This window comes from Brevibacillus brevis NBRC 100599, from assembly GCF_000010165.1.
Taxonomy (GTDB): domain Bacteria; phylum Bacillota; class Bacilli; order Brevibacillales; family Brevibacillaceae; genus Brevibacillus; species Brevibacillus brevis_D.
Window position 1 is genome coordinate 3,215,135 of record NC_012491.1, and the last position, 57,671, is coordinate 3,272,805.

Consider the following 57,671-nt stretch of genomic DNA (forward strand, 5'->3'; position numbering starts at 1 on the left):
TCACCGTTACGGAAAGTTTTTTGTCTGCAGATGTAACTTTATAGGTCCCTGCTTTCGTGTTAAAAGGAATCGGGATAAACCGGGCATACTCATCCTGTGTCTTTTGCAATTGATAGTTCTGAGAGAATACCGTTACGGTTTGTGGCTCTTTACTGCGTACAAAAATAACGTCCCCAGGATATGTTTTGGCTGGCGTTACGCTAATCGCTGGTTGTTGTTTCGTCGTTTGGGCGTAAACTCCTTCTACTGCCTGGCTGAATATGCTTGTCCCAGGGACGAGCGTCAATGCTGTGGCCAACATGAGACTAACCATTGATTTGAACATAGACATGCTCCCTCCCATTTTCTAGTATAACAAAACACACCCTGAAAGGAAAAAGAAAAAGAAGGCTAATGAGCTAGCCTTCTCCAATCATTCCAAATGTATTTTTACTGTTTCTTCGAATAATCCGACATCATTTCCATGATGGATTGCACGCCTGTCAGCATTTCGCTTGCACGTTTGGTTTTTTGTGAGATGCCTTCAAAATCAAGTAACCCTTTTTTGCGTTCGTTCCATCTTTTAAACAATTCTTCCGCCATACCGGGGTTGCTTTTAACCGCTCTAATCCGCATGGAATCTTCGAGGACCCATGCTTCAAATTCGGGATGCTTTTTTAAAAGCTGCTTGACTTCTTTTTTCTTCATAGCCGGACGTCGCTCCTTTCCACTGGACAAACGAGGATAGTTAACTGTTCGTTACACCATATGACTAGTCCGCGATTGTGCTTGTGTGTTTGCACCACACAGGAAAGAAAAGGGCTATTCATGGCAAACATAGAAAGGCCCCTAAAAAGGGACCTCTCTTCATCCAGCTATTTACTTGTCTGAACGTTAGACTTGACGACCTGCCAATTGTTGCTCTGCGAAGCTCACCAGGCGCTTAGTAATTTCTCCACCAACAGAACCGTTTTGGCGAGAAGTAGTGTCTGGTCCGAGATTTACACCGAATTCAGATGCAATCTCATACTTCAGTTGATCCAAAGCTTGGTTCGCTTGAGGAACTACCAGGTTGTTGCTGCCCGAGTTGTTGTTAGCCATGATTGATTCCTCCCGACGCGGTTTTTTCTCCCGGGACGGATTTGAACCGTCAGCTTGTTGCTTCTCGCCTTGAGACCGGAAGTTGATTTTCAAGAGGTGGTTGTTGACCTCTTGTGGTACTATCATCCCACCGCAAGAAAAGTACATACACGTTTTCTCCCGATATTTCTGTTGTAAAATCTGACAAGGTTGTCCCGCTCCTTTATGCTATAATGGTGCGTATAGTTTGGTAGTGAGAGGGGCAAGGTTTTGTGAGTGATTCTGGAAAAGTACTGCTCATCGATGGTATGAGCTTTTTATTTCGCGCCTTTTATGGTTCTGCTTGGGGTGGAGCCTATCGCCAGACTTCAACAGGTGTGTACACAAATGCGGTTTATGGATTTACAAAAATGATGCTCGATTACGCAGAGTTGACACGTCCTTCTCATCTCGTAGTGGGCTGGGATGTCGCTTCGCGCGAGTCTTTGGTGCGCAGTCAATGGTATGACGGCTATAAATCAAATCGCCAAGCGGCACCGGATGAGCTCATTCCACAATTCGATTTGGTAAAAGAAGTAACGGATGCATTCTCGGTTCCGAACTTGGGTTGCCCTGGCTTTGAAGGCGATGATGTATTGGGCACGCTCTCCACACGTCTTTCCGAAGAAGGACACGAGGTCATCATTGCGACAGGTGATTACGATAGCTTGCAGCTCATATCTGAGCGAGTGAGTGTAAAAATCCTGAAAAATGGCGGTAAACACGAGCATTATAATCCTGCGAGTCTCTTGGCATTGCGTGGAATTACACCTGAACAGGTCGTGGATGTCAAAGCTTTAATGGGAGATGCCTCTGACTGTATCCCAGGCTGCCCAGGAATTGGTGAGAAAACAGCGACAAAATTGATTACCGAGCATGGTGATCTGGACAACCTATATGTAAATCTGGCAAACTGTACGCCTAAAATGCGCAGCAAGCTGGAAGAAAATCGCGATCAGGTATACTTGAGCAGAAAACTGGCTACGATTATTCGGGATGTTCCGGTGGAGTATGCGCTGGAGGATGCCCTATGGGAATACGATCGTCAAGTCGTTCAGAACAAATTCGACGAGCTTGAATTCGGACGTACGATGGCCGCGAGAGTTGGCTAATTGGGGTCATGAGCATCGGCTGAGAAGAAGCGGACTACCCCTTTTTTTCAGCCGATTTCTTTATGCACTGCATAATCGCTCCGTCAGTGAAACCCACACAATCCGGCGATCCATTTGGTCTCGGTACCTTCGTACCAAATTTTCCTCCTCCAGCCTACTAATTAAGCCTGAAGTTGTACTGTTTGACAAATCAACAGCCTTACTAAGGTCCCCCATTGTTTTTGGCCCGTTTTCAAGAATTTCGAGAATCAATACTTGTTGCCAATTGATTTCATTTGTTTTTAGCTCTTTTCGTGCAATATTTGAAAATAATACATTGGCTCCCTGTATAAGCTTGGCCAGCTTAATCAGTCTCTCCATAGAGTCCTCCTTCTGCTATTTTATTGGTTACGCTCAGCATAGGCGAAACAATTAAAGAAAACAGTGGGTAAGAGTTAAAATTTTTCTTAAGCGAAATGAAAAAATCCCGTCCCACGAGTGAGACGAGATTTGGAAGTGCGTCGAACAACTTATTTGGCTGTTTGAAAAACATCTAGGAGCAGCCCTGTATTCTCCTCCCCATCCGCTTCCCAGCTCGTCGCAAATTTGACGCGATGAGAAACGCCCAGCAAATCATACGCTTGTACGAGATGCTGCCTCGCAGAACCCACAATCAAGCTGTGCAAGCGAACTTGTTTATGCTGGCCCAAAAAGATGAGTTTTTCTTGGACATAAGGAGAAATTCCTCCAATTCCATCCGTTACCATTACAAAATCTGCTCCACGCCACGCCTGTTCCTTTTCAACCAGCTCGATGGCTCGCTTCATCGGAGCGTCAAAGTGAGTCCCACCGCCAAACGCCATTTGCGCCAGGCCGTAAAAGGCAGGCCAATCTGGCTTCTTGTGATAGAGCGGTTGCTCCTTAATCTCTCCTTTTGCCCCGAACAAGAGGAGGATAAAATCGCGCTTTTCCAGCATCGAGAGGGCAGCAAACGTCATGATGAAAATTTGCGCAAGCCGCAGCTTACTTCCCCGCATCGAATGGGATGTGTCCAGCATGCAGATCACCGGACCCTTTGGCGGCTCTTCTACCCATCCCGAGGTATCGTAGGTCATGAGCTTTTGCTCCAGCCATTTGAGCATGAAGTAATTCTCAAAGTCCGGATCAGCGAGAAGCACAGCTTCACCAGGCAGCATGTGTGCAATATCGCCCGATTGTCGCAAATCATAGTATTCCTCTGGAAAATGTTTGGAGCGAATTTCTTTGCGCTTTACACGAAAGCGATGGACTTGCCTACCTACCTCGTTTAGAAAAGCGACCAGATCCGGATGGCGCTTCAATTTCTCAATCCATTTCAAATACTGCTCAAAGCTTTGCCTCCGCAGCTTTCCTAACTCATGCCCCCAGCTTCGGTTGGCAAAACGCTGACTGGCCGTAAATACCTCTTCGACAAAAAGCGTATCGAGTTCCTCAGTGGATAGCGTCGCCTTTAACGATTGCTCCAGCCATTGTCCCAGCTCTTTTTCAAAAGCGGCGATCGCTTCCTTCTCTTGCTTTTGCAATCGATCTAGCTGCTTTTCGCGTTGGACGAGCTCCCCCTCCAATTTTTTTACCTTTTGCAGAAGCTTAGTCCGTTTCGTGAACTGTACTTTCATTTCTTCTTGCAGCTCGGTAATGCGATTTTGCAAGGACAGTACCTCTGCCCGCACTAACGGTTTGGTGTCCATGGCTTCCTGCTTATCCTCCACGACGCGCTTCCCCTGTTGAAGGGTATAACCGACTAACTCGAGCTTGGCCTTTTGTTTTTCTGTCAGTAGCTCGGAAAGCTGGGCTTGTTGACTTCCCTCCTGGCCTTGCTGGTCTTTCAAGCCAGTTAAGAGCGGAGAGGGCCGTTGATCCTTCTCCCGCTGCTTCACTTCCTCGGAAAACGTCTCTGTCAGCCACAGCAAGGCCTTGATTGCGGTTTTGAACGACGCACTTTCCTGCCCGACTGTCCGCGGATGAATCATGCGTGTAAAATACTGCTTCATGAGCGTACGAATCATCCAATGATGAAAAGGAGTGGATTCTTGCGTCAGATCGATCTCCGGCTTTTCCAAATAAAAGACGAGGAAAAAGTCAGCCAAGAGATCCAAATCAAACCATGCTGCTCGTGCCTGCGCTTCATGAACCCATTCCTGAGCCGTGCGCGAAGAGGCGAGGTATGTTTCAAATACATAACGATCAACACCACTAGCGCGAATGATCATACGAGCTACCCCCTACAACGTAAAATCATAATCCGCCCCGGGGATTTCCTTGTCAAAAATCGTCCGATACGTGCGCTGGAGTTGTTGTAAAATCCGTTCGCCTTCAATTCGCAGATACGAATATTTAACTGCGTATTTTTCTGCATGAGGAATCAAGCGGTTTTTTTCCAGGACATAGGCATGCAGATCGTGCTCCCGCTTCTCCCACTGAATAAGACGATTACGCAAGTCTCGTGCCGTCTCTTCTACTTCTTCGCGACTCTCCTCCAACAACCGGACATTGCGCTCCATCGCTTCCTTGCCCAGCTTTGCGCCCACTTCTTTTTTAAACTGGAAAGCATGCAGCTCCGATTCTTTTTCCTTCCATTTATCTGCAATTTGTCCGAAGCGTTGGAGTGGTAATTCATTCTCCATATCATTCTTCAGCATTTCCGTAAATTGTTGTTCAAACGCTTCCTGCATAACAGGTAAATCCTCAGGGACATTCCACAGCATATGCGGAGTGAAAACCGTGTCCCAGATCGTCACTTGCTCACGTCCATGCAAGGAAGCAGAAGTACGCCATACATGCGCGATTTTGCTCCAACGGCGGTCGGAGAGCACATACTCTTTTGCTTCCAAGTCTTGTTTGAGGCGGTACAGAAAATAAATGATGGTTTCTGGAATGACCACTTGCTTCGCTGCTACTTGAATATCCTTCACGTCATACAGTGAGAACACAACAGGAAGAGGCGTCGTTGGCAAAGAAAACATGCGCTCGTAGCTGGACGCCTGCTTCAAATAGTGAACCTCATAACGGAACAGGAAGCGGTCATAAAGAGCAGTCAATTGATCATCGTCATCCGGAAGCTCATTCGATGCAGCGATTAAAAACTGCAACGGAACTTCCTCTTTTTCTCTGCCATTGAAATAAACTCGTTCGTTCAATATAGAAAGCAGCGCATTCAGAATCGCGCTGTTCGCTTTGAAAATTTCGTCTAAAAACGCAAACTGAGCGTTGGGTAAATAACCAGCTGTTTTTCGTACGTATTGATCCAGTTTCAATTGCTGAAGAGAGACTGGACCGAATATCTCATCAGGAGTCGTAAAACGGGTAAGCAAATACTCGAACCAATGTTCCGATCCAAAAAGCTGAGAGACTGATCGTGCCAACTGAGACTTCGCTGTTCCCGGCGGACCGATTAACAAAGTATTTTCCCCGCTCATGATGCCCAGCATTAAAAGGCGAATCAGTTCACTTCTTTCCAGGAAACGGCGCTCCAAAAGCTCAATTGCCTGGTCCATTTTACGTTGGATGGGTGTAGTCGAATTCATCGTAGTTGGCTGCACGACGGACTGATTACGAACGTCGATGTGCCGATCCCCCTCTCTTGCTTGGAACCCAAATGTACGTCATTCATTAATAGTGGCATATCGTGGACAAAAATGCCAGTTTCCAGTTGGTTCAGTCGTCTGCTCTGTGATGTGCGTTCACCCATGGCCTATTTTTCGCATATGTTGTGACAACAAGGTACTTCCATCGGAGTAACGAAGAAGGAGGGTGCGACATGGGAATCGAGCTTTTGTGGATACATGGTGTGTATGTCTTGTTCGTGATCGGCATTATTCTCGTAATGGTTTTTCGAAAAGATACGAGTCTGATTAGTATCGTAGGCATAGCAATCATCGGCTTCGTCGCGACAGGCTCTGTGACAACAGCCGTCGGTGGAATATTCGGCAGCTTCATCTATGCGATTACCGAGCTATTACCGACGATTTTAGTCATCTGCATCATCGTTGCGATGAGTCACGTTTTGACCGATACAGGCGTAAATGAAACGATGATTCGACCGATGACCCATTTGATTCGAAATCCAACATTGGCTTATTGGGTCATCGGGATCGTCATGATGGTCATTTCCTGGTTTTTCTGGCCTTCTCCAGCTGTCGCCCTGATCGGTGCTGTCATGTTGCCCGTCGCATTGCGCGCTGGCCTGCCGGCAATGGGTGTCGCCGTTTCGATGAACTTGTTTGGACATGGGATTGCACTGTCCGGTGATTATATTATTCAAGGCGCCCCCACTTTAACCGCCAAAGCCGCAGGAATTCCTGTCACGGACGTGATTTCGGCCAGTGTCCCTCTTGTGATTATTATGGGCGTCGTGACTACTGCAATCGCGTTCTGGTATTTGAAAAAAGACATGAAGCTCGGCGTGCTTGCGTCTCCCAAAGAGACTGTCGTGCCCGATGCAGTTTTTACTTCCGCACGAGTCCCTTTGTCAGATGGCGTGCGGCGTACGTTGGCTGGACTCGTACCGGTATTATTTGTTCTCGATGTCGTGGCCATGTTTGCTTTTGATTTACACGGTGGTGATGCAACGGCGCTTGTGGGCGGAACTGCCTTGCTCATTCTCGTCATCGCAACGATGCTCGCGCACAAGAAAAGTGGTCTCGAGCAGGTAACCACACATCTCATTCAAGGCTTTCAGTTCGGGTTTAAAGTATTTGGTCCGGTCATTCCGATTGCTGCGTTCTTTTATATGGGCGACAGTGGGTTTATCAAGGTGTTTGGGGAGGTCCTGCCGCAGGGTTCACACGGAATCGTGAATGACCTCGGCGTGGCGCTTGCACAGACGATTCCCATTAGCAAGGAAGTAGCTGCTCTCACTGTATCCGCAGTAGGTGTCATTACAGGGCTGGATGGCTCAGGCTTCTCCGGGATTACACTGGCTGGCTCTTTGGCTCAACTATTCGCAACTGCTCTCGGTGCCGGTGCCGCTATGTTAACTGCACTCGGTCAAATTGCCGCTATCTGGGTCGGTGGTGGAACGATCATTCCTTGGGCATTGATTCCTGCTGCAGCCATTTGTGGAGTAGACCCTTTTGAGCTGGCAAGACGAAATTTGTATCCCGTGGCGATTGGGCTTTTGGTCACGACAATCGCGGCGATGTTTCTTTTGTAAAATGTCAGTATCTATACGAAAAAGCGAATGGTCACAAGCCATTCGCTTTTTTCATGGGGTGTTTGATTAGATAGACGCGTTTTCTCATTCTGTTTTTCTCCGAGACTCATACACTTGTACTAGCCTCTATTTGGATGGGAAAGGAAAAAACCAGTATGAAGTTGTGGGGAAAAAGTATCCAAGTCGCAGCAACGTACATTGGAACCGTCGTAGGCGCCGGGTTTGCGAGCGGTCAAGAAATCCTCGCGTTTTTCACTGCCTACGGCCATGCCGGAACAATCGGCATCCTGCTCGCCACCTCTCTTTTTGTTTGGCTGGGCTACAAGATGATGCTAATCGCTCATCATTTGCGCACACCCTCCTATGAATCCTTTAATCAAAAACTGTTTGGACCGATGATCGGTCGTACGATGAATATTTTGGTATTTCTCACCCTTTTTGGCGTCACGACTGTCATGTTGGCAGGAGCAGGCTCGGTCTTGGAAGAACAGTTCGACATTCCGTATTTGGTCGGGACCGTCGCCACCGTTCTGTTCGCCCTGTTGCTTCTGCGAAAAGGGTTGGAGCAGTTACTCGTCGTGAATGCGATAGTCGTTCCGTCCATGGTATTGTTCGCTTTACTCATTTTGCTGGATGGCACTGCAGAATCTCCCATGCCGCTCTCGACCCCATCTGATTACTCCTTCTTATGGAAGACAGTCTTATACGTGTCCTTTAATCTAGCCATGGCCCAATCCGTTCTCATCCCGATCGGCTATGCAATCCGCAACAAGGTTGTTTTGTTACGGGCAGCCGTTATTGGCGGAGTCGTGCTTGGATTCATGCTCCTCGTCGTCCATACTGCCATGTTGGCCAACTGGGACGATGTCCGTCTCATGAATATCCCGATTCTTTTTGTAACGGAGCAATGGAATGAATGGCTCCAGCTGTTCTTTGTTTTCGTGCTCTACTCCGAGATTTTTACCACGCTGATTTCCAACGTGTTCGGGATTGGTCAGCAGCTGCGTGAATTATTGGACGTTCCGGAAACGCGGCTTTACTTGTATTTGTTTTCTACTGCTTTCGTTTTGTGCCTGATTGGGTATAGTCAGTTGCTCATGTTTTTGTATCCGTTGTTTGGGTATTTGGGGTTGTCTACGCTCTGTCGGATTTCGCTTCCAGGGAATGTAATCAGAAAGCGGTTTTGATTGGACGACCATTAGACATTTTCGAACCCTCTTCTATGATGACAATGTTCGGATTTAAGGTGATCAAATGGTCCACCTAAAAGTATTACCCCCGTAATTTTTTTAACAACGAGCAAAAGGCTTTCTTAAAAAACGAACAATTATCATATGTATAGCCATAAAGTATGGAATTCGTTATCTCAGACATTCTTCTTTCGTAATACTTCTGCATACTTTTCTATGGATTCCAGTTCCATGAGCCGAATCAAATTCATCGCCTTGCTTTCCCATTTCTCGATTTGATCCTCTTCATATAGCATTTCAATGAATGGTTCGTACAAACACGGGCTTTTGGTTGCGACAGGATGTTTTCGGTCCACTAAATGAGCCCACTCTAGATATCGTTGGCAAATCGAGTAAGCGATGGTGCCGTCATCAGTCTGTAACAACGGGTAATCATAGCATAGCTTTGACAGGATTTGATCAGTATGAACAGAAGCGAAAGGCGATTCAGAAAGAGCATCTCCTAGACGTCTTTCTAAACGTGTAAACGCAGCTTTCAACGCTTCGCCACTTCTCTTTGATTTACCAAAGTCCCGCTCCACCGTATTCCCGATTTTCTTATCCCATTTCACGCGTTTGATTTGATCAATGGCAAACTCTACATTCCGATTTCTCCAGGCTTCAGCTGTTCTGTGATACACATCGAATGGATCTTTACCAGCCCTCGCCTGCCAACTTGAGGGATGAAAGGTGTTACCGCCAACCTCAATAAGCCCATGATCTACACGTATACTTCCTTCGAGTGCATATAGTAAAAGTAAAGGTTCATAGATTCGATAGATGTGAGCAGCGATCTCATTTCCTTCTTTGGCACAAGTCATATAGTATAACGTTAGCTCACTAACGGATTGAACACGGTTACCCCTCATTCTTGCCACGACTGTATTTTTCTTTGCGATATCATGCTCGGCTGGTACACCTGCTGCACGATAAGGATGAAAGTACAATGGATGAACATTCATTGGATGAGTTTCGATGAATACGTGGATCCGTCGCAAATATTCATGGAACAGTAAATAAACCACGTTATTCTCAGCTAAAGTACTTCTATGGCTATGGTGGTTTGCCAGGTTGGCTATATACGTGATCAGCTTTAGAATCCGTTCATCTCCGTTGCACAAAGCAAATTCCAGCAGACTATGATCAAAATCTTCGATAGGCAGCTCAAGCGCTGGAAATTTCAATAAAAAGTCTTCGATTGGTCGCTCTCTCTGGTAGTTTTTCTGTCCCGTTACATACAAATAGATGTCTTTCGCTTCCTTTACCTGAGGAACGGTGATCATGGAATAATCGCAGGTTTTATATAAACGAGATTGAAAATGAAACATTTCCATCGTATTCTTGACTTCAGCACGTTCACGATTATATTGGTAAGAGCAATCAAACGGAAACCCACGTAGAATGAAATAACTGCTAAGGTCGAGCTGCGTAAGATCAGCGACTTCCATCGCATAAGCCACCGCATATATTCCCATTCCATTTCGAACATGAACGTATAACCTGCCATCGTGGCTCTTCCACCATTTTTGATAACCCTGACTCGCCCGCTCAATAAGAATCGGTTTCTGTTCTATACGTGAGAGCCAATGCGCAACGTCTGACTGTTCTATCCATTTTACTACCCATTGTTTTTTCTCTCGTAGCAGACTGTACTTAACACTTTTACTCTCTAGCAGTTCCTCGATATTTTCAGCAAATACTTGAAACGTAGTGTAGTGTAGCGTATACAGCTTGCCGTTCTCATCTATATAACCAGCCTTACTCAACCGATCATCCATCACATGAAAGCACTCTACCACCGTTTGTCCTTCATAATTTAATACCTCGGGTATTCTCCGTTCCTCTCCATCTCGATGCGCAAAGCTCCCCCATAAATCGATGCAAAAACGATTGTCGATCTCTCCTCCAAATGAATAGCTCAAACCGCCGTACTTTTCCTGCACATCCAACAAAGCATCAAAAGCTGGAATGCCCTTCTGTTGTAGGATTTTTTTTACTTGCTCTCTGTCCGTAATGGTTTTCCTTCTTGTACATTGCTGAACAAAAGCCTTCGCTGTTTCTGACAATTTGTCACCGCCAGGCATATTCGTAGCCTCCTTTCGAGACTTTAGATTTAATTTTTACACCAACAATGGTAACATTTGTAACAGTTGAAACGTCATTCGTTAAGGCCCAACTCATCAAGCTACTAGAAAGGAATTCCTATCGTGAAATTTTCTACCCTATTAAAAACCATGCTCGTTCTGTTACTCACGTTCTTCTCTACTTCGCCAATCAAGGCCGAAGAGCAGCAGGACCCATCAAGAGAACCGCAATTACCAGTGGTGTATCAAAACCTGCAAATACCGTCTCATTTGACAGAGCCATTCTTTCTTTTCACGAAGCAACCACTTTACAAGTATGATTCACCTCCAAAGAGTTACACCATGTCATTGGTTTCACCGTCTGGAAAAGTAATAATAAGCAATTACCTCGCTTATAAAAGTGAAGTGTACCCGCTCCAAAATGGATACGGATATTATTTTGATTCCCCCTTTTTTAAACATATGGACTATTTCCTTTACGATAAACAGGGCAATGTTAAGAAAATGACTACTTGTTGCGATATTGGCTCTTTCAAGCAGATACATGGGGAATGGTTTACGGGCACAGACTATCCAGGAAACCTGCCGTATCTGTACAATGCCAAAACAGGGAAAATTACCAAGAAGTTTCCGGACGCGGATCATCCAATCTACTTAGCCGAACCGACTACGAAAACGTTTGATCCGTATTACTTGCCCTATGGTGGACTGGTAAAAGACGCAAAAGGGGATGAATACTACAAGTTGGGCATGAGAAATATTCATGGAAAAATACTGAGCAAGCCATTTTTTGATGAATATTTCGGATATGGTGAAGGCTGGCATCGTGTGAAAATAAACGGCCAAACGCATTTTATCAGTAATGAAGGCAAAATTATGCTGAAGCCTTCCCGTAACTATAAAGTCGAATCGAATATGCACAGTGGAGCATTCATTGTCTCAGGCAAGCTGGGGAACGAAGAATTTTATGTGCTAATGAATAAAAAGGGACTCATTGTGTCCAAAAAGTATGCGTTTATCCGCCCAACCTCCGATGGTCATTTCCTGGCAGTGACGAAAACCAACAAGCAATATACCTTTACCAAAATAAATGCGGCAGATAAAGTCGTCACCCCGCAACAATATGTGCTAAATAAGCCAGAACAAATGAAAGAACTCAAGCAGACGGGACAATTGTTTCATACTGATTCCCAGATCATTGCGAACACAGCTAACAATAAAAGCTTCAACTTTCCACATCAATTGTTGATCACCCCTACGAATGAGACAGTCGCCATCGAGTACACCATCTCAGGGACTAAAAAGATCGGCGTGTATACACATGACGGCAAACTGATCTACGAGGAGATTATCAAATAAGTAGGTACAGTGAGCCTGACTTCTCTTACATTCTCATACTAATAAATAAAAGCACGACAATGCCCTGAAACAGGGGTATGGTCGTGCTTTTTCCTATCAAGTTCCTCTGGTCTCCCGAGTGATCACGCAATTATTCCAATCCCGCAGGTTTTTCCCTTCCATCCAACGGATACCAGCGAAGCACATCACGCGGAGGACTTGCCAACCCTTCCTCCAACAAGACACACTTCCAAATTTCTTCACCCGGCCCATCGGTAGTATCGCCGTCATTGATAACAGGACCATTCTCGTATACATAGTTCGATATATTACGTAGGAAACTTGCAACCTCATTCGGATCGTAGGCATCCCCATTAAATACCGCCTCATGATCGATCACATCCAACTGCTGCATGCCGACGGTATCCATCAAGAGCCATCCCTCTGGAAGATTGAACAACCGGACATTGGACCATAGCTCCAGCGGAAGAAGCTGGATTTGCTCATAACGTTGATTCAGCTCTTGCATCAGCTCGGCAGACGCGAGGCACTCTCCATTCGGATTAAAAAAGCAAAGAGCTTCTGGCATTTTCAAGAGCGACTCTGCAATGGCGGTGACAGTCATCAACTCCGGGAGCGACTCATAATCCTTAGGCAGTACTGGAGCCTGATCATCCGACTCCCCCAACACGAAAGAAGAGCGGATTCGAATAAACGCTCCATGCTCGGTTGCGGCTTGCCGCCCTTCGGGAAATCCCCACGACTGCTGAGCTGCCCGCTCCAGGTTATTCGAGAATGTAAACGGTCCGAAAAAGCCCATCGACCAAGCGCCAAACAGCATCGTATCTTCTGCCGGATCTCCCATACTATCCGGCCAAGGCTTATCGACGACATCGACCTGGATATATCCGTTTACTTCTGGACGGTACGGAATAAGCAAGCTAGGGCCGCTGAACACCCATTGGTCGGACGTTTCTATGATATTCGCAATTTCGAATTGATCCTTGAGTCTGTCTGCTATTTTGTGAATCGGAACCGCTGTTGACAACAGGACGGCAACCCCTTGAGAATACATACCTTTTGGCATATCGTCATCTTCTTCCTAATTGTATTTGTATGAGTCAAGACGTACTTTTCGCAACTGTAAAACCGATTGCTTGAAGCTCCTTCATCGCCATTTCCAGATCAACTTCTGGATTCAGCTCCATCATCATTTCTTTGGTGATGGAAGTATTCGTAAAGACATAACCAATTACATCAAGCGGGACTTTCACCTCGTAGTAGTCCTCTGCCCACTCCAGATAGTCTTCTGGGTTATCATATAGCATCCCAAGCAAAAAATCTGATCCGTCATCCAGCCCTTGGGGATTATGTACCTCTCCCGTTTTCCATACGTGATCAGCAGATTCTCGCCATAAGCAGAAAGTAACTTCCTCCTTGGTCAACGCTTCGTCATTGAGACGGTGAAGCAATGCGGGAGGGACTTGCTCATAGATACCAGGCCAAACCTCGTATTCTTCCCTAGCATGTGGACTCATTTCCGATTCATGATCGAATCCTTTTACAATGACGCCCTCGGGTGTGAATAGGATGTAAAGATCGTCGCCTGAACCGTTGCTAACGCTCGCGAATGTCGTGTTTTCATCCCAGTGCGGATCGAACTGATATCGGCGCAGCCATTCCTCTTCACACAATACGATATCCAGTGCGCTCAGGATAAGCAGACGCTGTTTTAATACTTCTGGCTCCAAGAAAGGCTTAGGCCAAATGTTCATGTTAGATTCTCCTTTAATTCCCTATATATTGTCAATAACCCGTCTAAATACTCGCCCCTGTCTAAGAGCTTCTCACCGATTGGCTCAGGCGGCATTTTCTCTGTACATCGGGGACAATCATAGCTGTTCTTATATGTATCGGATTCTGACTCCATATGTAAATAGGTGGCATTTAGCATGTAATTGAATTTCTCGCAAATAACTGTATGAGTTTACACAAAATCTTAACAGACTCGAGGACCTTGTTAGAATTTATCCAACAAGGTACTATACTCTATTCAACTAAGTTTACAGGAAATCGGTTCTTTAATTCTGACCATGTGGCGTTAAAAAATTCAGCCTTGTTCGTAAACCCAATATAATGCTCAAAATTTTCTTCGTCAAAAGTTGCATAATATACTCGTTGGAATATTAGAAAACCAATTTCTCGACTAATTTCGCGTTTTTACTATCATTAAACTGATATCTCAAATAATTCAACGCAAAAGGAATCCCCTTCAGGATAAAAGGCAAAGTGACCATCTGCCTTTTATCCTGAAGGGGACTTTTTTAGTTGTGATGGGATAACCATGCATATTGCTACCGTTATAGCCCATGTCCGCCTTTTCTTTTGTAGGACGATCAGTCATTTGCTTCACCTCTATTTTGTCTAGTAGGTTTAGAATCCTGCCGCTTATACGGATTGTCGACGTCATGCTGGATACCTTCCACATCGCCAATCATTGCGCCAGCAATCGTCAGAAAATCTTCGAACCCGACTTCAAAGTGACCATAGCGGAATTGATACCCCCAATTTCGATTCCCGCGCGTGAAGGTAAGCTGATCCAATAAAGTGGCAATTTTCACTTCGCGACACGGAATATAGCGGATATTCCGACGATACGGCACAAAGGATTCGGACATCGGATATTCGTAGATTTTGTCATCTGCCACTTGTCCAATGGCGGTAAATGCTTGAAGCACTTCCCCCTTAGACAAGTCTGTTCGTGGAGAGTAGTATATCAACCAATCACCAGGAGACATCCGACGCAATGGTGCCGACTTGCCATGGCAGAGCTGGGCGAATCCACCCAGCACCCCCCTTTTCACATGTGAAGCAGATACAACTCCAATCCAGTAGCGACTTTTCTCGATTGTTACATTCATCGGCATCGTTCCTATCCCTTCCTTCTTTAAAATTTATACGTTTGTATGAAGTACACCGAATCACGGATGAGTAAGTATTTTGCCATATAATCATCTTAACGTAACTATATAAAAACGTTACTGACAACAGTATGTCAGTAACGTTAGAAATATCTTTCAGGTCTACCTTCGACTTGATTTTCTGTTGGTTAAAGAAACGACTGGAATGCGCATGCGATGTTTTGCCAATCTCATCCTCCTTGGCTTGTTATCTCTACCATGTGAATAAACAGCCAGTCTTTGCCGAATTGCAAAGAAAAACACCCGTTACATTAACATCAATCGCGCGTTTCCATACTTCAAAGTCAAGCTGATCATCGTATCAATTCGGGTCGCAGAAAACTCATGCGCAGCAAACATTTCTTCCGCGGCGTTAAGGATCATTTCCTTAGTTCTGGCAGCGTCATACCTCTTTTTCTTTCTTTCTGCCATGTTGAACCTCGTTCATTAAAATATAACTAACTGGTTAGATTTATAAAAGGGGTTGGAATTTTCTAATCGGAGCGAATGGTCCAGTTTTCAACCAGTGAGATGCCACAAAGGCTCACTGGTTCTTTCTTCAATTACTGAAGTTCCGGAATTGCGTAGGTGTCATGCCTACCGTTTTGACAAACGTCCTTTGAAATTGGCTGACGCTTGAAAAACCGAGGCTGAAGCTAATCTTCGTCACAGAATGGATCGATCTTTTCAGAAGCCTTTTAGCCTCCTCCATTCGCAGCAGGAGTACGTACTGATATGGTGTGACACCCATCATCGCTTTAAAGGACCTTATAAAATGATATCGGCTTTGCAGGGCCATGAAAGCAAGCGTATCAACCCGGATATCATTCCGATAGTTCTCATGAATATATTCCAGAACCTTTCCCAATTGCGGATCGGAATAGTGGGCGGGTATCCTCACGGTGGGATTGGGATCGTTTTTGTGGTTGCCAGCTAAAGCGCCGAGTAAGTAAAAAAGCACCTGCGACTCCAATTCTTCCTGTGCAAGCCGATCTGCTGTGTCGCAAGTGAGAAGCGCGTTCGTCCAATTGCGGAACTTCTCTCGCATAAATTTGGGGTCGAATTTCTGCAGCACCGCAAATTCAAATTCTTCTTGTCCGGTTAGCTCCTTCAAGCTGTTTTGGTTGACTTTAAAAATGAGTACGCCCGACTGCGACCCGATCTCGAAAAAATGCTGCTCCTTTGGATGCTGCACTAGTCCGCCACCGTCCACTAGCCTGTAATGGCGATTTACTAGCGTGAACTGGCAATGACCAAATATCGGAATGGTAATTTGGATCTCGTTCTCGTGAATATGCGGATGATTGGAGAATTCCCCTTCGATCTGCCATAGTTCCAGATGCGGCGTTGAGACTTTAATAATCATATAATTCTCACCTATTTTCATTATAGCAATTATTGCACAATTTCAAAGCAATAATCACGGCGACAAGCTCTTCAGCCCATCGTTAAGATAGGAAAAAAGAAAGAGGTGAAATGAATGTCTCAACCTGCGACAGTTGGAACGGCCAGACAAACCGCCAACTTCATGCTACTGGGAGTCAGCATGGCACATTTGCTTAATGACGCAATGCAGAATATTGTGCCTGCCGCATTTCCTATTTTTCAAAAATCGATGCAACTCAGCTTTACCCAAATTGGGTGGGTCGCGTTTACTCTTAACCTGACGGCATCGGTACTTCAGCCACTGATCGGCTCTTATACAGACCGCAAACCAATGCCGGCATTGCTGCCCTTGGGCATGGTCTTCACGTTGCTTGGCATGATTGGTCTTGCTTTCTCGTCTGGTTTATGGATGCTGATTGTTTCCGCTGCATTCATAGGCGTCGGCTCTTCTGTGCTTCACCCGGAATCATCCCGCGTGGCACACCTTGCCGCAGGCAACAGCAAAGGACTCGCGCAATCGATCTTTCAGGTTGGCGGTAACACCGGACAGGCTCTTGCCCCGCTAATGGCGGCATATATCATTTCGCCGCAGGGACAGCTGGGGTTTCTGTGGTTTACGTTGCTGGCCCTCATTGGCATCGTGGTTCAGCGGTATGTAAGCAGATGGTACACCGGCCAAATCCATTTACAGAACAGGCCGGAGAGGCGCTCCTCTGGGGAAAGTGATTTTACGAGACCCAAGGTTTTCGTATTTTTCGTTCTGGGTACGTTGATCATGTTGCTGTTTTCCAAGTTCGTTTATCTGGCGGGCATGACAGGGTTCTATTCGTTTTATTACATGGAACGTTATCAGCTGCCGCTGGAAAGCGCCCAGATGTCCTTGTTCGCCCTGCAATTTTCGGGAATGTTGGGTACTTTGCTCGGAGGCCCGCTCGCAGATCGTTTCGGTCGAAAAAAGATCATCTGGTTTTCGATTCTCGGAACGGCACCGTTTTCTTTGTGGCTGCCTTACGCTGGTCCGGTCGCTTCTGTTTTTCTGTGCCTGGCGATTGGAGCCATTCTCATGTCGGGTTTTTCCGTCATCATCGTATATGCCCAGGAAATGCTTCCAGGCAAGGTGGGGACGATCGCAGGTTTGTTTTTCGGTCTTTCGTTCGGCATGGCCGGACTTGGCTCGGTTGTGCTCGGCTGGTTGATTGACCAGACCGGGGTGGCCTTCGTCATCCAACTATGCGCGTACTTACCGTTGATTGGCATACTCGCGTTACTCTTGCCAAAGGATTCCCGGTTGATGAGCCAGTAAGTTTTATTCAAAGTAAAAAACGGCGTCTATGCCTTTTTCGTTCTTGCTATATGATGAAGCATAGCGGGACAAGAGAACAGCCACATTTTCAGTATTTTAAACGGAAGTGTATCCCCCATCTACCAACAAACATCAAACTGGGGCCTGTAATGAAAGAAGCATCTTTGCTGGTTAAGAACAGAACGGCTTTCGCTACCTCCCACTGTTTTCTTGAGTTGCGGGTTGCAAGCCCTACCTCATCCTCTATAACTATCCATAAGCATCTCTCCATTTAGACAATATCTAGTCGTAACAAAGAAGATGCATTTAGTTAAAATACTTTCTATTTTCTTTTAGAAAAGTGAGATTAAGAAGCGATACTGTAAGAAACCCCAACAAATGTGGGGTTTCTCCTTTGTCTAAGCATTTCCGACAGGGGTGCCAGCCTGCAGTAGCATACTCGTTATTTTTCGCGGAGTTGAACCAGGTTAACGGGGATGTCTCAAATCTCGCTGATCTCCACTCTCTCGGTCTTCTTTCGGCGCCGCAGTTCATTGACACAATGGTTATATGCGATCCGGTGCAACCAGTTCCGATGAGTGTGTAATTGTCTTTGACAGAGAAGTACTACTATAATTGAAAGAATTTCAGGTAAGAGCGGACACAAAAACTATTTATTTTCTCAGAACATTAGGGAGAGGAGCCATACCATGCCAGATGTAACCTTTTACCGAAACGAAGCTTTGCCTTTCCTTGAAGCAAAACAATGCACGAAGAGTGATTTGACATACCAGAAGCATTTTCATGAGGAATATTCGATCGGATCGATTGATGAAGGAGAAACGAGCGCCTGGTGCGACGGAACAATGCATCAGGTTGAGGCTGGCAGAGTGATCAGTTTTCCGCTGTACATGCTGCACGCCTGTCATCCTGCGTCCCTCACAGTATGGAGATACAAGATGTTGTTCATCAAGCAGGATTGGCTGAAACAGTTGGAGCGAAGAGAACTGGAACAACTTCACATCCCGTTTTTACTAGAAGGAGATAAAAATCAATATTGCCGCCATCTGATTGCGGGGATTTTGACAACGCCCTCAGGAAAGCACTGTGCCTGAACAACGGTCATAAATGGTTTGGAACGGATAAAAAAACAGCGAGTGCTATTTCAGCACCCGCTATTTTTTATGGAACCATCCATGACAGTAAATTGGACTGCAAATACGTGATAATACCGATTATTACAACCAAGAGTAAACTGTGTTTCACTGTAAAGCGGAATAAATCAGATTCTTTTCCGGCGAGTCCTACCGCAGCACAGGCAACGGCAATCGACTGCGGCGAAATCATTTTACCCGCTACACCACCGCTCGTATTGGCTGCAAGGGCCAAAACAGGTTCCATTCCCACTGAAGTTGCTGTGACTTTTTGCAGATTTCCAAACAGCAGGTTGGAAGAAGTATCTGAGCCAGTAATAAACACCCCTAACCAGCCAAGGAACGGAGAGAAGAACGGGAATAACATCCCCGTGCCTGCCAACGCCATCCCCAGTGTGGTACTCATTCCGGAAGCGTTTGCAACATAGGCAAAACCGACAACAGACGCAATCGTGAGCAGCGGAAATTTCAGCTCGTTCAATGTCTCGCCAAAAGTGGCAAGCCAATCTCTCCAAGAGATGCTGACGATAAATTTGGTTACGATGGCAGCAAGCAATATCGCTGTTCCGGCTGCTGCCAATACTTCCAATTTGAAGAGAGCAGCAATCGGTTTTCCATTCACATCGATAATCAGGTTATGCAGACCAGGGACCTCAGGCGTGAAGCTTAAAGCTTTGCCAATGGGATTGAGACAGTTAAATAAAAGATTAGCCCCTTCATATTTGCCGACCAGCGCTTTTTTCACAGTCGGAATCCCCCAGATAGAGATAAAGGCGGTCAATACCAGGAAGGGAGACCATGCCTTGAATATTTGTCCGGTTGTAAAGGGAGCTTTGCTGTTCTTGATCGCTTGTGAAGCGGCTGCTACTTCTGCGGTAGCTGCTTGTTCCGAGGCAAAACGGAAAATCGTTTTCGGTTTCCAAACTTTTAAGAACAAGGTTAACGCAACCAAAGAAACCAGTGCAGATAAAATGTCAGGAAGCTCCGGCCCCATAAAATTGGATGTGACGTATTGTGTCAAGGAGAAAGAAATGCCGGAAACTAGGATCGCTGGAAGCACTTCAAGAGCCTTTTTAAATCCAGACATGATCACAACCAGATAGAAGGGAACAAAAACAGATAGGATAGGCAGCTGGCGGCCGACCATTTTGGATATTTCCATGGCTGGAACGCCCGTGGGACCTTCCATGGCGATAATCGGAATTCCGATCGCGCCAAAAGCAACCGGTGCCGTATTGGCAATTAGGCAAAGACCCGCGGCATACAAAGGATGAAAACCCAAGCCGACAAGAAGCGCAGCAGAAATCGCTACAGGAGCGCCAAAACCGGCAGCCCCTTCAAGAAAGGCTCCAAAAGAAAAGGCGACAAGAAGCGCCTGCAGACGGCGGTCTTCCGTGATCGATAAGACAGAGCTGCGGATAATATCAAATTGCCCTGTCTTCACCGTGAGCTTGTACAAAAATACTGAGGAAATGATGATCCATCCGATGGGTAGAATACCATAAACGGCTCCTTGCACCGAAGACATTATCGCTATTCCCGCAGGCATGCGATACACCAATACGGCAACTAGGATCACCATCAGTAAAGTGGTCAGCCCTGCCATATAGCCTTTCATACGTTTGATCGCAAGCGCCCAGAAAAAATAAAGAATGGGAATAAGCGCAACAAGCGCAGAGATTCCGAGACTCCCCCCAACAGGAGTAAAAACTTGCGTCCATGTCATGGTTTCCACCTCTTTTTTATTCTTTTCATTTGAAAGCGGTTTCGGAAATGAAATTTTAAAATGGCTTGATATCCCCCTTACGAACTTATATTTACCCGACAGTCAAAGTGTCACCATCTGATATGGTCATCTGATGTCTTCTATTCGACAGTTCTCATTATATGTACCCCTGTTTTTTTTGACAAGTATTTTTTGAATATTCGAAACTGGTGGTTTAAAAGTTGAATGATTTCCCTTTTCCACTCGCAACCAATGCCAAAAAGAATGCAGCCTTGACAACTAACTGACAATTCAGCTAGTATGAACTCATCAGATGACCCTAAGAAAGTAACGCGTGAATGCAGAATGAAAGCGATACCAAAATTCAAAGTACGTAAAACGTACGAAGAAGTATCCGACTACATCAAAGATCAAATTATGAATGGAGTTTACAAACCTGGAGATCGCCTGCCTTCTCTTCGCGAATTCAGCGAGCTTTTCGGAGTCGGTCAGTCAACCATGCGAGAGGCAATCAGTGCACTCAAAACGATGGGTCTTGTGACCATTCGTCAGGGGGAAGGTACTTTTGTCACCCGCTTAAATCCAGATGAGGTATTGTCAGGATTTGAACCGATTCAACCTGTCACGGAACAAGACATCATGTCACTCTTGGAGGTTCGGAAGATCATTGAGACGGGAATCGTTCAACTGGCCGCCGAGAGACGTTCTAATGAAGATTTGCAACGCATCGAGGATGCGTTGAAAGAAATGGAAGCCGCAGTTTCAAATGGAGATTTAGGAGAAAAGGCCGACTGGAAATTTCATTACGAAATCGCCAAAGCTTGTCATAACTCGGTTCTGGAATCGATTATGCAATCCATATCTGAAACCATGAGCAAGGCATTAAAGGCAAGCCGCGAAAAAATGTTTCAAACGAAAGGAAATCCGGAACGGCTCCTGGCTGAACACAAGGAAATTTTCAAGGCGATCGCCAACAAAAATTCAAAAAGAGCCGAAGAATCCATGCTCTACCACCTGCTTGGCGTAGAAAAAGAGATGTTTGATTAAGATCAAACATTTTCTTTTTAACCAAGTCATCAGATGACATCATGACCATATAGATTATAGATCATTATGGCTAACACATTCGAAAGGGAGCTGAATGAATGAAAGTATCAATGTTTATTACTTGTCTATCAGATGCTTTTTATCCTAAAGTGGGCGAAGCAATGGCACGACTTCTCGCCAGATATGGCATCAAGCTGGATTTTCCCGAACTGCAAGTGTGTTGCGGCCAACCAGCTTTTAACAGCGGGTTTTGGGATACCGCTAGAGAAGGCGCAAAAACAATTATTCATGCATTCGCAGACAGCGATTTTGTGGTTGCTCCATCCGGTTCGTGTATCGGGATGATTCATCACCACTACCCTACTCTATTTAAAGAAGATCCGAAATATCTGGCAATGGCCCATGATCTCATTGGTAAAAGCTATGAGTTCTCGCAGTTTCTCGTTCATGTGCTCGGGGTGACGGATATCGGTGCCCTCTTCCCCCACCGCGTCACCTATCATCCCTCCTGCCACGGCAGCCGTTTACTTGGCGTCAAAGACGAGCCTCACATTCTGCTCTCCCAGGTAAAAGGCTTGGAGTTCGTGCCCCTTCCTTTTGCGGAAGATTGCTGCGGATTCGGAGGAACTTTTGCCATAAAGGTCTCCGACATCTCCGGTGCGATGGTTACGGAAAAAGCAGAACATGTGCTGGAAACCAAAGCAGAAGTCCTGGTGGGCCTTGATATGGGCTGTCTAACAAATATCTCCGGACGTTTACACCATGCTGGACATCCGATTCGCGTAATGCATCTGGCAGAGCTATTGTATGAAGGGGTGAAAGAGAGGGTATGAACGCAAAAACATCCTCAACCGCAACTTTAAATGAACGCGCACAAACTGCACTAAACGATAATTTTTTACGAAATGCCGTAAAATTCACAACAGAAAGACTAAGAACAAACAAAGTTTCAGCAACTGACGAGTTGGGTAACTGGGAAGAATGGCGTGAACAAGGACGGCAGATTCGCCTGCATACAATTGCACACTTAGACTACTACCTGTCGCTGTTCGTAAATAATGTGCGAGCGTTAGGTGGGCATGTACATTTCGCCTCTGATGCCAAAGAAGCTATAGAAATCACAATGAATATCGTGAAAGAAAAACATACTCGATCCGTTGTCAAATCAAAATCGATGCTTTCTGAAGAAGTGCATATTAATCAAGTGTTTGAACAACATGGAATCGAAGTGGTGGAAACGGACTTAGGAGAATATATTATTCAACTCGCTGGTGAGACTCCCTCCCATATAATCATTCCCGCCATTCACAAAAACAAAGAGCAAGTAGCAGAGCTATTTTCAAACGTGGCTGGAAAGCGCTTACCAGCAGATACTGCTGTTCTGGCAGGCTTTGCCCGATCCAAGCTGCGGGAGAAATTCCTTGAGGCCGATATTGGGATGACTGGATGCAACTTTGCTATCGCGGAAACAGGCTCCATTGCATTGTTTTCCAATGAAGGAAATGCCCGCATGGTAAGCACGGTTCCTAAAACACAGATCACCTTCATGGGCATGGAAAGAATCATTCCCTCTTTGGAAGATCTTGAAGTAATGGCTACCTTGCTGCCGCGTGCCGCTACAGGGCAAAAGCTGACGGTATACATGTCGTTGATAAATGGGCCTCGCCGCTCAGATGACTCCGACGGACCAGAGGAGTTACACGTAGTAATTATTGACAACGGCCGTTCTAAGCAGCTGGGAGATCCCGAATTTCAGGAGGTTTTAAACTGCATCCGCTGCGGAGCATGTCTAAATGCTTGCCCTGTCTATCGACATGTAGGCGGACATGCGTATGGTTGGGTGTACAGTGGTCCGATTGGCGCCGTACTGACTCCTCTCCTGCATGAAGACAAGGAATTAGCGAATGCATCCAGCCTATGTGGGGCCTGCTATGAAGCCTGTCCCGTCAAAATACCGCTGCATGATATGTTCGTCTATCAGCGTAGACGAAATGTGGAAGAAGCTTTGACAAAGAAAGCGGAACAACTGGGAATGAAAGCCTTTAAATTTATTTCTTCCAACCACAGGCTGTTCCATCGAATTCTGCGAATCAGCCAACTGGGACAAAAGCCTTTTGTCAAAGGTGGAGTGATCACAGCCAAAATCGGACCTTTAAAGGGTTGGAATACCTATCGTTATGCACCAAAACTTGCCCAACACTCCTTCCGGGATACGTGGAAAGCGCTTGATACTGAACTTCAGTTTGAATTGCAAGAAATGGGTCCGGAAATGAAAGATCGTCTAGCCGACATCCTGAAAAAACGGGGGGACACACATGAGTCACAGTGAAAAAGAAGCACAATTCTTCAACACGATCGCAAATCGGTTAGGCAGAAGCCGGATGACCACTCCTCCCCCACAACCCGTTCGCGGTGTTCCGGACTTTTGGAAAATGTACCATCTCAGCTCTGATGAAAGAATAGACCTATTTATTAAAAATTGGGAGATGCTTGGTGGTGTCGCTAAACGCTTTTCTTCTCCAGAAGCGCTTTGCTCATATATCGCTGAAGTAGTCCAAACCTTTGAAGCAAAACGAATCATTCACGAAGACCACGCCCTTTTTCAAAGCATGCACCAGGACGGCTCAGTTAATGGTGTAGAGATGACGATATGGCGGAAACAGGAAGAATCTGATTTGCTGAGTAAAGCGGCGCATGCTGATATTGGGATTTCTATTGCAGATTTTGCTATTGCCCATACTGGCACAATCGTAATGACTTCAGCAGCGTCAAAAGGCCGCTCTCTCAGCCTACTGCCCACCATTTTTATGGCTGTCATTCGAACTGAAAATATCAAAACACGTATGGGTGAAGCTCTACAGGAAATCAACAAATGGAATAACGTCAAAATGCCTGCGGGCGTTCACTTTATTTCCGGTCCCAGCCGTTCAGCCGATATTGAGAATGACTTAACCATTGGCGTTCACGGTCCAGGAATTGTTCACGCACTTATCCTTGAAGAAGAGACCAAAGCATAAATGGAATCACAGACGAATGCCCGATGGAAGGGTGCTACCGGATCGAATGTTCAGTAAAGCAGTGGTAAGTCTAGGACTTTATTTTCTCGTCCAAGACTACCACTGTTTTGATTTTACTGTTCAGTCTACATCCTTCTGCCCTAATATCCTTTCATGCCTCGATTGTTTGTAGAAGATGTTTAAAGTGTTTGACCATTATCGATTGTAAAAACTTGGCCTGTAACAGATTCTTGAGTCAGTTGAAAAAGAATAGCCTCTGCAATATCATTAGGTGTTGAAATTCTCTTAAGTGGTAAATTGCCTGTAAGTTTATACATCTTTTCTTCATGACCAGACCACCACCTTGTATCAACTGCACCAGGAGATATACAATTCACTCTGATATAAGGTGCTAATGCGATCGCTAACGACCTTGTCATTGTGTGGATTGCTGATTTTGTTGCTGCATATGGGATAGATGAGCCTATTCCGGTCGTTCCTGCAACGCTTCCTATATTAACAATTACACCCGATTGTTGCTTTTTCATATAAGGGACAACAGCTTTTATGCAATGAAACATCCCTTTTACATTTACATTGAGAAGGGAATCCCACACTTCATCTGTTACGGCGACTAAGTCATCCATAGCTATTTGAGCCGTAATACTCGCATTGTTTACTAAACCATCGACCTTCCCAAATGTTGAAACAGTTTGGGATACCATATTGATCACTTCGTTTTCTATCGCTACATTCGCTCTATAAGCAAATGCTGCTCCCCCTTTCTGTGTAATTTCATTGACGACTTCGGCAGCTTCTTTTCCCGATCGGCTATAATTAATAACAACTTTTGCACCAGCAGCAGCTAATTTCAAAGCGGTTGCTCTACCAATACCAGTACCACCGCCTGTTATAATAACTACTTTATCTTTTAATTCCACTCTAAATCTTCCTTACTTTGTTTCATTTATATGTTCTATTATGCTTTTATTAATATGAGGAGTATAATTCTGAATAATGAAGAAGGTATCATTTTAAATGATACCAATGAGAGGAATGTTATTCTTGGAAAGTCATGATTTGTGGATTTTTAAACATGTTGCAGAACTGCAATCAGTATCTAGAGCCGCAGAAAAATTGGGCTATGTACAACCTAATGTCAGTCAGCGAATTAAGGGCTTAGAAGATGAACTAGGTGCTAGATTATTTGTGCGTAATAATAGAGGAGTAACATTGACCGAGGAAGGAAAAGTTTTATTAGATTATACAAATCAAATTATAAAATTAATGGATGAAGCCAAGTCATTAATTAACCCCCAAAAATGGAGGGAACCTTTAACAATTGGTGCATCCCAAACGATTTCTGCAGTTAGAATTCCTCAGCTATTTTCTTCTTTTTTAAAGGAACATAAAAATATCGATGTAAAAGTAAAAACACATGATAAGAAAAAGTTACAGGAAATGCTTTCCTATGGAGAACTTGATGGTATTTTTATAAATGATGCATATAATTACCCACAGTTCGAAACCGTTTATAGTTATTTTGAGAAACTCGTACTCGTTTTACCTCAATATAGTCATTTTGAAAAGAAGCATGAACAAACGTTAATTGTTAATAGTGATCCAAATTGCATATATAGAAACAAAACATTAGAATTTTCCAAGGAGAATAACTTTTATGATCCGACGATCATGGAGTTTGATTCACTTGAATCTATTCTGCAAGCAGTTCAAGATGGGCTTGGTATCAGTATAATACCGGCAGACGTTGCAAAAAATCGAACAGAAGTACAATTAATTCGATATAAAGAACTGTCTGAAACAATCAAGATTGATTTTCTAATCAAACATAGAAAACAGCAACCACAAGGTCTAAAAAAATTTATTCAGTTTTTAAAGAGAAAATAATTATGGTAATAGTCTATTGCATCTAATTTCCGTAACATCTTGGTGCTGATTGATCCCAAGGAGCTGCAACATATACCTCTAGTATTAATCCCCCTCTCCCTTCGTGAAGCTTCTGTTTTTCATTCCACACACTCCTTTTCAAAAATTACACAACAGGTTTTCTTTCCGGTATACCGACTATCTAAATTTTGGAGAGGTGAACCCCTCTTTTTCCTCCATAAGCCCTTGACTTTCACATTAGCGTGAACGTTTAGACTACATGCAGTAAGATAACTCATCCACTCAAGGAGGAACAAAAATGAACAACAACTATACAGGGAAAAAAGCAGTCGTAACTGGGGGGACACATGGTATGGGCTTGGCTGTGGCAAAAGCTTTGCTTGCAGGCGGCGCCGAGGTCATCGTCTCTGGTCGCAATCCGAAAAATGCGGAAGAAGCAAAACGTGAGCTGGGAGAACGGGCACATGTTGTGGTGTCTGATGTATCGAGCATGAAGGATGTGCAAGCATTCGGAGAGTATGTTGAAAAGCATTTTGGCAAGATCGATTTTCTCCATGTAAATGCAGGCACTTCCATTCTGGAACCGTTTTTGGAAGTCAATGAAGAGACCTACGATCGAATTTTTGAGGTAAATACGAAAGGGGCATTTTTCACCGTTCAGCGATTAGCGCCACTTATTCATGAAGGCGGTTCGATCGTATTTACATCTTCCGTAGCAGATGAAGGCGGCTACCCCGGCATGAGCGTATATAGTGCATCCAAAGCGGCATTGCGTTCCTTGGCCTCCAGCTTTGCGGTGGAGTTGCTAGACAAGGGCATTCGCGTCAATGTCGTGAGTCCCGGTTTCATTGATACACCTTCCATGGGAGTGGCCGGTTTCACAGATGCAGAACGCGTTACCTTCCAGGAGCTTGGCGACAAGGTTACACCCATGAAACGTCATGGCTCATCAGAAGAAGTGGCGAAAGCCGTGCTTTTCCTCGCTTTTGACGCTACCTTTACGACTGGTTCGAGGCTAGCTGTGGATGGTGGCATCGGACAAAACTTGCATTCCTTGTAAAAAGACGGCCCCGGAGCAGTTGATCGCTTCGGGGCCATGACTATGAACTAGTTCGTAACCTTTTTTCCACGTGTAATGGATATTTGCCTCTCCAGCGTTTTTTTCCACTCGTGGAGTGCCTCAATCTGTTCATTCACTTTGCTGAGCTTTTGTTCGTAAATCGCCAGCATTTCCTCGCAATATTCGTAATCGTCGGGAGATGCCACTTCCCCTCGGAACACCAATCTGATTTCATCTGCTGTTAAGCCCAGCTTCAAGTACAGTTGAATCATCTTGACACGGTTGACTGCCGATTCATTGAAATAACGGTAATCATTTTCCAGTCGTTCTGCCTGTAGCAAGCCCTTTTCTTCATAATGGCGTATTGACCGGGTACTGACATTGGTTAATTGTGATAATTCGCTTATTTTCACGCAGCAAAGATCCTCCTCGTATGAGATTGCTATCCCAATTATATGCCAGAATGTCAGCGTATCCATATCGTTTTTGATTACGAATCTCTATTTCATTTCTCATCATACTAAATGAGGTAATAAAATGAGACTACCAGTCAGCAAGTATAGCGCTACTGGAAGTCTCATCTTCCCTTTTTTCTTTGTTTTTTCCTACAGCTATACTACCATTTTTTCTTAGGTGGACATATCGATTTGCAAGGTGGCGGAAATGTCGGTTTTGGTGGTGGTGTCGTTGGAATAGGAACTTGTTGATCTTGCAAAACCTTCAGACCAATACGCAGGACGATTTTTTCACGGACGGTCGAGAATGTTTTGGTTGTATCTTTGCATCGCTTATTTTCTAAACCGATGTCTAATTCGGTGAATTCCGTGAATAACAGCTCACAATACGGTCTCTCATTGTAAACTTTCCGGTTGCCGAACAAACCTACGTTAATCTTTGCCGCATGACCTGATTTATTCAAATATTCTCCGTGTGACTCAAAATCTGGCGCCAGTTGCAATGTCGGTCCTGCAGCCGGAAAGGTAAGTTCCGTACAGAAATCGAATGGTACCAACGCCGTTGTATGTCGAACATCACCGCATACAGCAGTTCCCGTTACTTGATCGATTGTGGTGTACTCTATATTTTTGCGAATAAAACCAGTGACGAACAAATTTGCTGAATGTGGGCTGAACGTAGGAACCAACTCACACTGCTCCAGAATGACACTCTTTAATACCCGAATGATCTCAAGTGCAGGCTTCTCCAAATGGACATCTGCCTCCACACATACGACAACAGCCGTTTCTGCCAATGTTACAGGTACTTTAATCGTTTTAGGAAAAGTGGTTTCGGTTGAAGCCATTCCGAACACACGGGCCTTTTCCACTGAACAACTGTTTTTCGTAACTTGAGATTGGCCACAATTACAGCCTTCGCCATGTATACCCATTTTTACTCTCTCCTTTATCAGCCACCTACTCTCTTTATATTATATGGACTAGACACAATATGGATTTGGCTAATGCCAAGCGTTATTTGCCCTTTTTCTAGAACAGACTGTTTACCGTTTTCGTTATGTATGGAGGCGGAACGGGAACCAGCTGCTTCCGATACCACCATACACGACCGCTAATGGTTGCCAAGCCGCTGAACTCCTTCCATACTGATTGCGAATGGGTGAGCGGATCTGCTGTGATGTTGATTTGCCAATCCCCCGTCTCTATCCATCGATTCGTTGGACAAGTTGGTGCTGGATGAAGAATGGCACTTGTTGCAACATTTTCTTTGGGCAAGGAAGGGCGTAATACGGTAGCGGTAAATGGAATGCGATTCGTTTCATGCTCTACTTTTTGCGAATGGACAGTGACCCCCAAAGCCTGGATTTCCAACTTCCCTGACAGCCAGACAATCTTTTTACGATCATCATGCCGAACGTGCTGGACATCGATCTTACTTTGGCATTCCACCTCTTTCCACTCAAGCTTCCATGGCACGCGTAAGGAATGGACCCACTCTACGTCCCAAATTTCTTCTAAAAAAGCAACCTGCATAAACGATTGCCCCACGTTTTCCACGTAGACTACTTTTGCTTGAATCAGTTCTTGCTCGGATCTGTTGTTTTCTTCTGTAAGAGACTTGGCCTCCGTGGAAGTTGGAGTCGTGAGAGAAGTGGACTGCGGTGTGACTTGTTCAGTAGCTGTCTGCTTGGCTGGAGGTAACGGCGCAAGCTTTCGTTTACGCTTAGGTTTCTTGGAGCGATACAATTTCTGCTTATCCATGGCACTTACCTGAGGCTTCATCTGTTCCTTTGGTGTGACAAAGAGGAGCGGGAGTGATGCTCTCGACTTTTGCAAGGCTTCTCGCTGGTTAAGAATTGGTCTTCTATGCTTCGGACTTCTCTTGTCGTTCGGCATGTTCTCACTCCTTTCCATCAAAATTCGCCTTCTATTATCCATACGTGATCGCCCGTCTTGTTGTATAGACATTTGCCCTTTCAGTAAACAATTCGTCTTTCCTATGGCAAACCCAAACCACAATACCCCGATACAGCAGTTACACCGCCTCGCCAAAATTACGAATTATTAACCGATCACCCCCTCGCTTACAACAAAAAGACATCCGCCTTTGTAACGGATGTCTTGCTCACTCCGATTCTACATTGCTGAGCTTTTCTCTTATTAGGTAACGGCATTTCACTTGTCCTTCTGTCATACACGAAGTACGCTCTACATGCGCGTCTATTAGCGACTCAAACAAGGAGAGCTCGCATTGACATGCTTGGCGAAAGCGAATGGCTACTTGTAAGAGAGGACAATTTGCTTCTTCAAGCAGATACAAACCATCCCTGATTTTTTCTAAATGAGGCATGTATCCTTCTTCATTTTGTATGCTCGCCAACATTTTCACTCGCTGGTCAAAACCTTGTCCTCTCATTACCTCCCGATAGTTTTGTAACATCCGTACCATCCGCTTCTCAAATAGTTGATCGACAAAAGCTTCCCCATACAAATCCTGAATGCCCGTCACCATCTCTGTAGCCAAATCGCTGTAGTGACGCGGAAATAAATGTTCTGCAGTATTCGTCAGATGATACACATAGGCTGGTCTGCCTGTTCGCTGGCGGACGATTCGCAACGCGATATACCGTTCTCTATGCAAAACATCTAAATGCTTACGCACCGCGACTTTCGTTATGCCAAGATGCTTTGACAGTTCTTGGACATTAATCGAACGGCGCTTCTTCAGCAACACCAAAATTTCTCGCCGCTTCTCCTGTTCTTGAAAATAGACCGCGTATCTGTTCATTGATGGGCCTGCCCTAGCGGATTGCTTCGTTATACAAACGATTGACTTCCTCCCAATTGACCACATTCCACCACGATGAGACAAAATCAGGGCGCTTATTTTGGTATTGCAAGTAATAAGCATGCTCCCACACATCTACGACCAATATGGGCGTTTTCTTCTCCATAAAAGGAGTATCCTGATTGGGAGTGCTCATCACTTCCAACTTGTCTCCGTTGACTACAAGCCATCCCCATCCTGATCCGAAACGACTGACAGCCGCTTTTGTCAATTCATCCTTCATTTCCTCAAAACTTCCGAAATACTTGTCGATTCCTTTTGCAATATCCCCTGTTGGTTTCCCGCCGCCAGTCGGACTCATGATCGACCAATACAAGCTATGTCCATAATGGCCGCCCCCATGATTTCGAACTGCCATCCGTATGTCTTCCGGGATATCCTCCAAGTTGCTGATTAGTTCTTCGACCGAAGCATTTCTAAACTGCGCATAGTTTTCTAAGGCCTTGTTTAAGTTGGTTATATACGTCGCATGATGCTTTCCGTGATGAATTTCCATCGTTCTCGCATCCAGATAAGGTTCCAACTCATCATAGCGGTATGACAGTTCTGGTAACGTAAAGGCTTCCATTTCCTCTCTCCTCCAATCTTGATTGTCGGTTACAAGCCTAGTTTACAAGATGGAAAACATTTTGTATACAACCAAATTTGTTTCCTCAGTGCAAAATATAATTACATGTGAAGCTTGCATTGCAAACCAAACCGCTATGTTGTAAGATATCGACAACCTATCTTTCCAGAAGGAAACAATTTTTCTTTGAGTCAAATTTTTGGTGCAGGAAGGAATATGATTCCATGAACGTCGTATTGGAAAAGGAAGCTCCATTTCCTGTTTTTCAGCCCCTAGTGCATCTGACGACAGGACAATTTTTCGGGTATGAAGCACTTCTTCGCTCAGCTACACACCGCACACCAGAAGCACTTTTTCGAAAGGCTCGTGCAGAAGGATCCTTATATGAATTGGATACACTGTCGATGAAAAAAGCAATTGAATCATACTTTACGAGGGTGACTTTTCTCGACCATGCCCCGCTCTTGTTCGTCAATGTGTTTCCTTCTACGTTGTTGAACCCTGCCTTCCTATCGTTTATTACCGAGGGCTGCTTGTTTAGATTGTGGAGCGGTCGAATTGTCTTGGAAATCAACGAGACCAATGAAGAAGACAAGATGTGGGAGATAAGAGTGTTGGGGCAAAAAATACGTGAGCTGCGTCAGCATGGATTCCTGATCGCATTAGATGATGTCGGCTCGGGTGCCGCGTCATTAAAAAAGATCGTGGAGTATGAACCAGATATCGTTAAGCTCGACAGGTACTTCGGCAAGCAATTGTCCTCCATACCGAATAAACAAAAGCTCGTCTCGCTTTTCGTCCAATACTGCCAAGATCATACGCAGCTTGTACTGGAAGGAATCGAAGAGCCGGAGGACTTAGCAGTCGCTTTGGCACTTGGGGTACCTGTTGGTCAAGGATTTTTGCTGGGGCACCCAGAACCACTTCAAGCAACACAACAAAGACGATGAAAACTTTCCCATCGCCTCTCGTGTCTGACTATTTTCCTACCGGCTCCATGGAAGCGTTCCATGCATGAGACACATATTCTTATGCACTCTATGTAAGCGAAAGAAACAAGGAGGGATTACAGGCGAAACATTTGCTGTTCCGCGTATTGTACCAAACGCTTCGTCATCTCTCCGCCGACAGAGCCATTTTGGCGTGCCGACGTATCTGCGCCCAACTCGACTCCGAATTCAGCAGCGATCTCGTACTTTAATTGATCTAATGCTGCACGAGCTTGTCCATTCACCAAGGAATTCGAACGTGCCATGCTGTTCACCTCTGGTTGTGATTGTTTTCGTGAATGGTAGTATGTGCAGATTATGGGAGTGTATTCAAACATGCTCCGACTGTCTATTAATCCAGATCTACAGCCCAACTCACTAACTCTTCATCTTCAAAATCATATGGATTCTTATAAATATTAGAGTAATATTTGAATACAAAAATTCCCACCATGTGTTACGAATTCAAAATCCCCATTGGTATGGAGTTTTATGGTATCTCCTTTCACAAGGCCAAGAGCTAGCCCTGGAGATGCACATCATTTGAATTTTTGATCGCTAAGGTATTCTGCAGGAAGCTCTTCTAAAAGGCTCCCTGTGAACTTGTGCCAGCAAAAACCTTAAACAATGTTAATTTATTTTCCATATAACGCTAAACACCTATCTCTTTCTTTGTATGGACAGCTCATCCGGATGCTGGGGACCTATTTTTCCCCTTGTTTCTCGAAGTATGAGGAGAGCTTGCAATTCAGTCCTGCTCTCAATTGCTTTTTTTGATTTCTTCGAACCCAACCCTGGAAGGGAGATTCTTTACATCCTCACTGTCATAAGCATGGATAATATCCGGTACATACGCTTCCGTCAATCGGATGCCTGCAAGAATCATTTCCTTTTCTTCCTCTGACACGCTAAAAAACGGATCACCGCATTTTTCACAAGCCATCACCCACCGCTCCCCCAGCTTTTGCAGGTGATTCATATCCCATTGCACATCTTGCTCACATGTTGGACAGGCAATGATTTGCATTGTCTTTCCCCCTGTACCCTTAGCTTACTTTTCTGGTATTTTACTAAAATGGACAAAAAAAGACACTAACCTCGTGTTAGTGCCTTCTCATGTGATCCTTGTGATGGGGAGGTTCCTAAGGTGACGAGAATCCCCCCATATATGTAAAGCTTATCTCCCGAACCTGCACCTGTTGTCTGCCAACTGGACTTTCCAGCACAACAGAATCGTGTGGAGCCGCTAGCAGCAGTTGCCTGCCTATGGGCGATAAGAATGAAATTCTGTTGTTATCCGGGTCAATGTCTGTGGGATACACCACAGTAAATGACTCCTCAAATTGATCTTCTTCAAATAGCACTTTCACGCTGCTGCCTAATAATGTAATTGCTTTAAGCGATTGAAAGAGTGCACTGTCTTCTTTAGCCAAAAGGCTTTCAAGTGTTTGCTTGTAACGATCGACAATCTCATCGATGGCTTGCTTTTCTTTCCCATAATTGCGTACATATTGATCATAAAAGAGTGAATACTGCTCGTCAAAAAAGACTAGCTGGTTGATTAGATGATTTCTGGTGCCATTCAAAATACTAGGGTTCATAGTAGATTTCACCCCCCAGTTGCTTTTCATAAACATGTTTGATGAACGTAATGTTCTTCATCAGATAAACCCTCCTTAAAAAAATAGCCCCCGAAGGGACTCTCATCATTGTATCAATAATTACAAAATGATTCCATCTACTGTTAGAAATGCTTTACAATTGATCCATGGCAATGCTGATGCGAAATGATACTCTTTAGGGAAAAGGAAAGAGTCTGCACGTATGTACAGACTCCAAATGTTCCCGCTACTTTTTCAAATCGATCGCTTTTTCCTTTACCAGAGCTGCTACCATTTGCTGTTGTGCTCCTTCTTCCACTTCTTTAAACGTTACTTTATAGCAGATATCTCCTTTTAACCAAAAATAAGTGTGGTTGTACTTATCCGTTGGGCTACTCAGTGTATCATCGATTTTATACGGCACTGTGCGGAATAATTCTTGGCCACCGATGTTCAAAGAGGTGACTGGAACTTCAAATTTTTCCCCGTCTATTCTCTCAAAAGGGATCTTTTTTGTTATTCTCATGTTTTCCACAATGGATTTGTCCTTGATTTGGGCAAACAACACAATCGTTTTTGGTTTTTCAGGATTTTCAAACGTGAGATGGATGGTGCGCTTTTGTTTATCCTCTTCGTTTTCAGGATAACTAAAATTGAGCTTCTTGTTCACATATGCATTTGTTGCCTTGTATCCTCCAGGCAGCTCCAACGGAAAGGCTGGTGCAAAACCGATTATTCCTGAGAAGTACTCCACATCCTCTAAATCAAGGATGTTGTAATTCAATAAGTCGTAATTGACGTACCTTTTTCTCAGTTCTTCATTTGGAGCTTGAAACGATTCAATGACTTTTATGATCTCCTCATTTTCTAAGAGGTCATATCCTTCGATAGAGTAATAGAGACCTTCATCCTTCCAGAAATAAAGAGAGTCTTGATCAACCGAACCATCATCTAAAGGTGTCTTTCTTTTGATAACTTTTACGGTTTTTCCATTCGCAGATAGGTCTTCTTCTGCTGAGAGTGTGGAGAGGATGCTACCGTCTTCCGATTTCACGTGTAAAGAATTCTCGGTCCTTTCGATTGTGCTCGTTACTATTTTGAAACTGGTGTCGGGACCTTTGAAATAATGGAACACGCCGTTATTCGAAGGTTCAGATTCCTCATAGTGATAGATAAGGCTGTTTTGATAGGTAAATTCTGGTGGCAAATAAGACGGAACTTTGAAAGGAAAACCACTAAGTTTTTCAGCTTTTTCCAGCCGATTCGTCTCCGTGCCGGGTGTTTCCTCAAACAACGGGCGCAATTTTTCATCCTGTTTTACAGGCATCCGAAGTGTTGACGGCTCTGCTGCGTTTGTAAGTGTGACTGCACTAATAACAAGCCCGCATGCAATGGCTACAGCAGATAACCTTGCGGAGCCTTTTTTGAACGTGGAAATCATTTGAATTCTCCTTTTCATTTGATTGATATGGTGAGAATGGTGAAAATAGAGCGGATACGACATGGGTCTTTTCTCTGAGATCTGTCTCGCAAATGAAAGTAGTGTCATGCCATAGGGAATCGCTTCTTTTTCCCCCAGAATCTCCAAAACATATTCATCACAGGCAAGTTCCATATCAGCCTTCATTTTTCGAATCCATAGCCAGACAAGCGGATTCATCCAATGGATGGCGAGTGCCAGGGAGCCGATGAAGCTCCACAGCAAATCTTTGCGCTTGTGATGAGCGAGCTCATGTGCGAAGACGTGATACAGCTCGGCATCTGACAACGATTGGTATACATCCCGCGGACAATAAACCCATGGTGATAAGATCCCTGAGATTAGCGGCCCCTTTGCCACTGTCCCTGTGTATACGGGCATTGGCCTTTTCACACCGAACTTCTCTCTGCACGCATTCATGATGGTCGTTACTCTTTCATCTGTCACCCGCATCAAAAAGCGTTCTTTGGTGTGCATGTTATACAGGTAAATGAATAGTCTTGCCAGCAAAATGACTACGCCGATAAGCCATACAACAGCCATGATTTGGATGTAAGCTGGATGTGAGGATCTTTCAGTTATCCCCTCATCCTTGACAACTTCGGTTTGTATTGGGGTATTCTCATTGTGTTCTGATTCATGTGAGAGATCTGAGATGACGGCAGGCGATTGTGTGTTTGTCTGTAGTAGTGGTTCTGCGGAGAAAGAAAGCGGCTGTTTGACGGACATGCTCGTACTCGCCCAGGATATCCAAGTGAAGAGGCTAAATGAACTCTCTGGTAGCACGGGAATCATTAATCGGGCTAAAACGATGAACCATAACAAATGGTGCATACGCCAGCTGATCGCTTTGTGAACCCCTTTTTTCATGGCTACCAACAAAATAGCTACTAGGCTTGCTCCCAACGAGGTGTAGCACATCCACAAAAAAACATTCCCTAGAATATCCATTTATTGGTCCCTCATCACTGCTTTTTCTTTTGTTTTTCCGTCAGTATTTTTTGCAGCTTATCGATTTCTTCGTTGGATAGCTGCACATCTTCGAGAAAATTGGTCATCATCGTGCCTACTGCCCCGTTAAATACTCGTTTCAAAAAGGATTCGCTTTCCGCCCGTTTGCATTCATCTTCCTGGACGAGTGGGAAATATCGGTAGCTGCGGCCCGATTTTTCATAGCTGATTGCCTTCTTTTTAAGCAGTCTGTTCAAAAACGTGCGTACCGTTTGCTCCGTCCATTCGATATCGGCTGGTAAACGCTCAATGATTTGCTCCGCTGTCGCTGGATGATCTCGCCAGATCACCTTCATGATTTCCCACTCGGCCTCCGATATTTTCGGAATGTTGTTCATCCATACATCACCTCTTAGATTTACAAGTGTAAATTCAGTTTCCATGAAAATATTACAATTGTAAATCCAAACTGTCAACCATCTTTTTCCACAACTTCTAAAAACGGAAAAATGAAAAGCACAGTAGAAAAAGAATATTCCCACTGTGCCGTTACTTTTCTTCTTTTATTGTCTGACCCTATCTGGGTGAAGCTCACCTTTTCCGTATGGGTTATTGCCAATCAATACGATCATATCAGCTTCAGTGACCAGCACATGATAATGCGAGCCTGGTCCTTCGATCGCATAGTCGTACGAAGAAGAAATCAGTCTAACAGGAGCCGCTATTTTTTGTTTTTGAAGCGGTTCCCATTCGTGTTCGAAGATTTGCCCATCCTTCGTAATCCGCAAACGTCCGCTCATCATAGCAATGCCTTCTTCCGTTTTGGGTTCCAGCTTTACTTTGATAGCTCCAGCGTCCTTTCCTTCACTCTCAGGGTAAACCTGAATTTCCTGAACCTTGCCTGCATCATTGATTGCCCAAACGGATGCGGTATCCTTTGTATAACGGACAAAATATTCAGGCGCAAGCTCACGAATTCCTTCCAAACCAGCTATTGTCGCAAATGAAGTGAACGGTTCATCATTCTTCCGTTCTGCGTACAATACCTGACCATTTTTCGTCACAGCAAAAAACGTATAAAGATTGGCATAAAGCTTGGTCACATCCGTAGCCATTTTTGAATCTATTTGGAGGGTTTCCACTTTTTGTGGGCGCAGGTTTGTGATGACATATAGCCCTCCGCGTTCGGCAGAATCAAAGCTGAATTCCACAGTCAGGAATTTATCATCCTCCGTGCGCAACAAGAGATGCTCCTCTCCACCAACAAAATCCTTAATGCGAGAAGGCAACGCCAATGTTTGACAGCTGCTAAATTCACTGGTCCACAACTGGATTTGTCCGTTCTCATTCAAGATAACCGGAGAATCCAGGATGCTATCCATTGTTTTTACTTTCGTAGGTCCTTTTACTTCATATGGCACTCGATCCGCGCCAAAACCCCATACAGAACCATCCTTCCGAACGAAGTACGGTCGATCCAGCTCAGTTACTACCTGTTTTACATCACGTAATTCGCCCAATTCTGTCCAAGTGTCAAAGGTAACAGGGATTCGCCCCAGCTGTCCTGTCATATTGCTGCCAAATGAATAGACTTTTCCTTTTTTATCGAGAGCAATCACATGGTCCGTGCCCGCTTTTACGTCCGTAATATCAGAAAGACCCGCTATTTTAACTGGCTCCTCGAGCTCATTTTCCAGATTCGCACCAAGCATTCCTAGTGTATTATGTCCCCAGCCCCAAACAGTTCCGTCCACTTTTACGATTACGTACATTCCTTCTCCGCCAACTGCCATCCGCATGGCACCATCTGCATGAGCAGCACGCACTACTTTTTCATTTTCTTTTGTATTGTAGCTGTACACTTCGCCCTTATCTGTTTGGATCAGGGCGCGATCCGTGTAATCGACGGCTACCTGTTTGACTTTCCCCGTGATATCCATTACCTGTAGATTTTCAGTGTTCAGCTCTCCGGATTTGCCATCGAGATAAAGAAGCTTCCCTTGATCATCTACTAGAAACAAGGAAAAGGCAGAGCTATACATGTCACGGATATTCGAGAGCTTCGTCACCTTTTCCGCTGCTTTCGCTCCTTTTTCCCATTTCAGTACAGTACCGTCTTCTTTCAGTAAAAAAAGTACGCCTTCATGAAGATCGAGCTGCTGAATGTTCTTGATTTTATCCAAACCGGCCAGTTTTTCTGGTGCTTTCTTCGAATCAATCTGCCATACTTCACCAGCGCTCGTGAGGACATAATCCGTCATGACTTGCTTGGCATCCTTGATCCCGGCTAGCTTGTGCGGTTCATACTTCTTGTCAGATTGAAAGCCCCACTTCCACACTTGCCCATCCTCGGTGAAAGCATAAGAAATGCCTGGCCTCCACCCATAGCCTGCTTCATCAAAAATGACGCCTGTTGCAATGGCAGTAATCCCTTCCAGTACCGGCTTATTCCCCAATGGTTTCCAGGACTTCATCGTTTTGTTCGATAAATCTGCTTTTGCATCATCTTGACCGCAAGCCTGTAGCTTCACCTCGGTATTGCCCGTCGTGCTAACCGTTGCTTCAACCTTTTGGGAAGCTGCCTTCGCAGGGGATGCAGCAACGACGCCCCCTGTCGTCAATAGGGAAAGTACCGCGGTATAGCTCAACACTGCTACCCATTTCTCTCTTTGTACCATCATGAGTCTCCTCGCCATCGTCAAATGTAAACAAATGTAAGACGTTGGCAACTTGAATTGCGTTACTGTAGATCGCCGGCTTCGTGATCCCTACTTCTGTAGCAATTGCAACCGGATACAAATAAGAGCTTTACCATAGATTCGGCAAAGCTCCGCTGTTCATTCAATCTTGTTTTTCACTAGGGTCATCAGTAAGGCTTGGACGGGCGAGACTTCTGTTCAGCCTCCTTGACAGCCGCTCCAGGATTCGTTGCCCCCATCGGTCCGCCCATCTCTTTTTGATTTCCGCCATTGCCCTGTGTAACTCCAGTTTTCAAACGCTGACCGTACTCTTCGTCACATTGGGAGAAGTAACCAAGCATTTTCTCTTGAATGCGAGGATCACAGGAGAGGAGTGCATCCGTCAGATTGGCAATGAGGTCTTCTCTTTCCCAGTCTTCCAAGAGGCGATATCGTTCTCCCGCCTGTTTGAAATCGTTGGTGCGATCTATTTTTTGACGAACGACCTTCCCTTCCACTTCTGGCTGATGATCAGGCGCTGCTTGCTTGGCTTCCTGCAATCCGCCAATCGTTGATGGCTCATAGTTAATATGCCGCTGGGTCCGATCAACTCGATACAGCATTTGACCGCCTTCCTGATTGGTAGCGACATGCTTTTTGGGAGCGTTGACCGGAAGCTGCAAATAGTTGGCGCCAACCCGATACCGTTGCGTATCGGAGTAAGAAAAGGTCCTTCCTTGCAGTAGCTTGTCATCAGAGAAATCAAGTCCATCCACTAAAACACCTGTCCCAAATGCTACTTGCTCGACTTCAGCAAAATAGTTATCCGGGTTTTTGTTCAATACCATTTTGCCCACCGGAAGAAACGGAAACTGATCTTCAGGCCATATTTTCGTTGGATCAAGCGGATCAAAATCGAGTTCGGGATGATCGTCATCACTCATGATCTGGACGCACATTTCCCACTCCGGATATTCTCCCCGCTCAATCGCTTCATACAAATCCTGCGTGGCATGATTGAAGTTTTTCCCCTGGATCTCTTCCGCCTGTTTTTGTGTCAAATTCTTAATTCCTTGCGCTAACGGCTGCCAATGGTATTTGACCAGGACCGCTTTTCCTTCATGGTTTACCCACTTGTACGTGTTTACGCCAGAGCCTTGCATTTGTCGATAGTTCCCTGGTATTCCCCACGGGGAGAACAAAAACGTAATCATATGCATGGCCTCAGGCGTGTTCGAGATGAAGTCAAAGATCCGTTCCACGTCTTGAATGTTTGTGACAGGATCAGGCTTGAACGCATGGACAAGATCAGGAAACTTCATGGCATCCCGAATGAAAAAAACTTTGAGGTTATTGCCTACCAGATCCCAGTTCCCGTCCTCTGTATAAAATTTCACCGCGAACCCACGTGGATCTCGCAATGTTTCGGGCGAATGTGTGCCATGATTTACCGTAGAAAACCGCACAAACACAGGCGTTTTTTTCCCACGCTCCGAAAACAGCTTTGCTCTCGTGTACGTAGAAATCGACTCATCACCAACGGTTCCATACGCTTCGAAATAGCCATGTGCTCCTGCACCTCGACTATGCACAACACGTTCAGGTGTTTTCTCCCGATCAAAATGTGTGATTTTTTCAAGAAAATCGTAATTCTCCAGAACGGTTGGCCCGCGATTTCCAACTGTCCGCAAGTTCTGGTTGTCTGTAATCGGATGGCCTTGACGATTCGTCAGGATATTATCTTCTGCCTGGTTGATGGACTTGCTCTTTTCATCCATATGAATCCTCCCTGTCCAGTTCTTCTCATGTATGGTTCATAACCATGGTTACCGAATGAGGGATTCTTTATGCGAAAAGACTAAATTGCTTCGTACGCAAAATCATCGTTAAGCACTGGAACTGCGCCACTCTGATTCCACTGCGCTGCAAGTTCGACATCTTCCGGGTATCCCATACTGATCAGTTCTTGGCCAGAAGCACAATTCTGCAAGTAAGCAAGATGATGATCTTGAGCCGCTCGAAAGGCTGCCACTGCTATTTCGGCCTCTGGTGACAATCGATATCCCTCCAATTCATGAAGCAGCGCACCTGCCGCAATCATATCTTCAATAGCAGGCCGCAATGCTCCATTTCCCCACCGTTCACCGCAAGCAATGACGGTTACGGTTCCATTCTGCTGCTGTATGTATCTGGCCACAGATGGCGCGTTTCGAAAGCAGGCAGCGATTACCTTCGCACCTGTTTTCTTCGCCAACACGGTACAGGTCGATCCGTTTGGCGAGGGTAATACGATTCTACTTCCCATTGGAACCGTTTTCAAACAGGTGGGTGAAAGGGAGATTGGTTCTCCGCGTTTTCCAGCGAGCAGCGCTGCTTTTTGTTTGGCGAATGCTACGGTTGACTCATCCTTTACCTGATAAGGATAGACGATACCTCCTCGTCCCGTTACGATATCGACACACGTGCTGAAGGAGAGCACATCGATAATGACGATCATGTCCGATGCTGCGCCGACCTGTTCTACCCCTTCGTATCCCCAATCAAATCGAGCTGTATAGTCAAGTTGTTTGCATACAGTTCTATCTCCCAACCCCTCCACCATCCTCTATCAAAAATAGGTACTCGTCCCCTTACGTTCGCCGTTACAAATTAAGACAAGAAACAATATCGTATTATTGTCCCACTAGATTAACAAGAATGGAGTGAACATGGATGTCTGAAATCGAATACGACGACGATCACGGTAATTCGGAAAAAAGAAATCACAAACGCCCAAGAAGAAATACGGTGAGAACGACCGGTATTTTGCAAAACAACCTCGCCCGTGCTCTCACCGCTCACCTCGACCTGGTAAATCTGAACACAGAACCGGTTGAAGTACGTGTGCAAGTATTAAACTGGGGTAACGCAGTTACACAAACGAATCCAGTTAGCACCTTGCTTGACATCACGCAATTTATCCCTGCGAATACTCGCACTGCTTTCAATGCGCTGATCCCCGCTTCTTTCCACTATGAAGTCCGCCTTACCGTAGCAGAAAACAACAGAAATGTCCTTCTCACCACTTATGGCCGTACTACTATCGGCGGCGGTCAAGTTGTTGGTCTTACCGTTCTTGACAGTCAGTTCCAAACTGTCGAAATCGAAACTTGTATTTAACTATCTTGCAGGAAGAAAATGAGGAATTATGGTGGGACGCCATAGTTCCTTTTTTTATCCATTCGCATGCAGGAAAGGCGCTTGGGACGATCCCAACACCTTTTTGCTTCTACGACCACGACAAAAAAAGAAACTGCCCTCGAAAGGACAGTTTCTTTGAAAAGGAGACTTACAGTTTTACTACGTTCTCAGCTTGTGGGCCACGGTTGCCTTGAACGATGTTGAATTGAACTTTTTGACCTTCGTCCAAAGTTTTGAAACCGTCACCTTGGATTGCGCTGAAGTGTACGAATACATCGTCTCCGCCTTCTACTTGAATGAAACCGAAACCTTTTTCTGCGTTAAACCATTTTACTGTTCCGTTCGTTTGCATTTGAAAAAACCTCCAAAAATTGATTTTGAATATGCTAGTCATATTTACCGAAGCAAATAAAGCTCACATATCATGAAGAAATACCAGATCATGTGCGATGATACGCCTTCATGATATGTGAATTTTACCTACCCGGCAAAAATGTGAATGTCATAGGACGGAACTGCAAAATAAAAAACTAAACCTTTTGAAAACCTAAAACAATGAAAGCCCTTCCTCTCTTCCATCCTTGCGGCTCCGATGACCGCGCCAGTGTGAATCGGGGATCCAAAAATGTTATCCATCAGCATACAAACACCTCGATGAATGATTAGGTATCAATTTTTCAAGTAGCAACCTCATTCTACCATGGTTGTCCAAAAAAAGCAACGGTTCACCCTTATTCTGGACGAAGCGGGACTCTGATACAATAGGATTGGGAGGGATTACATTGCAAAATCATATTTTGACAACCATTCAATTATCCGAAATGCTTGAAAAGAAAGTCCCCGTACTTTTATTGGACGTACGCGACGCCGAGAAATTTGTTTCTGGCAGCCTCGTTCACGAAAACGCATCGACGCAAAACGTCCCCTATCTTCTTATGAAAGAACAGGACAAGCCGCTTGTTGAAGAAACCGAAAAACTCGCGCAAAATGTGCAAATCGTTACCTTATGTACAACAGGTAACAAAGCTCAAAAAGCTGCAGCTCTCCTTCGTGAGCATGGTTTTCATGCAAATGCATTGGAAGGCGGCTTAACTGCCTGGAAGGAACAATTAAACGAAACGAAATGAGCCTAATTTATCAACGATTCTAGCTATTTGCCATATATTACTCCTTTATTTCGATTGGGATTGTTTGATATCGTTGTTCATGCCAAACGAAATAAGCCGAGACTTCCTCTTTGAAAAGGAAGTGCGGGGGACTTTTTTGTGGATGAGCTATTCCACATTGGGGTGAATCGCCGAACTGGCGTAGGGTTGTTTCCTCAATCCGAATCCGACAACTAACCTCGTAGGCAAAAAAAAGGAGAGATTTGTTTTATGAAACGTTTTGGTTCTGTTACAATCGCGATGACTCTTGGTCTGGGCTTGGCTTTGACAGGGTTTGCTTCTTCTGCTTCCGCAGCATCTAACTGCCCATTGAAGAACGGACAATTCCAATTCAATGTGGGTCAAAATATGGGACAATTCCAAAAAGCACCAAATGCTCAACAGTTCCTTAACTTTTTCCAAAAGCAAGGCTTTGTTCCTGGCCAGCCACAAGCAGTACAGCTGATGCAACCTGTTAAGCAAGGACAAGCTACACCTGTACAACAACCATGCCCGTATCAACCAGGATCTTTCCAACAAGCACCCGTACAACAAGCGCCAGTACAACAAGCGCCAGTACAAACAGCACCAGCACAACCTACCAATAATGTCACTGAGCCTGCCGCTCCAGTAAATCAAGCGGATCAAGCTAAGACGGGTGATTTTGCGAAACAAGTCGCGGATTTGGTAAACCAAGAACGTGCAAAAGCAGGTCTCAAGCCTGTTCAAATGGATGCAACACTGTCCAAAGTAGCTTTGGCTAAAGCACAAGATATGTCTGCTAACAACTATTTTGACCACAACAGCCCAACGTACGGTTCCCCATTTGACATGATGAAGCAGTATGGCATTCAATACTCGACTGCAGGTGAGAATATCGCCATGGGTCAACAGAGTCCACAAGAAGTCATGCAACAATGGATGAACAGTGAAGGCCACCGCCAAAACATTATGAACCCTGACTTCACAAAAATTGGTGTAGGCTTCACAAATGGCTACTGGGTACAAGAATTTATCGGGTAACACGCTTTGCACGAAACGAAAAGCCGGTGTCTCTTAATCGAGACCCGGCTTTTTCGTGTAGACATTAATCCGGCTGTGTTTCAGAAGCCTGTTTTTTGGGGGTACAGCAGCTTTCCTGCTCATCTAGCAAAGCAACGTCCTTTTGATTCATTTCTTGCTTGGTTGGGTAAGCAGATACTTGCTGCAGCTCGGCATTGACATCAGACGATTGTTTCACCCGTATGGCCCCCTCGCCGTTTTTGGTGGTGCATCCCTAGTATGCACGCGGTTCTAAACGACTCATTCCTAAGGAACACTGGAAGCACATGCGAATGAACCTATCTGCTAATAATATGTTCAAGGTCTTTTAAGGCAGCCGCTGCTGCCGCGACAGGATCTGATTTTCCTCCAACGACCAATAAATCCCCCATAACATCTGTTTCTACCCGGATGGCTTTTGTCGTACCTGATACGGATGCAAACGGATGGGTAAAATCTACCGCACACAGCTCAACTGCTACAGAAACCGTACCATTCGCTTCCTTTTGGATCGTTCCGATCAGCTTGGGAATCTTCGCATGCTTTTTCCACGTCTCGATTTGTAACAAGGTTATTTCGCGAATACTTGCGCGTTCGATATCGGTTAGATTTACTTGCCCGCCAAAAGCAGCGTTTGCCAGGATCGTGAGCTTCGAAGCTGTATCCCAACCATCGATATCGTAGGAGGGATCCGGTTCGGCAATCCCCATCTTCTGAGCGAGCTCGACTGCTTCTGTACAGGTGAGCCCCTCTTCCATCATTTTTGTGAGCACGAAGTTCGTCGTTCCCGTAAAAATACCTTCGACTCGTTTTACTTCACAGCCTGCCAAGTTATACTGCAAAAGATCGATCGTCGGCAGAGCTGCTGCTGTTGCCCCACTAATTTTCAACGCGGTACCATGTTTTTTGGCAAGAGCGGCCAAACCAGCATAATCAACAACAAGCGCACCTTTTGAAATCGCGATCGCATGCATGGCATTCTCCAATGCATACCGAATATAAGTCAGACCAGGTCCCCCCTCTTTTTCAGATGGACCTGCCTCGATGAGTACGTCTGCTTGAACTGATTTGATAAATTCCAGCGCGTTCCAAGATGCGTTCCCTGCTTGTTTTGTATGAGCATAGTTTGCCCATTTCCCTGAATCGATTCCGTTCTCATCATAGAGGCCGGAGGATGAACGAACGATTCCCACGAGTCTGACATCTGCTTCATATAGCTCGCGGTACCGCTCCCGTCGCTGTTCCAGCAGTCTGGCTACCTGCTGTCCTACTGTTCCGAAGCCTGTCACCATAATATTCCAACGTTTCATGAGTCAATCTCCTTGCTGTTTATGCTTCGTTTATTTCCACCATTTTTTTCTATTTTTATCTTGTATCCTGTGCAAATCCTTGCGATTCAATTTCTTTCCTGTTTTTGCCGAGTAGAGCTCTTCCGTATGATCAATAAACAATATTCCTTCCAAATGGTCCATCTCGTGCTGAATACACCGAGCAAGGAAATCTTCGGCTTCGATTGTCTTTGTTTCTCCTTGGCGGTTCAGCGTCTGGACTTTGACATAATTCGCCCGACGTACAATTCCGAAAACACCTGGTATCGAAAGACAAGCTTCCTGCCCTACCTGCTCACCTGATTTTTCCATCAACACCGGATTGATTAGTTCAATCAAGCCGCTGCCGCAATCCATGACAACCAAACGCTTTGGGATACCAATCTGGATCGCAGACAAGCCTGCTCGACCTTTCGCAGCATAAATGGTTTGGACCATATCATCCAATATCTTTTCAACCTGCGGAGTAATGGATTGTACTCTTTTTGAAGTTTCACGCAAGATAGGGTCCCCCAGGCGAACGATCATACGTTCAGCCATTTCCTTCTCCCTCCCGCATTACTCAGTTTTCGATTTCAAGGTAGCAAATCAGGTCCTCGCTGTCAAAAAGAACCTCGCAAAATCTGAAATATCCCGTTAGGCAAGGGTGACAAATGCATGTAGATACGCTATCTTTATTGGTAAAGATAGATGTTTGTATATGAAAAGGGAGGCTACCATGCATTCATTGGCATCAACGCTGAACGAAACCATCCAACGAGAAAACCCGCACGTGTATGAAATGCTGTCCGATATCGCCAAGCTGATCTATTTCCCAAAAGAGGGGATTCTCAGCCAATCGGCAGAAGCGAAAGCAAAAGCGAAAAAGTACAACGCAACCATCGGGATTGCACTGGAAAACGGTCAACCGATGCACCTTAAGGTCATCCAAGATAACCTGTCTGCTTACCAGCCAAAAGACATTTACGAATATGCGCCCCCAGCTGGAAAGCCTGAGCTGCGTGCTGCATGGCGTAAAAAAATGATCGAGGAACAGCCTTCACTGGCTAATCATACGTTCAGTAATCCTATCGTTACAAACGCTTTGACGCATGGCCTGAGCATCGTGTCGGATTTGTTCGCTGACAGCGGCGACAGTGTCATCATCCCGGACAAAAACTGGGAAAACTACGAGCTTACTTTTTCGATCCGCCGTGGTGCGGAAATGGTCTATTACCCATTATATAACGACGAGATGAAATTTAATGCTGCTGCTTTGCGTGATGCCATTCTCGCACAAAAAGACAAAGGCAAAGCCATCGTCGTACTCAACTTTCCGAATAACCCAACAGGCTATACACCAGGTCCAGAGGAAGGAAAACAAATCATCGCTGCGCTCAAAGAAGGCGCAGAGGCTGGAATCAACATTGTTGCGGTGACAGATGACGCGTACTTCGGCTTGTTCTTCGAGGATTCGATGCACGAATCTCTCTTCGCGGGCCTGTGCGATGTTCACCCTCGCATTCTGCCTGTAAAAGTAGATGGTGCTACCAAAGAGGATTACGTATGGGGCTTCCGCGTTGGCTTCATTACGTATGCATCCCCGTCCAGCGACTTGCTCAGCGCTTTGGAGCAGAAGACAATGGGAATCATCCGCGCGACTCTTTCCAGCGGATCACATCCTTCCCAAACGTTTGTCCTGCAAGCAATCACCGCACCGGAGTACAAAGCACAGAAGCAGGAGAAATTTGATATCATGAAAGGCCGCGCCAACCGCACCAAGGAAGTTCTCGACAGCAGTAAATACGATGACGTGTGGACGTACTATCCATTCAACTCCGGCTACTTCATGTGCCTCAAGCTAAAGACTGTCGAAGCAGAAACATTGCGCCAGCACTTGCTGGAACAGTATGGCGTGGGTACGATCGCTCTCGGTCAAACCGATTTGCGCATTGCCTTCTCTTGCATTGAAGAAGAAAACATTGCGGACTTGTTCGAATTAGTCTACAGCGGTGTGAAAGATTTGGAAAATGCATTGACCAAATAACAAGCTCTATTGCAAAAGCGTCTTGACCTCGTGTCAGGGCGCTTTCGTTTTCCTTTATAAAAAAAGACCCGGATACCCACGAAATAAAAATGCGAGGGTTTCCGAGACCTTATCATCAAGCTATTTCCATTCGCTTTCCATCGACGTACGTATACGACGAGGCTGCTGTGTACCGATAAAAATGGAGGCAAGCACCAGGATCATCCCCACCCCATGCAACCAAGTAAATGCTTCATTCAAGAAAAAGACAGCCACGAGAGCAGCACTTATCGGCATCATTCCGGTGAACAAGCCCGCTTTGGATGCCTCCACCTTCTCCACCCCTTTGTACCAGAGAAAGAAGGATAGGACACTGGCCGTAACCGCATAGTACACAAGAAGCCACCAGACATTTGCAGGTACGGCACTCCAATCAAACCGCAAGCTTTCCCAGATCGCAAACGGAAGAAACAAGACAAAGCTGATGACATTAATCGCAGCCGTCATTTGAAAAGGCGTAATTTTCCCAGACAGTCTTTTGGCGAAAATCGTGAAAAGCGCTTCGCTGACGACTGCAAAAAATACGAACAAATTGCCAAGCATACTTACCCAGTTTTGCTCCACTCCGCTACCTGTGAACGTAATGAAGCCGATGCCGCCGACTGAAAGACCGATTGCCACTAAGCTGTTGGCCTGTAATTTTTCTTTGAGAATCCAGAACGAAAACAAAGCGATGCAGGCAGGTACTGTACTCGTAATGATACCCGCGGCAGTAGCAGTCGTCCACTGAACGCCGTACAGCATGCAAATACTAAACAGAAACACGCCGAAAAACGACTGCCAGAATAGCACCTTGCCTTCCTCACGGCTCCAAGACGTTTTCCATTCTCCACGCATAGCGAGCAACGGCAATAGGATGACGATCGCAAGCAAAAAGCGCAGCTCCGAAAACAAAAACACGGGAACATGGGAAACAATTTCTTTCCCGATGGAGATGTTGCTTCCAACCAAGGCCATAGCCAAGGCTAACTGTATGTAAGCGAACAGCATGACGACCCGCTTCCCCCTTCAACCTCCTACCATTCTCTGCATCTGGCCAAACTGCCTGCGATTATCCTGCGTTTTGCCATTCTTTTTGAGAGGACGGAACCTTTTTTGTCTTTTTCTCGGTTGCTCCCACTAGCCAGGAGCCAAACGGCAGTTTTCCCAGCCCATATGATAGGGCAAAAGAAAGAATAGAGCACAAGACGAATGCGACCACACTCCCCCACACGCCCGTGTGAAAAAGCTGGAGCTCGCGCAAAAGCTTCATCAAGTACGTTAAGATCAGCGCATGAATCAAATAAGCTCCATACGAATATTTCCCAACGAGTCCCAGCCAATGTGTCCATTTGGACTGCTTCTTGCTCATCCATAGGCAGAGCGCGTACACAGCCAGTAGGCAAGCCATCGTATAGAGGAACATGGACGGCTTCAAGGATGTCGCTACGTTTAAATTGATCTTGCCTTGCCCTGAATCGCGGAAAAGCTCATAGCCAATGACTGCGTACAGGACACCAACCGAAATGATGATCCATTGCCAGTATCTTTTCAGCATGGCACGAAATGCAGGCAACGTGAAGGCGACCAAGCCACCGAACAAAAAGTAATAGAAATAATAGAACGCATTTCGATCGCGGTATTTGATGAAATACGTATCAAGCCAATTCATATCGAATCGGAAGCCGTGCGCCGGGATGTACCGCGCTGAAAACCACATGAGGCCCCCATAGATCAATCCGGTGACACCAATAGCGAGAACAAGACGGAAGCGGCTAGTCACGAATCTGCGGAAAAGTTCAAATACTCTTTGCCAAAATGGATACAAAAGATAGAACTGAAAAATCATCACGACGAACCACAGATGATACGAGGATGTCCCTGTCAGGAAGTTTTTGCTTACATTCCAAATGAACGCTGCTCCCTCACCCAGGGGCTTCTCCATCAAGTAAAGATAAACCGCCGACCATATTCCATACGGAACCAAAATCTCGGATATCCGTTTACGTGTGAAGGAAATATAGTTCACTTTTTCGGAGTAGTTGTAAAACAATACAAGACCCGTGATGAAAATAAATGCTGGAACCGCGAATTTTAGCAAATGAAACAACATTCCGTAGATGATCGACACCTGCTCTGTCAATCCCGGCTCACGGATGTATACACCAATGACATGCTGATAAACCACAGCCAAGAATGCAAAGGCCCGGATCAGATCCAACTCACCAATTCGTTGTTTTCGAGCCATAACCAAATACCAGATCCTTCCTCTTTTACGAAAAAAAGTACTCTTCCCATCTTACCGACCAAAAGTCAGTCTGACAAGTCTCAAATCGAATAAGACTGATACCGTTAGGAGCAGTATCAGTCACCACTATCCACCTTGATCTGAAGATATATCTGCTAGGCTGCGAATCGGCCAAATCAGGCTTTGTACCCCACGTGAATACAATGCTAGATGCGGAGTATCCGTGAGTGAGATCGACAGATTTTCGGTCATCGCGTTTTCACGAATATGAAAGGCTGTCTCCTGTAGCTGCCACGGCTCGTGTACTACATCCGCAAACATCAATTGCTTCGTTCTGTTACACCTGCAAAAGAGCGTGTATCGCTCTGTCAGCCAATGCACCAGCGTTCCCTCTTTGGCGAAAAATTTGTCACTGAGAGGCTGGTAGCTGCCTTTGAACGAAGGAGACTGAGATAGACCAGATAAGCGTCGGGAGGTGAAATCAATCCGATCCGCTTGGCGATGAAAAGCCATTTGGGCCCGATAATACGGCAGTCGGTACCAAAATTTTGCAATCTTGATCACGAGGGGATTCGAGGTATCCAGCGAAAGAAAATACACACCCGTCTTCCCTTTCGCCTTCACATATGTCCGCACATTAATTTCAGGGAAAGTCGTCGTGAATGGTACGGATGGCATCCGCCGCAGACGGACGCCACTCAGCAAAAACGGGATAATACTAATCCATGCCTTGCCCTCGTAAGTATCGAGCTCAAGCCCTGCTGGAATCAGCGTTTTCATAGACGCCGGGGAAATTGCCCAATGTAAAAAAAGAAGATGCTCCCACGTCTGTGTCATGGTCCATCCATTATAATTGGCAGGTGACTTGATTTGGATGATCCTCTGTTCGATACGAATCCCTCCCATTCGTACGTCGATCAAGCGATTTTAACTGGAAGAGGATGAATGATAGGCAAGGGGTACTTTCGTCACTTTGCTCGTCATCTCATCGAGTGAGACGAGATCCGCAGCGGTCACTTCACAAAGAGACGTTTTCCCCAGCGCGAGAATGGCAATTTCCATCTCATCCACAAACGAAAGAAAAAAGTTAGTCAAGTATTTCGCGGCTGAATCGGGGTCGAATTTGTTTTTCAAACTCCCTGGATAGGTGATCAGCTCTGTCGGTGGTTCCCATGGTATTGCTTTTGTCACCTGATCATGAGTCATCGCCCACAAAAGAGCCGTCCCCATAAAGATGCCGTCTGCTCCCAAAGCAATCGCTTTCAAACACTCACCCGGGGTATTATATCCGCCCCCAGACAATAAGGTAATTCGTTCTTTCACACCTTTTTTCTCCAAATAGCGCACGGCGCGGGTCAGGGCATAAATCGTTGGCAAACCGAAATCATCCTCCAGAATTGGAGGTCCTCCTTTTGTCCCCGCTTGTCCGCCATCAATACTGATAAAATCTACACCGGCTTGGATGACAATCTCCAGGTCTTTTTCAAGAATGGCACTGGCGCAGATTTTGACGCCAATCGGGACGCCGTCTGTTATGGTACGCAGCTTGTCTACCAGCTGCTTGAGATCTTCCGGCTTCTGTACTTCCGGATGCCGCGAAGGAATGACGATCATTTCTTCGTCCTGAACCCCCATGATTTCAGCAGCTCTTCCCTGAATATATTCAGCGGGGATAAAGCTCGCGGAAGCTGCAGTCGCCCCCTGTCCAAAATGGATTTCGATGGCGTCCGCCTGTCGCAAAATCTCCGGCTCCTTTGCCCACTTTCCCGAGTTGTATTGGAGAATCAGATGTTTGGCGAATTTCCTTTCTTCCGGCAGTAACGGACCTTCCCCCGTATTCGTCAAACTCCCCACGGCGGCCGTTCCTTTTGCAATCGCGATTTTCACATCCTCACTTACACCGATACCGTATCCCATCGCCCCTGCCATGATCGGAATGTCCAAGGTTAACGGCTTTTTTGCCATGGGTCCAATCGTGATTTGCATATCCACTTCTATATCCTCACACGCAGGCATCATAGCCAGCTGGGCAGGAGAAAATATCAAGCTATCGAAGTTCAAGAACTTGCGTGGACTTCCGAAAGGACGTTCGATGGCTTGTCCAGTAGCTGCTCGCAAGCTGTTCTCCAGAACATAGCGAGGACTGACTTTGGTCATTGCAGAGACCATCTCGAAAATATTTTCCGGATAGCGGTCTGACATAAGGCGCTTCATGAACTTGGCGAGTAACCACTGTGTAAGAGGACGAAAAAGACAGATCAAAAGCAGTCCCACCACGATGAGTGCTACCATCGATCCTACAAAGGAGCCGATCAAAAACGGAATCCAGTTGCCAGCCATCCTCTTTCTCCTTCCTACTTTTCAGAGCGCTGCTGCTTGTTACCCGGTTTGTGAGATAGGAAAATTTTGCCCCAACCCTTCCACTTTTATCCGATGCTCTACCCTCACGCTGAAGGAACAAAAAAACGTCCACCTTAACTGGACGTTTTCGAGAGAAGGCCTCCTTTTCGTTTCATTGGTACAAATTTGCCGTATGTCAAACAACGCCAAAGCCATTCTGCCGGACCAAACTGATAGTTGGCGAGCCACCAGCGACTAGCCAAGATTTGCGCAGAGAAGATCACCAAGCTCAACACCAATCCGAGCGCCAATCCAGACGTTCCATACAAATGTCCAACACGTACAACCAATATGACGATGATGGTTTGGCTCAAATAGTTGCTTAATGCCATTCTGCCAACCGGTTCCAAATGCTTCAGTATACGCTGTCCGCTCTCTTTCCGATAAAGAAGCAGCAGTGACGTGATGTAAAAAGCGCACAGACTAAGACCGCTCCAGGTGACAAAAGTCTGAACGGCGACCGAGATTGAGGCAGGGAATTTTACGATGCCAAATTGAACAAGCGGAATCATCGGTACAAGCACAACACTTAAGCTCAGCGCCAGCCACCATACGCGGCGAATGGCTGGAATAAATTCTTCCGTCCTCGTAAATACTCCCCGCTTGGCTGCCAAGAATCCGAATAAAAAAAGAGGAAATACCGATAGGATGACAAAAAACTCAAAAGGAAGGACTACCGGAATTTCGTAACCAAGCCGGAATTGCAACCTCTCGATAATCGACCCATTCGTATACGTATTGATTGCCTTTTGAATGAGCGAAGACTGATCAGGCATAGAACCCAGGTCCTCGGGAACAGCCAGAATCAGAGCAGACAGGGTCTGCATACCAATCAAGAGCGTCCACGCCCATCTTTTGATTGTCTTTTCTTGTCTGTGGTAAAACAGCAACAGGAGAAAACCAGCTAGGGCGTACGTATGAAGAATATCTCCATACCAGAGGAAAACGAGATGGGCCATACCGAAAATCAGCAGAACGGCTAATCTGCGAGTAAATAGACTCCGATAAGGCAACTGCTTGCTCTCGGCACGGTGCATAAACAGAAAAAAGCCTACCCCAAACAAAAACGAAAAGATGGTGTAAAACTTCGCTTGTACAAACATGTTAAACAAAAGCCGTATCCAAGCATCTATTTCCGAATGGGTATTGACCATCCCTGCATCTGGTAAGAACATGATGGGAAACAAAAATGACGGCATATTCACTAGCAAGATCCCCAGGAGGGCAAAGCCTCGAATCCCATCTAGCTGTCGGATTCGCTCACCTTCCGCAACAGGTGCTACTTTCACGTCAATGAACCTCCTTAAAAACTCCTAATATTTAACACTTTTAATACGAATGAATCTTGAAAAAAGTAACAAAATGCTTCTTACACAACAAAAAGAGCTTCGCAAAAACGAAGCCCTCTCTTTCGTGCTACCTTATTTGGATGGGGTGGTTGTTGTTCTTGTTCCTGTGCGGTCTGTCCTTTTCCGAAAATCGAGCAAAACTCCGACAAAGCCTGCAAATATTGCTGGCATGATCCAACCGGCGCCTTCCTTATAAAACGGAAGAAAACCCAAGATATCGTTCCAGCTCTGATGAAAAAACGTAAGATTCATCAAGTCCACGACACCAAAAACCGTTACAACGGCGACAGTCGTCATATACACAGACGAATGCGCAGGTATCCAGCGCTCAAGCAACGCCAACAAAATGAGTACGATAGCAATCGGGTAAATGGCCCCCAAGATCGGGACAGATACACTTAAAATCTCCGATAGGCCCAAGTTTGCGACACCCATGCTCAGAACACAGAGAATAATCGCCCATGCTCTGTAGGATAAGCCTTTGAATCGTCCATGAAAGTATTGACTGCAAGAAGTTACGAGTCCAATGGATACACAAAGACAGGCAACAGTGAAGATGACACCAAGAATCAGCGTACCGCTTGTCCCAAATAGCTGCCTCATGATTGCTGTCAGGAGCAGTCCGCCATTCTCCGGCCGTCCTAAAGACGCACCGGATGAACCAAGCAATCCCAAAATGACATAGATGAATGTCAGCAACATACCTGCTCCAATGCCTGCCTTGATCATATTCGCAGACAGTTGCTTTTTGTCCTCAATTCCCTTGCTACGCAGTGTATTGGCGATCACGATCCCAAATACAAGTGCAGCCAAAGCATCCATCGTTAAATACCCGTCCAGAAAACCTTGCACAACGGGATTGGTGGCATATTTTCCTGCTGGTACCCCCGTTGGACCAAGTGGTGTGAATAAGCTCTTAACGTAGATCAATGCAATCATAGTCAACAGTGTAGGAGTCAGTATTTTCCCAAAGCGATCAATCAGTTTGGAAGGAGTCAGACTGAACCAAAAGACAATGCCAAAAAATACGAGCGTATAGAGGAAAAGACTCCAGGGGGAATCCACGGCTTGCGCCGGCAAAAATGGTGCCATTCCCATCTCGTACGCGAGACTACCTGCGCGCGGGATAGCAAGTGCGGGTCCAATCGACACATAAATCAAAATAGGAAAAATAAGAGCAAAGCTTGGATGAACACGACTTGCCAATTGGTAAAAGCTCCCTGCCTTTGCGATGGCAATCACACCAAGAATGGGAAGACCAACAGCAGATAATACAAAGCCTGCAATCGACAGCCAAACAAAGGAACCAGCCTCTTGACCCAGATAGGGTGGAAAAATAAGGTTTCCTGCACCAAAAAACATCGAAAACAGCATAAAACTGACCAGCAGCATTTCTTTCTTAGATAAGGTTATCATCGACGTGTATATTACCTCCCATCTTATTGAGAGGCATTCTATCAACTTTTGCGCTCCTTCGCTAGTAGTAACGCCATAGTTGTAATTGAAAGATTTTTCTCACTACCATTCGTTGAAAAAAACAGAGAAAACCACCTGTCCATCTCTTACCGTTTGAACCACATCGACAAGTGGTTTTCCTCTTAGCGTTTTCGCATGGAAACAATTCGTTTGTAAAAGGTCTTATCCTCCAGCTTTTGAAAGAGAGCAAGTGAAGGTCGGAAGTTGGCCTCAATAATCCACGGTTTGCCATCGACATCAATCCCTAAGTCCAAACCGATCTCCCGGAGTGTCGGATAGACTCTTCCCAATCGATTAGCTACTGCCGATGCTATCATGCGGATATCACGCAAGAGATGCGGGCCCGCTTTTATATTCGACAGCTTGATTGCCGTCTGGATGGGCAAAACTTTTCCACGGCTGCGAGCCACATTTGTCACGACAAAGCCCGGACCTGCAAGCTTTGCACACCACCCCGTTATCACCCAAGGCTCCTTATTGCTCCTGCGCTGGATCATGACACGCACATCAAAAGGCTTGCCCTTGATGTTCCCGAGTGGGATACGTGGCTGGAGCAGGTATGTTTTAGGTCGAAACAACGACTCCACGTATCGGATCGTGGCCTCCTTCCCCTCCACAAGACGCTGACGACTCCCACTATGGACCAAATACTTCTCTTCTCCTCGCGCCGTTACTTGAATAATCCCTGCCCCACCGCCGCCTCCCGAAGGCTTCAGCATCACGTGTGTAAACGCTTCTGCATACTCCCAAAGCTCTTCAGGAGAGTACACGCGGGTTTTGGGCAAATACTCCAGCAAAAGTTCGTCTTTGACCATGTGCTTATGCTTGCCCCATTTTCCTACGTTTGGCGGTTTTATGGCAGTGTCTCTCCATTCTTTATTAGATGATGCTCCTCTATTTTCGTGATGCGATTCTGTTCGTCCACAAACACGACCTTGGGAACGAGCTGTTCCATCTCGGATTCATCGTACATGCCCATACTCAAAATGATGACGAGATCTCCCGGCGAGAATAAGTGGGCAGGTGGACCGTTCAAACAGATGACTCCGCTTCCCGATGCTCCGGGTAACGCGTATGTTTTCCAGCGCGTGGCATTACGCAAACTGGTTACTTGCACGATTTCATAAGGCTTGATATCTGCCGCATCCATGAGAGCAACGTCAATTGTGATACTCCCCACGTAATCCAGTTCGGCCTGCGTAACTGTCGCTCTGTGAATTTTGCCTTTGCACATGTGTCGTTGCATAGACGGTTCACTCCTTTCCAAACCGATGACATTAGTCTATGTGGGATGGATTGTCCATGAAACCACCTGCGAAAGGAAATCTGGTTAGGGGAGATAACACGCTGCCTGCAAATCGACTCCATAGGTGCGGCATAATTGGCTCAGTTCTTTTGTCAGATTTGGATCGAAAGGAATACCGTTTTCCATTCGTTCTAGCTTTTTTCGGCTCTCGATCTCCCCAGGAATGAAAATGTCCGAGACACCTTCTTTCCTAGGTACACTTTTCACCTCACGAATGTAGGCATCCATATTGGCACAAAAATCGGGGAGTGGCATAAATCGTTCAATATCCACTGTCAAGAATAGATGTCCTACGTTTTGTGGATCGTGCCAATTGTCATACAGGCTTTTTACATGTGGTCCCGTTGCTGCACCGGTTAGTAGCCCACACAAGATATCGATGAACATCGCCAATCCGTATCCCTTTGCTCCCCCGATCGGCAAAAGTGAGCCTAGCAAGGCTTTTGTGGGATCAGTCGTTTCCTTCCCATTGGCATCGATGGCCCAATCTGCAGGAATAGATTCTCCTTTTTTAACGGCTAAGGCGATTTTTCCCCTGGCAGCAACACTTGTAGCCATATCTAGCAAAAAGGATGGCTCTTCTCCTGCCGGTATTCCCGCTGCAATCGGATTTGTTCCGAAAAAAGGGCGAATCCCACCTGTTGGCGCCATGGCTTCGGGGGCGTTAGAAAGGACAATGAGAATCTTTCCTTCTGTGATCGCTCGTTCTGCATAGTACGAACAGGAGCCAAAGTGGTTGGAATGACGAACACCAACTAGGCCGATTCCCATCTGCCGCGACAATTTAATCGCTTCCTCCAATGCCGCAACCCCGACTACCGCACCCAAATGGTTTTTGCCGTCTACCAATGCTGTTGCTCCCTCCTGTTTCCATACAACAGGTTCATCATTCAATTCGATCAAGCCTGCTTCGATTCGTTGGATATAGATCGGCAGCCTCGCCAAACCATGGGATTCGATGCCGCGCAAATCAGCATGGATGAGGGATTCTGCAACAAGACTTGCATGCTCATGTCTGGCACCTGCCTGTA

Annotated in this window: 56 protein-coding genes, 1 pseudogene and 1 riboswitch (2 of these 58 running past the window's edge); of the genes and pseudogenes, 17 read left to right on the forward strand and 40 right to left on the reverse strand. The window is 45.5% G+C overall.

Annotated features, from left to right (window positions below):
* The 3 genes from BBR47_RS15340 to BBR47_RS15350 form a co-directional block, all read right to left on the reverse strand.
* Positions 1 to 325: the start of a M23 family metallopeptidase gene (locus tag BBR47_RS15340; protein WP_015891326.1), read on the reverse strand. The gene continues 551 nt to the left of window position 1, outside the view; only the first 325 of its 876 coding nucleotides appear in the window; it begins with the start codon at positions 323 to 325; its stop codon lies off the left edge, out of view.
* A gap of 104 nt (positions 326 to 429) precedes the next feature.
* Complete coding sequence (locus BBR47_RS15345) at positions 430 to 687, reverse strand: hypothetical protein (RefSeq protein WP_015891327.1); 258 nt, start codon at positions 685 to 687, stop codon at positions 430 to 432.
* 186 nt (positions 688 to 873) lie between these two features.
* Positions 874 to 1,080, reverse strand: a complete 207-nt coding sequence (locus tag BBR47_RS15350; protein ID WP_015891328.1) for an alpha/beta-type small acid-soluble spore protein — start codon at positions 1,078 to 1,080, stop codon at positions 874 to 876.
* Between the two features lie 251 nt (positions 1,081 to 1,331).
* On the opposite strand from BBR47_RS15350, the gene BBR47_RS15355 reads away from it, so the two are divergent.
* Positions 1,332 to 2,210, forward strand: a complete 879-nt coding sequence (locus BBR47_RS15355) for a 5'-3' exonuclease (RefSeq protein WP_015891329.1) — start codon at positions 1,332 to 1,334, stop codon at positions 2,208 to 2,210.
* A 60-nt stretch (positions 2,211 to 2,270) separates the two neighbouring features.
* Here the strand turns inward: BBR47_RS15355 and BBR47_RS15360 are convergent, their stop codons facing one another.
* From BBR47_RS15360 to BBR47_RS15375, 3 genes are all read right to left on the reverse strand, one after another.
* Entirely contained in the window at positions 2,271 to 2,570 is a 300-nt protein-coding gene (locus tag BBR47_RS15360) for a MarR family transcriptional regulator (protein ID WP_015891330.1), read from the reverse strand.
* A 149-nt stretch (positions 2,571 to 2,719) separates the two neighbouring features.
* A complete protein-coding gene (locus BBR47_RS15370; protein ID WP_015891331.1) occupies positions 2,720 to 4,438 on the reverse strand; it encodes a hypothetical protein in 1,719 nt (572 codons plus the stop codon).
* 12 nt (positions 4,439 to 4,450) lie between these two features.
* Complete coding sequence (locus tag BBR47_RS15375; protein WP_015891332.1) at positions 4,451 to 5,752, reverse strand: AAA family ATPase; 1,302 nt, start codon at positions 5,750 to 5,752, stop codon at positions 4,451 to 4,453.
* 233 nt (positions 5,753 to 5,985) lie between these two features.
* Between BBR47_RS15375 and BBR47_RS15380 the strand changes: the two genes are divergently transcribed.
* Positions 5,986 to 7,380 carry a membrane protein gene (locus BBR47_RS15380; protein ID WP_015891333.1) on the forward strand — a complete coding sequence of 465 codons (1,395 nt, stop codon included), beginning with the start codon at positions 5,986 to 5,988 and terminating at the stop codon, positions 7,378 to 7,380.
* Between the two features lie 155 nt (positions 7,381 to 7,535).
* Entirely contained in the window at positions 7,536 to 8,567 is a 1,032-nt protein-coding gene (locus BBR47_RS15385) for a YkvI family membrane protein (RefSeq protein WP_041749453.1), read from the forward strand.
* Positions 8,568 to 8,746: 179 nt separating this feature from the next.
* On the opposite strand, the gene BBR47_RS15390 is transcribed toward BBR47_RS15385, so the two are convergent.
* Complete coding sequence (locus tag BBR47_RS15390) at positions 8,747 to 10,693, reverse strand: hypothetical protein (protein ID WP_015891335.1); 1,947 nt, start codon at positions 10,691 to 10,693, stop codon at positions 8,747 to 8,749.
* A gap of 123 nt (positions 10,694 to 10,816) precedes the next feature.
* Between BBR47_RS15390 and BBR47_RS15395 the strand changes: the two genes are divergently transcribed.
* The gene (locus tag BBR47_RS15395; protein ID WP_015891336.1) at positions 10,817 to 12,052 is read left to right on the forward strand and encodes a hypothetical protein; all 1,236 of its coding nucleotides are present in this window, start codon (positions 10,817 to 10,819) and stop codon (positions 12,050 to 12,052) included.
* 130 nt (positions 12,053 to 12,182) lie between these two features.
* Here the strand turns inward: BBR47_RS15395 and BBR47_RS15400 are convergent, their stop codons facing one another.
* The 5 genes from BBR47_RS15400 to BBR47_RS15415 form a co-directional block, all read right to left on the reverse strand.
* Positions 12,183 to 13,118 carry a DUF4261 domain-containing protein gene (locus BBR47_RS15400; protein WP_015891337.1) on the reverse strand — a complete coding sequence of 312 codons (936 nt, stop codon included), beginning with the start codon at positions 13,116 to 13,118 and terminating at the stop codon, positions 12,183 to 12,185.
* Positions 13,119 to 13,152: 34 nt separating this feature from the next.
* Positions 13,153 to 13,806: a hypothetical protein gene (locus tag BBR47_RS15405; RefSeq protein WP_015891338.1), complete on the reverse strand. Its 654-nt coding sequence runs from the start codon at positions 13,804 to 13,806 to the stop codon at positions 13,153 to 13,155.
* A 621-nt stretch (positions 13,807 to 14,427) separates the two neighbouring features.
* On the reverse strand, positions 14,428 to 14,952 hold the full coding sequence (locus BBR47_RS15410; RefSeq protein WP_015891340.1) for an EVE domain-containing protein: 525 nt from the start codon (positions 14,950 to 14,952) through the stop codon (positions 14,428 to 14,430).
* Positions 14,953 to 15,258: 306 nt separating this feature from the next.
* The gene (locus BBR47_RS30915; RefSeq protein ID WP_015891341.1) at positions 15,259 to 15,423 is read right to left on the reverse strand and encodes a hypothetical protein; all 165 of its coding nucleotides are present in this window, start codon (positions 15,421 to 15,423) and stop codon (positions 15,259 to 15,261) included.
* Between the two features lie 127 nt (positions 15,424 to 15,550).
* Positions 15,551 to 16,357, reverse strand: a complete 807-nt coding sequence (locus BBR47_RS15415; protein ID WP_015891342.1) for a helix-turn-helix domain-containing protein — start codon at positions 16,355 to 16,357, stop codon at positions 15,551 to 15,553.
* Between the two features lie 114 nt (positions 16,358 to 16,471).
* Between BBR47_RS15415 and BBR47_RS15420 the strand changes: the two genes are divergently transcribed.
* Together BBR47_RS15420 and BBR47_RS15425 are read left to right on the forward strand one after the other, a co-directional pair.
* A complete protein-coding gene (locus tag BBR47_RS15420; RefSeq protein ID WP_015891343.1) occupies positions 16,472 to 17,680 on the forward strand; it encodes an MFS transporter in 1,209 nt (402 codons plus the stop codon).
* A gap of 689 nt (positions 17,681 to 18,369) precedes the next feature.
* Positions 18,370 to 18,774: an AraC family ligand binding domain-containing protein gene (locus tag BBR47_RS15425; RefSeq protein WP_015891344.1), complete on the forward strand. Its 405-nt coding sequence runs from the start codon at positions 18,370 to 18,372 to the stop codon at positions 18,772 to 18,774.
* Positions 18,775 to 18,841: 67 nt separating this feature from the next.
* Here the strand turns inward: BBR47_RS15425 and BBR47_RS15430 are convergent, their stop codons facing one another.
* On the reverse strand, positions 18,842 to 20,539 hold the full coding sequence (locus tag BBR47_RS15430) for an L-lactate permease (protein ID WP_015891345.1): 1,698 nt from the start codon (positions 20,537 to 20,539) through the stop codon (positions 18,842 to 18,844).
* A 345-nt stretch (positions 20,540 to 20,884) separates the two neighbouring features.
* On the opposite strand from BBR47_RS15430, the gene BBR47_RS15435 reads away from it, so the two are divergent.
* The 4 genes from BBR47_RS15435 (at position 20,885) to BBR47_RS15450 (ending at position 24,603) form a co-directional block, all read left to right on the forward strand.
* Positions 20,885 to 21,586, forward strand: a complete 702-nt coding sequence (locus BBR47_RS15435) for a FadR/GntR family transcriptional regulator (RefSeq protein ID WP_015891346.1) — start codon at positions 20,885 to 20,887, stop codon at positions 21,584 to 21,586.
* A gap of 98 nt (positions 21,587 to 21,684) precedes the next feature.
* Positions 21,685 to 22,419, forward strand: coding sequence for a (Fe-S)-binding protein (locus BBR47_RS15440; RefSeq protein ID WP_015891347.1), 735 nt, complete (start codon positions 21,685 to 21,687; stop codon positions 22,417 to 22,419).
* The gene (locus tag BBR47_RS15445) at positions 22,416 to 23,915 is read left to right on the forward strand and encodes a LutB/LldF family L-lactate oxidation iron-sulfur protein (RefSeq protein WP_015891348.1); all 1,500 of its coding nucleotides are present in this window, start codon (positions 22,416 to 22,418) and stop codon (positions 23,913 to 23,915) included. Before BBR47_RS15440 ends, BBR47_RS15445 begins: the two co-directional genes overlap by 4 nt.
* Entirely contained in the window at positions 23,902 to 24,603 is a 702-nt protein-coding gene (locus BBR47_RS15450) for a LutC/YkgG family protein (protein WP_015891349.1), read from the forward strand. Before BBR47_RS15445 ends, BBR47_RS15450 begins: the two co-directional genes overlap by 14 nt.
* A gap of 179 nt (positions 24,604 to 24,782) precedes the next feature.
* Here BBR47_RS15450 and BBR47_RS15455 read toward each other — a convergent pair whose 3' ends face one another.
* A complete protein-coding gene (locus BBR47_RS15455; protein WP_015891350.1) occupies positions 24,783 to 25,523 on the reverse strand; it encodes an SDR family NAD(P)-dependent oxidoreductase in 741 nt (246 codons plus the stop codon).
* 124 nt (positions 25,524 to 25,647) lie between these two features.
* Between BBR47_RS15455 and BBR47_RS15460 the strand changes: the two genes are divergently transcribed.
* Together BBR47_RS15460 and BBR47_RS15465 are read left to right on the forward strand one after the other, a co-directional pair.
* Complete coding sequence (locus BBR47_RS15460; RefSeq protein WP_041749873.1) at positions 25,648 to 26,490, forward strand: LysR family transcriptional regulator; 843 nt, start codon at positions 25,648 to 25,650, stop codon at positions 26,488 to 26,490.
* A gap of 298 nt (positions 26,491 to 26,788) precedes the next feature.
* The gene (locus BBR47_RS15465) at positions 26,789 to 27,550 is read left to right on the forward strand and encodes an SDR family oxidoreductase (RefSeq protein WP_015891352.1); all 762 of its coding nucleotides are present in this window, start codon (positions 26,789 to 26,791) and stop codon (positions 27,548 to 27,550) included.
* A gap of 47 nt (positions 27,551 to 27,597) precedes the next feature.
* On the opposite strand, the gene BBR47_RS15470 is transcribed toward BBR47_RS15465, so the two are convergent.
* The 5 genes from BBR47_RS15470 to BBR47_RS15490 all read right to left on the reverse strand — a co-directional run bounded on the left by BBR47_RS15470 (position 27,598) and on the right by BBR47_RS15490 (position 31,424).
* Positions 27,598 to 27,963, reverse strand: coding sequence for a MerR family transcriptional regulator (locus BBR47_RS15470; protein WP_015891353.1), 366 nt, complete (start codon positions 27,961 to 27,963; stop codon positions 27,598 to 27,600).
* Positions 27,964 to 28,166: 203 nt separating this feature from the next.
* Positions 28,167 to 28,940, reverse strand: a complete 774-nt coding sequence (locus BBR47_RS15475) for a CsxC family protein (protein ID WP_015891354.1) — start codon at positions 28,938 to 28,940, stop codon at positions 28,167 to 28,169.
* Positions 28,941 to 29,037: 97 nt separating this feature from the next.
* A complete protein-coding gene (locus tag BBR47_RS15480) occupies positions 29,038 to 29,904 on the reverse strand; it encodes a hypothetical protein (RefSeq protein ID WP_015891355.1) in 867 nt (288 codons plus the stop codon).
* 229 nt (positions 29,905 to 30,133) lie between these two features.
* Positions 30,134 to 30,796 (reverse strand): helix-turn-helix transcriptional regulator, encoded by a 663-nt coding sequence (locus tag BBR47_RS15485; RefSeq protein ID WP_015891356.1) that lies wholly within the window; start codon positions 30,794 to 30,796, stop codon positions 30,134 to 30,136.
* A 13-nt stretch (positions 30,797 to 30,809) separates the two neighbouring features.
* The gene (locus tag BBR47_RS15490) at positions 30,810 to 31,424 is read right to left on the reverse strand and encodes a superoxide dismutase (RefSeq protein ID WP_015891357.1); all 615 of its coding nucleotides are present in this window, start codon (positions 31,422 to 31,424) and stop codon (positions 30,810 to 30,812) included.
* A gap of 224 nt (positions 31,425 to 31,648) precedes the next feature.
* Between BBR47_RS15490 and BBR47_RS15495 the strand changes: the two genes are divergently transcribed.
* A complete protein-coding gene (locus BBR47_RS15495) occupies positions 31,649 to 32,374 on the forward strand; it encodes an EAL domain-containing protein (RefSeq protein WP_015891358.1) in 726 nt (241 codons plus the stop codon).
* 116 nt (positions 32,375 to 32,490) lie between these two features.
* Here the strand turns inward: BBR47_RS15495 and BBR47_RS15500 are convergent, their stop codons facing one another.
* The 8 genes and pseudogenes from BBR47_RS15500 to BBR47_RS15535 form a co-directional block, all read right to left on the reverse strand.
* Positions 32,491 to 32,679, reverse strand: coding sequence for an alpha/beta-type small acid-soluble spore protein (locus BBR47_RS15500; protein ID WP_041749454.1), 189 nt, complete (start codon positions 32,677 to 32,679; stop codon positions 32,491 to 32,493).
* A 494-nt stretch (positions 32,680 to 33,173) separates the two neighbouring features.
* A complete protein-coding gene (locus BBR47_RS15505; protein ID WP_015891360.1) occupies positions 33,174 to 33,440 on the reverse strand; it encodes a hypothetical protein in 267 nt (88 codons plus the stop codon).
* A gap of 115 nt (positions 33,441 to 33,555) precedes the next feature.
* The gene (locus BBR47_RS15510; RefSeq protein ID WP_035985656.1) at positions 33,556 to 34,014 is read right to left on the reverse strand and encodes a GreA/GreB family elongation factor; all 459 of its coding nucleotides are present in this window, start codon (positions 34,012 to 34,014) and stop codon (positions 33,556 to 33,558) included.
* A gap of 247 nt (positions 34,015 to 34,261) precedes the next feature.
* A complete protein-coding gene (locus tag BBR47_RS15515) occupies positions 34,262 to 36,445 on the reverse strand; it encodes a M56 family metallopeptidase (protein ID WP_015891362.1) in 2,184 nt (727 codons plus the stop codon).
* Between the two features lie 14 nt (positions 36,446 to 36,459).
* On the reverse strand, positions 36,460 to 36,843 hold the full coding sequence (locus BBR47_RS15520; protein WP_015891363.1) for a BlaI/MecI/CopY family transcriptional regulator: 384 nt from the start codon (positions 36,841 to 36,843) through the stop codon (positions 36,460 to 36,462).
* A gap of 1,185 nt (positions 36,844 to 38,028) precedes the next feature.
* Positions 38,029 to 39,141, reverse strand: a pseudogene (locus BBR47_RS32000) (regulator); the annotation flags it as partial.
* A 170-nt stretch (positions 39,142 to 39,311) separates the two neighbouring features.
* Positions 39,312 to 40,901 carry a catalase gene (locus tag BBR47_RS15530; protein ID WP_015891366.1) on the reverse strand — a complete coding sequence of 530 codons (1,590 nt, stop codon included), beginning with the start codon at positions 40,899 to 40,901 and terminating at the stop codon, positions 39,312 to 39,314.
* A gap of 80 nt (positions 40,902 to 40,981) precedes the next feature.
* On the reverse strand, positions 40,982 to 41,722 hold the full coding sequence (locus BBR47_RS15535; RefSeq protein WP_231850618.1) for a 2-phosphosulfolactate phosphatase: 741 nt from the start codon (positions 41,720 to 41,722) through the stop codon (positions 40,982 to 40,984).
* Between the two features lie 113 nt (positions 41,723 to 41,835).
* On the opposite strand from BBR47_RS15535, the gene BBR47_RS15540 reads away from it, so the two are divergent.
* Positions 41,836 to 42,282, forward strand: a complete 447-nt coding sequence (locus tag BBR47_RS15540) for a hypothetical protein (protein WP_015891368.1) — start codon at positions 41,836 to 41,838, stop codon at positions 42,280 to 42,282.
* Between the two features lie 169 nt (positions 42,283 to 42,451).
* Here the strand turns inward: BBR47_RS15540 and BBR47_RS15545 are convergent, their stop codons facing one another.
* Positions 42,452 to 42,655, reverse strand: coding sequence for a cold-shock protein (locus tag BBR47_RS15545; RefSeq protein WP_007729289.1), 204 nt, complete (start codon positions 42,653 to 42,655; stop codon positions 42,452 to 42,454).
* Between the two features lie 430 nt (positions 42,656 to 43,085).
* Here BBR47_RS15545 and BBR47_RS15550 point away from each other — a divergent pair, with 430 nt between their 5' ends.
* Positions 43,086 to 43,430 (forward strand): rhodanese-like domain-containing protein, encoded by a 345-nt coding sequence (locus BBR47_RS15550; protein ID WP_231850481.1) that lies wholly within the window; start codon positions 43,086 to 43,088, stop codon positions 43,428 to 43,430.
* Between the two features lie 84 nt (positions 43,431 to 43,514).
* Positions 43,515 to 43,672, forward strand: a riboswitch (cyclic di-AMP (ydaO/yuaA leader).
* Positions 43,673 to 43,679: 7 nt separating this feature from the next.
* Positions 43,680 to 44,471, forward strand: coding sequence for a CAP domain-containing protein (locus tag BBR47_RS15555; protein ID WP_015891370.1), 792 nt, complete (start codon positions 43,680 to 43,682; stop codon positions 44,469 to 44,471).
* Positions 44,472 to 44,535: 64 nt separating this feature from the next.
* On the opposite strand, the gene BBR47_RS31265 is transcribed toward BBR47_RS15555, so the two are convergent.
* The 3 genes from BBR47_RS31265 to def all read right to left on the reverse strand — a co-directional run bounded on the left by BBR47_RS31265 (position 44,536) and on the right by def (position 46,357).
* Positions 44,536 to 44,688, reverse strand: coding sequence for a hypothetical protein (locus BBR47_RS31265; protein WP_015891371.1), 153 nt, complete (start codon positions 44,686 to 44,688; stop codon positions 44,536 to 44,538).
* A 100-nt stretch (positions 44,689 to 44,788) separates the two neighbouring features.
* Positions 44,789 to 45,799, reverse strand: coding sequence for a homoserine dehydrogenase (locus BBR47_RS15560; protein WP_015891372.1), 1,011 nt, complete (start codon positions 45,797 to 45,799; stop codon positions 44,789 to 44,791).
* Positions 45,800 to 45,829: 30 nt separating this feature from the next.
* Entirely contained in the window at positions 45,830 to 46,357 is a 528-nt protein-coding gene (gene def / locus BBR47_RS15565; protein ID WP_015891373.1) for a peptide deformylase, read from the reverse strand.
* A gap of 178 nt (positions 46,358 to 46,535) precedes the next feature.
* Here def and BBR47_RS15570 point away from each other — a divergent pair, with 178 nt between their 5' ends.
* Complete coding sequence (locus BBR47_RS15570; protein ID WP_015891374.1) at positions 46,536 to 47,843, forward strand: aminotransferase class I/II-fold pyridoxal phosphate-dependent enzyme; 1,308 nt, start codon at positions 46,536 to 46,538, stop codon at positions 47,841 to 47,843.
* A 120-nt stretch (positions 47,844 to 47,963) separates the two neighbouring features.
* On the opposite strand, the gene BBR47_RS15575 is transcribed toward BBR47_RS15570, so the two are convergent.
* The 9 genes from BBR47_RS15575 to BBR47_RS15615 form a co-directional block, all read right to left on the reverse strand.
* Entirely contained in the window at positions 47,964 to 48,872 is a 909-nt protein-coding gene (locus tag BBR47_RS15575; protein ID WP_015891375.1) for a DMT family transporter, read from the reverse strand.
* Between the two features lie 61 nt (positions 48,873 to 48,933).
* Positions 48,934 to 50,109: an acyltransferase gene (locus BBR47_RS15580; RefSeq protein WP_015891376.1), complete on the reverse strand. Its 1,176-nt coding sequence runs from the start codon at positions 50,107 to 50,109 to the stop codon at positions 48,934 to 48,936.
* Positions 50,110 to 50,235: 126 nt separating this feature from the next.
* Positions 50,236 to 50,946: a YqjF family protein gene (locus BBR47_RS15585; RefSeq protein WP_231850482.1), complete on the reverse strand. Its 711-nt coding sequence runs from the start codon at positions 50,944 to 50,946 to the stop codon at positions 50,236 to 50,238.
* Between the two features lie 90 nt (positions 50,947 to 51,036).
* Entirely contained in the window at positions 51,037 to 52,449 is a 1,413-nt protein-coding gene (locus BBR47_RS15590) for an FMN-binding glutamate synthase family protein (protein WP_015891378.1), read from the reverse strand.
* Positions 52,450 to 52,583: 134 nt separating this feature from the next.
* On the reverse strand, positions 52,584 to 53,798 hold the full coding sequence (locus BBR47_RS15595) for a DUF418 domain-containing protein (RefSeq protein WP_015891379.1): 1,215 nt from the start codon (positions 53,796 to 53,798) through the stop codon (positions 52,584 to 52,586).
* 132 nt (positions 53,799 to 53,930) lie between these two features.
* On the reverse strand, positions 53,931 to 55,274 hold the full coding sequence (gene brnQ / locus BBR47_RS15600) for a branched-chain amino acid transport system II carrier protein (RefSeq protein ID WP_015891380.1): 1,344 nt from the start codon (positions 55,272 to 55,274) through the stop codon (positions 53,931 to 53,933).
* Positions 55,275 to 55,456: 182 nt separating this feature from the next.
* The gene (locus BBR47_RS15605) at positions 55,457 to 56,149 is read right to left on the reverse strand and encodes a YheC/YheD family protein (RefSeq protein WP_015891381.1); all 693 of its coding nucleotides are present in this window, start codon (positions 56,147 to 56,149) and stop codon (positions 55,457 to 55,459) included.
* 38 nt (positions 56,150 to 56,187) lie between these two features.
* Positions 56,188 to 56,580, reverse strand: coding sequence for an aspartate 1-decarboxylase (gene panD, locus BBR47_RS15610; RefSeq protein WP_015891382.1), 393 nt, complete (start codon positions 56,578 to 56,580; stop codon positions 56,188 to 56,190).
* 84 nt (positions 56,581 to 56,664) lie between these two features.
* Positions 56,665 to 57,671, reverse strand: partial view of an Ldh family oxidoreductase gene (locus tag BBR47_RS15615; RefSeq protein ID WP_015891383.1) — the 3' portion only. It continues 58 nt past the right edge of the window; the window shows 1,007 of its 1,065 coding nt (coding positions 59-1,065); the start codon falls outside the window, past its right edge; its stop codon occupies positions 56,665 to 56,667.

Bases quoted from the DNA above. Each gene is read 5' to 3' on its own strand.
- BBR47_RS30915 (WP_015891341.1), bottom strand. From the start codon at position 15,423: ATGGCAGAAAGAAAGAAAAAGAGGTATGACGCTGCCAGAACTAAGGAA.
- BBR47_RS15490 (WP_015891357.1), bottom strand. From the start codon at position 31,424: ATGGAAGCCTTTACGTTACCAGAACTGTCATACCGCTATGATGAGTTG.
- BBR47_RS15495 (WP_015891358.1), top strand. From the start codon at position 31,649: ATGAACGTCGTATTGGAAAAGGAAGCTCCATTTCCTGTTTTTCAGCCC.
- BBR47_RS15575 (WP_015891375.1), bottom strand. From the start codon at position 48,872: ATGCTGTTCGCTTACATACAGTTAGCCTTGGCTATGGCCTTGGTTGGA.
- panD (WP_015891382.1), bottom strand. From the start codon at position 56,580: ATGCAACGACACATGTGCAAAGGCAAAATTCACAGAGCGACAGTTACG.
- brnQ (WP_015891380.1), bottom strand. From the start codon at position 55,274: ATGATAACCTTATCTAAGAAAGAAATGCTGCTGGTCAGTTTTATGCTG.
- BBR47_RS15370 (WP_015891331.1), bottom strand. From the start codon at position 4,438: ATGATCATTCGCGCTAGTGGTGTTGATCGTTATGTATTTGAAACATAC.
- BBR47_RS15350 (WP_015891328.1), bottom strand. From the start codon at position 1,080: ATGGCTAACAACAACTCGGGCAGCAACAACCTGGTAGTTCCTCAAGCG.
- BBR47_RS15540 (WP_015891368.1), top strand. From the start codon at position 41,836: ATGTCTGAAATCGAATACGACGACGATCACGGTAATTCGGAAAAAAGA.
- BBR47_RS15405 (WP_015891338.1), bottom strand. From the start codon at position 13,806: ATGAACATTTGGCCTAAGCCTTTCTTGGAGCCAGAAGTATTAAAACAG.
- BBR47_RS15440 (WP_015891347.1), top strand. From the start codon at position 21,685: ATGAAAGTATCAATGTTTATTACTTGTCTATCAGATGCTTTTTATCCT.
- BBR47_RS15400 (WP_015891337.1), bottom strand. From the start codon at position 13,118: ATGCCAAAAGGTATGTATTCTCAAGGGGTTGCCGTCCTGTTGTCAACA.
- BBR47_RS15475 (WP_015891354.1), bottom strand. From the start codon at position 28,940: ATGGGTATACATGGCGAAGGCTGTAATTGTGGCCAATCTCAAGTTACG.
- BBR47_RS15510 (WP_035985656.1), bottom strand. From the start codon at position 34,014: ATGAACCCTAGTATTTTGAATGGCACCAGAAATCATCTAATCAACCAG.
- BBR47_RS15515 (WP_015891362.1), bottom strand. From the start codon at position 36,445: ATGGATATTCTAGGGAATGTTTTTTTGTGGATGTGCTACACCTCGTTG.
- BBR47_RS15425 (WP_015891344.1), top strand. From the start codon at position 18,370: ATGCCAGATGTAACCTTTTACCGAAACGAAGCTTTGCCTTTCCTTGAA.
- BBR47_RS15580 (WP_015891376.1), bottom strand. From the start codon at position 50,109: ATGGCTCGAAAACAACGAATTGGTGAGTTGGATCTGATCCGGGCCTTT.
- BBR47_RS15375 (WP_015891332.1), bottom strand. From the start codon at position 5,752: ATGAATTCGACTACACCCATCCAACGTAAAATGGACCAGGCAATTGAG.
- BBR47_RS15450 (WP_015891349.1), top strand. From the start codon at position 23,902: ATGAGTCACAGTGAAAAAGAAGCACAATTCTTCAACACGATCGCAAAT.
- BBR47_RS15430 (WP_015891345.1), bottom strand. From the start codon at position 20,539: ATGACATGGACGCAAGTTTTTACTCCTGTTGGGGGGAGTCTCGGAATC.
- BBR47_RS15485 (WP_015891356.1), bottom strand. From the start codon at position 30,796: ATGAACAGATACGCGGTCTATTTTCAAGAACAGGAGAAGCGGCGAGAA.
- BBR47_RS15520 (WP_015891363.1), bottom strand. From the start codon at position 36,843: ATGAACAACATTCCGAAAATATCGGAGGCCGAGTGGGAAATCATGAAG.
- BBR47_RS15505 (WP_015891360.1), bottom strand. From the start codon at position 33,440: ATGCAAATCATTGCCTGTCCAACATGTGAGCAAGATGTGCAATGGGAT.
- BBR47_RS15530 (WP_015891366.1), bottom strand. From the start codon at position 40,901: ATGGATGAAAAGAGCAAGTCCATCAACCAGGCAGAAGATAATATCCTG.
- BBR47_RS15420 (WP_015891343.1), top strand. From the start codon at position 16,472: ATGTCTCAACCTGCGACAGTTGGAACGGCCAGACAAACCGCCAACTTC.
- BBR47_RS15410 (WP_015891340.1), bottom strand. From the start codon at position 14,952: ATGAATGTAACAATCGAGAAAAGTCGCTACTGGATTGGAGTTGTATCT.
- BBR47_RS15500 (WP_041749454.1), bottom strand. From the start codon at position 32,679: ATGGCACGTTCGAATTCCTTGGTGAATGGACAAGCTCGTGCAGCATTA.
- BBR47_RS15345 (WP_015891327.1), bottom strand. From the start codon at position 687: ATGAAGAAAAAAGAAGTCAAGCAGCTTTTAAAAAAGCATCCCGAATTT.
- BBR47_RS15545 (WP_007729289.1), bottom strand. From the start codon at position 42,655: ATGCAAACGAACGGAACAGTAAAATGGTTTAACGCAGAAAAAGGTTTC.
- BBR47_RS15385 (WP_041749453.1), top strand. From the start codon at position 7,536: ATGAAGTTGTGGGGAAAAAGTATCCAAGTCGCAGCAACGTACATTGGA.
- BBR47_RS15605 (WP_015891381.1), bottom strand. From the start codon at position 56,149: ATGGTCAAAGACGAACTTTTGCTGGAGTATTTGCCCAAAACCCGCGTG.
- BBR47_RS15380 (WP_015891333.1), top strand. From the start codon at position 5,986: ATGGGAATCGAGCTTTTGTGGATACATGGTGTGTATGTCTTGTTCGTG.
- BBR47_RS15435 (WP_015891346.1), top strand. From the start codon at position 20,885: ATGAAAGCGATACCAAAATTCAAAGTACGTAAAACGTACGAAGAAGTA.
- BBR47_RS15480 (WP_015891355.1), bottom strand. From the start codon at position 29,904: ATGCCGAACGACAAGAGAAGTCCGAAGCATAGAAGACCAATTCTTAAC.
- BBR47_RS15390 (WP_015891335.1), bottom strand. From the start codon at position 10,693: ATGCCTGGCGGTGACAAATTGTCAGAAACAGCGAAGGCTTTTGTTCAG.
- BBR47_RS15590 (WP_015891378.1), bottom strand. From the start codon at position 52,449: ATGGCTGGCAACTGGATTCCGTTTTTGATCGGCTCCTTTGTAGGATCG.
- BBR47_RS15360 (WP_015891330.1), bottom strand. From the start codon at position 2,570: ATGGAGAGACTGATTAAGCTGGCCAAGCTTATACAGGGAGCCAATGTA.
- BBR47_RS15445 (WP_015891348.1), top strand. From the start codon at position 22,416: ATGAACGCAAAAACATCCTCAACCGCAACTTTAAATGAACGCGCACAA.
- BBR47_RS15415 (WP_015891342.1), bottom strand. From the start codon at position 16,357: ATGATTATTAAAGTCTCAACGCCGCATCTGGAACTATGGCAGATCGAA.
- BBR47_RS15560 (WP_015891372.1), bottom strand. From the start codon at position 45,799: ATGAAACGTTGGAATATTATGGTGACAGGCTTCGGAACAGTAGGACAG.
- BBR47_RS15585 (WP_231850482.1), bottom strand. From the start codon at position 50,946: ATGACACAGACGTGGGAGCATCTTCTTTTTTTACATTGGGCAATTTCC.
- BBR47_RS15555 (WP_015891370.1), top strand. From the start codon at position 43,680: ATGAAACGTTTTGGTTCTGTTACAATCGCGATGACTCTTGGTCTGGGC.
- def (WP_015891373.1), bottom strand. From the start codon at position 46,357: ATGGCTGAACGTATGATCGTTCGCCTGGGGGACCCTATCTTGCGTGAA.
- BBR47_RS15465 (WP_015891352.1), top strand. From the start codon at position 26,789: ATGAACAACAACTATACAGGGAAAAAAGCAGTCGTAACTGGGGGGACA.
- BBR47_RS15570 (WP_015891374.1), top strand. From the start codon at position 46,536: ATGCATTCATTGGCATCAACGCTGAACGAAACCATCCAACGAGAAAAC.